Below are 57,671 nucleotides of genomic sequence, written 5' to 3'. Positions count from 1 at the left end.
GGAATAGGCGCGCTCAAGCGCGCCGATTCCGGTCAAAGGGAAGGGTTCAGGCGGCTTTGCCGATGTGGTCCTTCAGCAAGGCGTTGACCTTGCTCGACGCCTCCATCTGCACCATGTGACCGGCGTTGGGGATGACCGCGACCCGTGCGGCGTCGCCCAGCGCGTTGGCGTGCGCGGCGGGGATGACGCGGTCCTCCTCCCCCCACACCACCAGAATCGGCGTCTTGGCGGCGGCGATGAGATCCGTCAGGACGCTGGACTGCGCGCCATCGGCGAACATCGCCGACGAGATCGCCGTCAGGGCGTCCTCGACGCCGTCCAACCGCTTGTACTTCAAAAGGTCGTCAATCAAGGACCGGCTGACAAGACCACGGTCGGCGAACAGCGTCTCCAAAACGGGCTTCAGGTCGCGGCGGGATGTCGCACCGACGAAGCCCTGGATGTAACCATGGTCGATCTCGCGCCCCAAACCGGCGGACGCGATCAACGACAGCGACGCCACCCGATCCGGCGCGTCCAAGGCCGTGCGCATCGACACCGCGCCGCCCATCGAATGGCCGATGAAATGGGCCTTGGCCAAACCGACATGGTCCATGAAGGCCAGCACCGCCGCCGACAGGCCCGACAGGCTGGGGTCGGCCACGCTCTTCGTCGATTGCCCATGGCCCGGCAGATCCAGCGCGTAGACGGTGGCGCTTTCGGCCAACGCGTCGATGCTGAACAGCCAATTGTCGAGATCGCCGCCAAAGCCATGGACCAGCAGAACCGCCGGGCCGCCCTCGCCGCGCGTAGCGTAACGGATGGTTCCGGCGGCGGTCTCGGCGAACAAATAGCGCGGGGTGGCGTCCGCCGCGTCGGCGTCGGCGTCCGCCGCCGGAACGACGAAACCGGCGATGAAGGCGTCGATTTCGTCGTCCGACACGTCGGGGTCGGCCAGCACGGCGATCAACGCCTTGACCGGGTAAACCGTGTCGTTTTCGCCCAACACCCGGCGCAGGACGCCGCTCTCCCCCGCTTCGACCACGTTGGTGATCTTGTCGGTTTCGACCTCCAGCAAGTCATCGCCAAGGGCGACGTGGTCGCCGGGCCGCTTCAGCCAGCCCGTGACCTTGCCTTCCGACATGGACAGGCCCCATTTGGGCATGACGATGGGTTTGATGCGCTCGTTCGACATGACAATCAGGCTCCGGTAAAAATCAGGCGGCGATTCCGTGCGAACGGCTGCCGGTGGGCGACAGGGTGCGGCGAACGGCGGCGGCGATGGCCTCGGCGCTGGGGACGTAGAGATCCTCCAGCGAGGGGGAGAAGGGCACCGGCGTGTGCGGCCCCGTCACCATCTGCGCCCCGGCCTTCAACGCGCCAAAGGCGTTCTGCCCGACGAAGGCGGCGATGTCGGTGGCGAGGTTGCAACGCGGGTGCGCCTCGTCCACCACCACCAGACGGCCGGTGCGCTCGACGCTTTCGATGATGGTGTCCCAGTCGATGGGCGACAGGGTGCGCAGGTCGATGACCTCGGCCTCGATCCGGTCCTTGGCCAGCGCGGTCGCCGCCTCCAGCGCGCGGTGAACGGTGAGGCCATAGCTGACGATGGTGACGTCGTCGCCGTCGCGCAGGATGTTCGCCTCGCCAAAGGGGATGGCGTAGGATTCCGCCGGGACGTCGCATTCCAGGCCGTACAGGTTCTTGTGCTCGCAGAAGATCACCGGGTCGTTGTCGCGGATCGACTGGATCAACAGGCCTTTGGCGTCATAGGCGTTGCTGGGGCACACCACCTTCAGGCCGGGAATGTGGGTGAAGAGCGGGGTCAGCATTTGCGAATGCTGGGCCGCCGCGCGGAACCCGGCGCCGACCATGCCCCGGATCACGACCGGCGTTTGCGCCTTGCCGCCGAACATGTAGCGGAACTTGGCCGCCTGATTGAAAATCTGGTCGAAACAGACGCCCATGAAATCCATGAACATCAATTCGGCGACCGGGCGCAGCCCGCAGGCGGCGGCGCCGACGGCGGCGCCGATGTAGGCCGATTCCGACAGCGGCGTGTCCATCAGCCGGTCGCCATGCTTGGCGTAGAGACCCTTGGTGACGCCCAGCACGCCGCCCCAGGCGTCATCCTCGCCGTTGGCGCCGGTGCCGCCGACAATGTCCTCGCCCATGACGATAACGGTGGGGTCACGGCGCATTTCGAGATCCAGGGCCTCGTTGATCGCCGTCTTCATGCTGATTTTGCGGGACATGTGTTTCCTCCGCCGATGCGTTTTTGTGGGGGATGGGGTCACACCGGCGAGCGCTTGAAAGAGTCTTTCAAGCGGTCGTCGGCCGCCGCGACTGCGGCGGCGCGCCCACATGGGCGCGGAAAAGCCTGCGTGGCGTTTGAACGCGATACGACACGCCAAGTCATTGGCGGGTCGGTTCAGTAAGAGACGTAGACGTCGGTCAGCAGCTCCGACGGCGCGGGCAGCGGGGCGGCCTTGGCGGCGCGGACGGCGTCCTCGATCAGGTCGGCGACCTCGCGGTCGATGCGGTGAAGCTCGTCGCGGGCGACGACTCCGGCCTCGACCACCCGTTCGGCCAGCATCACCAAGCAGTCGCGCGACGCGCGCAGCGCCTCGACCTCGCCCTTGGCGCGGTAGGTTTGGGCGTCGCCTTCAAAATGGCCGTAGAAGCGGACCATGTTGCATTCCAACAGCGCCGGGCCGCCGCCGTCGCGGGCGCGGCGGATGATCTCGCCCGCCGCCTCATGCACCGCGAACAGGTCGGTGCCGTCCACCGTGACGCCCGGCATGCCAAAGCCGGTGGCGCGGTCCACATAGCTGTCGCAGGACACCGCCCATTCCATCGCCGTGGATTCGGCGTAGCCGTTGTTTTCGACGACGAAGACCACCGGCAGATTCCACACGGCGGCCAGATTCAGGCTTTCCAGAAAGGTGCCCTGGTTCGACGCGCCGTCGCCGACGAAGGTGATGCCGACGCCGCGATCCCCGCGCACCTTGGCCGCCAGCGCCGCGCCGCAAATCAGCGGCGCGCCCGCCCCCAAAATGCCGTTGGCCCCCATCATGCCCTTGGACAGATCGGCGATGTGCATGGAGCCGCCCTTGCCCCGGCAGGCCCCGGTCGAGCGGCCATAAATCTCCGCCATCATGGCGTGAACGTCCACGCCCTTGGCGATGCAGTGGCCATGCCCGCGATGGGTCGAGGCGATGCGGTCGTTGTCGTTCAGATGCATCATGATGCCGGTGGCGCAGGCCTCCTCCCCGGCGTAGAGATGGACGAATCCGGGAATGTCGCCCTTGGCGAAATCAATGTGCAGGCGCTCTTCAAAATCGCGGATCGTCCGCATGGTGCGGTAGGCTTTGAGAAGATCGTCCTTGCTCAACGGAAAGGGATTCTCGGACACGGTGGTTCTCCCTGCTGCGTGGTGGTTTGGGCGCGCGTTGGTTGTTAAAAATCCGCCGAGACCGGCGCCGGGGCGTCGGTGAACAGGCGGTTCTGGGCGGCGAAGCGCATGCAGCCGCCCACATTCACGGTGCGAAAGGCGTGGTCGCGCAGCGTCAGCGACAGCCGGTCGCGGGTGGTGAAGGAAATCTCCCGCTCGCCGTCCAGCGCGATGGAGCCGGACGCGACCTCCGGCACAAAGGCGACGTCGGCGGGCATCCGCCGCCAGTCGGTGACGCCGATGGACGCCATCATCCCCGGCGCGATGGGCGCGCGCAGAATGGTTGCGCCGTCGCTCGGCGTGCGCCCGGCGGGCGACAGCCGCACCATCAGCCCGCCGCTCTCGTCGCGGGCGACGGGTTCGAGCAGTCCGGCGATGGCCGACATGCCGATCACCTCGGGATCGGCGAAGGTCACGTAGAGTTCGCGGAAATTTTCGGTGCGCCACAGCGCGCGCGCGCCGATGTAGCGTTCCGTCACCAGCGCCACATCGACCAGCGCCAGATCGGTCGTCGCGCCGTCGTTGATCGACACGTCGATCCGCTTGTTGCCACGAAAGGCGATGTGGGGCGGCACCCGGCCCATCACGGCCAGTCCGGTCGCCAAGCCGGTGATGGTCGGTTCGCGATGGTCGGGAAAGGCGTTGTTGGTGCCGGTGGAAATCCCGGCGATGGGAACCGCGCCGCATTCGGCGGCGACCGCCCGGTGGGTGCCGTCGCCGCCCAGCACGACGATGGCCGACGCCCCGGCCAAACGCATCTCGCGCGTCGCCCGATGGGTGTCGGCGACCGTGCCGGTGATCGGCATGGCGACCGCGTGGATGGCCGGATAGAGATCGTCGCCCTGGGCGCGCGCCCGCGCCAACCCGCGTTCGACGTGGGAGCGGATGCCGCCATTTTCCGGCATCATCAGCACGTCGGCGACGCCGCAGGCGCGCAGCGCCGCCAGCACCCGCAGCAGGATGTTCGCCCGATCCGTGACCTGAAGGCTGGTCGCGTTGGCGACGACCCGGCGGATGTCCCGCGCGGACACTGGATTGGCGACGATGCCGACGACCGGAGCCACGATGGCGTTCCCTCGATGCGTGAATGTCGAGGGAGCGATCGCAAGCGGCGTGCCAGACCGTCAGCCTATCAAATCATCTCTGTTTTCAACGGTTTTGCCGCGCCCGCTGTGGTGCGGCGGCGCGCCACCTGTTGCACGACCTGTTGCGCCGCTGTTGCAACAGGTGTGGCGCGCCTCACCCCTGTTGCGCCTCAATCCTGACGATGCGGCGCGACGATGCCGAAACGGTGCATCTGACGGTGGACGGTCGAGCGATCCACCCCCAGCGCCCGCGCCGCCGCCGACACGTTCCAGTGATGGCGGCGCAGGGTGTCGCGCAAACGGGCGGCGGGTTCCTCCTCGTCCAGCGGCGCAGGCGGCGGGGAGGCGGTCGGCGCGTCGTGACCGGGCCACGCCTTGAACAGCCCGCTGTGCTGCACCGGGTCGGGGATGTCGGCCAAATCAATCAAGCCGTCGGTGCACACGGCGCAGGCGTAATCCAGCGCGTTCACCAACTCGCGCACGTTGCCCGGCCAACCATGGGCGCGCAGCGCCGCCAGCGCTTCCGCCGTCAGACAATATTCCACGCCGTCGCGCTTGGCCCGTTCGGTCAGCAAACGGTCGATCAACCAATCGAGATCGCCGCGTTGGCGCAGCGGCGGCACGGTGAACACCGCGCCGTTGAGACGAAAGTACAAGTCGTCGCGGAAGCGTCCGGCCTTGACCAGCTCGATCAAATCGCGGTGGGTCGCGCCGATGACGCGAATGTCGACCGAGACCGCCTTGGTCCGGCCAATCGGCGTCACCTCCCGTTCGGCCAGCACGCGCAGCAGCCGGGTTTGCGCCGACAGCGGCATGTCGCCGATTTCGTCCAGGAACAGGGTGCCGCCGTCGGCCTCCAAAATCAGCCCCTTCTTGCCGCGCGCCGTCGCGCCGGTGAAGGATCCCGGCTCATAGCCGAACAGTTCGCTTTCGATCAGCGCCTCGGGCAGGGCCGCGCAGTTGATGGCGACGAAGGGTTTGGCGGCGCGGACGCTGGCGCGGTGCAGGGCCTTGGCGAAATGCTCCTTGCCGGTGCCGGTTTCGCCGTGGATCAGCAGGCTCATCCGGGTGTTCACCAGCTTGGCGGCGCGCGTCAGCACGGCTTTCAACGCCGGATCGCCGCCGGAAATCGCCCGCAACGGCTCCGGCAGTGGGCCGCCGTCGCCGCTGTGGGCGCGCGGCAGGCTGACGGCGGGCGGCGGCATCGCCTGGGCGAACAGCGGCAAACCGCTGCGGCGCAGGCGCAAGGCGCGCTGGTCGGTCGGCAGGGCGCGGACGAAGCGGGTGAGATCCTCCACCTCGCAATCGAACAGTTCGGCGAAGGAGCGGCCCAACGGCGATTCGCCCGCTTCCGGCGTCAGCAAACAGCGCGCCTTGTTGTTGAAACCGATGATCTTGCCGGCGCCGTCCAGCGCGATGACGCAATCGGGATCGACCTCGGCAAACTCCTGCGAGGCTGAGAGCTTCACCACCCAATCGCGGCGAAAATTGTTGTAAAGATTGGCGTTTTCGATCTTATGGACGTAGGATTTGACCATTTGGAGCGCCAAATACTGGCTGATTTTCGGCTCCGGCGAATGCAGGGCGGAAATGTCCAGAACGGCGGCCAACTCCCCGCCGCTTTCAAACACCGGGGCCGAGGTGCAGGTCAGCGGAATGTGCGTCGTGTCGAAATGGTCGGTCTGGTGGACGGTCAACGCCTCCCCCGTCGCGATGCAGGTGCCGACGGCGCAGGTGCCCGCATGCTCCTCGTTCCAGTCGGACCCCAGATACAGCCCGGCGCGGCGCAAATGATTGTCAAAGGTCGGGTCGCCGATGAAATCCACAGTCACGCCGTTGCTGTCGGTCAGCAGCAGCACATAGCCCATGCCCGCGACCTGCCGGTACAGCGCCTCCAGCCCAAAGCGGGCCATGCGGAGAAACTCGTCCATCGCGTCGCGGTGAACCCGCAGCCGTTCCTGCGGCAGAATGCGGGCCTCGCGCCCGATGGTCGGATCCAGCCGGTGATCGACGACGCAGCGCCGCCACGACGCCTCGATGATGGGATCGCGGTTGGACGCGACGCCGCCGGAAACACGGACCAATTCGTCAATGTGCGCCGTGCGCGCGCTGTTCATCGCCGGGCCACCCGCTGACAGTCGGTTGCGCCAACCAACAGATTGGCGCGTACACTAGCAACCGCCCGCCCTTGAACGCAACATGTGCCAAAGCATCAGAGCGCCCTTGAGCCGAAGGTGATAGGCGACCGACCGACGCTTACGCCTTTCCCAGCCCAAGCTGGGCGTGGCGTCCGGGATGGCTGCGGCGCAGGGCGGCGGCGCGGACCAGCCCCAGCAGCATGGCCAGCGGCAGCATGGCCGGAATGGCCCAGGACAGCGCCCCGTCGGACCCCGTCAGCACGTTGAAATGCACGATGGCGAGAACCAACACGGCGGCCAACAACAGCCCTGACGCCACGGGCAGGATCAGGGTGCGCAGGGGGCCTTCGCTGCGGTTGGTCATCTTGCGGAAAAACAGGATCACCGCGACCGACGTCATGGTCATCAGCGCGATGACGCACAGCGTCGCCAGATTGGTCAGCCAGGAGAACAGGGTCAGCACCGGATCGGAACCGCTGACGACAAAGGCGGTCATGACGACGAAGGCGATGGCGGTTTGCAGAACCGATCCGGCGTGCGGGCTTTGATGCACCGGGTGGGTTTGCCCCAGAATTTCCGGCAACAGCCCTTCCCGGCCAATCGAGTAGAAATAGCGGGCCGCCGAATTGTGGAAGGCCAGCAAGGCCGCGTAGACGCTGCTGACCAGCAGGGCGCTCATCGCCGCCGACAGCCAGGGACCGGCGTAGCGATCCGACAGAGTGAAGGTGAAGGTTGTCGGGTCGGACAGGCCGGAAATCGTCTCCACCACCTTGTCGGCGCCGACGCCGACGATCAGGCACCAGATCGAGAAGGTGTAAAAGCCGCCGATCAGCAGCACTGAAATGTAGGTCGCCAACGGAATGGTGCGTTCGGGATTCTTGGCCTCCTCCCCATAAATCGTCGTCGCTTCAAAACCGACGAAGGAGGCGAAGCAGAACAGCAAGCCGATGGCGGGCGCGCCGCCCAGCAGCGCCGGCAGGGTGAAGGAGACGGTGCTCAACCCCTCCGCCCCATGGCTTTTCAAGATGAACAGGTCGAGCAGGAAAACGACGACATACTCGCCGATCACCAGCAGCGCCAGGATCCTGGCCGACAGATCGACCTGCCGATAGCCGAAGATGGCGACCGTGACCATGGCGGAATAGGCCCAGCCCCACCAGGGCAGATCAATACCGATCATGTCCTTCATAAAGGCGGCGGTGGCCACGCCATGCAGGCCGTACAGCCCCACCTGCATCGCGTTGTAACCGAGAATGGCGAGCGCGGCGGCGGCGGCCCCCATTTGCCCGCCGCAGCCCCGCGCGACAAAGGCGTAAAAGCCGCCCGCGTGGGTGACGTGGCGGGCCATGGCGGTGTAGCCCGCCGAAAACATCAGCAAAATGCCGATGACGGCCAGCAGCAGCGACGGGGTTCCCGGCCCGTTGCCCAGCATCATGCCGATGGGCAAACCGCCCGCGATGGCGGCCAACGGCCCGGCGGCGGAAATCACGAAGAAAACGATGAAGCCGACGCCAAGGGCGCCTTTCCTCAATTCGTTGTTGGAAGCACGTCCCTGAACCGATGTTGTCATTGGAACCTCTCCAAACGAGCCGGGCCGCAGAGGCGGACTCGGCAAATGGCGCACGAAGGCGAGAGGCGCAGAGATTCCGGCGGATCACTGTGCAGCGAGCGTCGCCGGTCCTGCTGTTCATTGTTTGGCGGCTTGGCCGCGTTTTTTGAGGTCGCCCCCGATCCGGGATGGACGGATCGGGGGCGCCGGTTGGGTCGCACGGCTTGCGGGCGGGGCGCGCTCCCACCCGCAAACGGGGGGAAGGGTTAGACGACGGCGAAGTAATTCTTGGTGAAGACGGGGGTTTCGACCCGCCACAGGATCGGCGCGCCTTTTTGGATGAACCAAGCGTCGCCGGGCTGGTAGGTCTGGCTCTGGCCGGTGGTTTCGTCGGTCAGGGTGACGGTTCCCTCGACGACGACGGCGTGTTCGGTGAAGGGGTAGACCATGCGGAAGACGCCTTGCGTGCAGGAGAACCAACCGCAGCTCACCGGCGCGTCGGGCGCGCCATGCTCCATCTTGCCAAAGGCCTTGACCTCGCCTTCGAGAATGGTGGAGCCGAGATCGGCGACCGTGCCCCAGGCGTCAAGATTGGCGGGCGGCTGGCCGGGTTTGATCGGAAGCATGAGACATCCTTTGTCGTGATGGTGGTTGGGGTGGTGGTTGACAGGCTACGGCATTCACACATCTTCGGTTTAGGCAACTCATTGGAAGAAAAGAACTTTTCTCCGTCATTCCCGCGAAGGCGGGAATCCAGACTTACCCACAGAGTTCGTCTGGCAAACTCTGGATCCCCGCCTTCGCGGGGATGACGGGAAAGCCGTTTTATTTCAGTTGGTTGCGGCAAGAAAAAGATGCGTGAATGCCGTAGGGTTGAAACGGGGATCAACGGCGACCGTTGAAGAAGCCCGACAGTTGGTGCCAGGTCTTGGCCGCCGACATGACGGCGGGGCGCAGGTGGTCCTTGCCGAAAATGCTGACATGCGGGATGGAACTCATCAGGTCGTAACGCTCCGACCCTTCGCTCATCCCCTCGGCCAGAACCTTGCACACGATGTGGCTGGGGGTGACGCCGAAGCCGGAATAGCCCTGGACGTAAAAGGCGTTGGGGCGTCCCGGCAAGCTTCCGATCTGCGGGAACAGGTTGGCCGAGCAGGCCATCGGCCCGCCCCAGGCCAGATCGATTTTCACGTCGGCGAGGTAGGGGAAAACCTTCAGCATCCGCGCCCGGTTCCACGCCGCCAGATCGCCCGGCACATAATCAATGAAGTCGGTGGCGGCGCCGAAGAGCAGGCGGTTTTCGTTGGTGATCCGGTAGTAATCAATCACCGGGCGGATGTCGCTGTAGGCCCCCCGGATCGGGCTGATTTTCAGACACAGCTCGTCGGACAGCGGTTCGGTCGCCATCTGGAAAGCGTAGGTGTTGATCGTCTTCGGCGCGATGGACGGTTCCATCTTGTTGAGGAAGGAATCGCAGGCCCACAACAGCTTCGAGGCGCGGACGCTGCCCGCGTTGGTGCGCACGGTGATCCGCGATCCGTACTCCACCGCGATCACCGGACTGTTTTCAAAGATGCGGGCGCCGTGGCCGCTCAGCGCCTTGGCCTCGCCCAGCAGCAGATTCAGCGAATGGACGTGGCCGCCGCCCATATGCTTCAAGGCGGCGCGGTAGGCGGTCGAGCCGACGACGTCCTGCACGCGCGCGCCGCTGACCAGTTCGATGTCTTCGTCGGGCGCGACCTGCTGGAACTCCTTCTGCCAGATTTTCAGGGTGTTTTCCTGCCGCTCGTTGAAAGCGAGATAGCCGTAGCCGTTGCGGAAATCGGCGTCGATGCCGTACCGGGCGATGCGCGACTGGATGATGCCGGCGCCCAGATTGGCGATGGCGAACAGCGTCTCCATCCCCTTCGGGCCGACATGTTTCTTCACCTTTTCCAGATCATGGCCGATGCCCGCCATCACCTGCCCGCCGTTGCGGCCCGTGCCGCCATAGCCCAGATGCCGGGCCTCCAGCACGACGATGTTGGTGATCCCCTTTTCGGCAAGCTCCAGGGCGGTGTTGATTCCGGAAAAGCCGCCGCCGATCACCACCACGTCGGCGTCCAAATCCTGCGTCAGGCGCGGAAAGGCCAGATCATATTTCCGCGTCGCCGTGTAGTAGTTCCGGGAATCGAGCGTGTTCATCGGATGTGTCATGGTGGCCGTCTTTCCGCGTGACGAACCCCGACGAACCGCAGCGCGCGTTCCGCCGACTGCGTGTTCCCGTGGGTGATCGGGTTTTGAACATGGCCACAGGATGGCGCCGTCGCCCGACGCCAACTTGATCCTGTGCGCCAATAATTTGATAATCAGCGCCACTGTGCGAGTTTTATGGGCGGCGGCATCAAGAGCCTATTTTTTAGGCAATTGTTCCGCCGCCCTTGGCGTCGCTCACCCCGCCGTTCACCCCGGCAAGGCGACGCAGACGGATTTGGTTTCCAAATAATGCTCCAGCACGGCGCGGCCATGCTCGCGCCCGATGCCGGATTCCTTGAAGCCGCCAAAGGGCATGGCCGGGTCCAGCACATTGTGGGTGTTGACCCAGACGGTTCCGGCCTTCAGCCGCGCCGCCATGCTGTGGGCGACGCCAAGGTCGCGCGTCCACACCGACGCCGCCAGCCCGTAACGGCTGTCGTTGGCGCGCGCGACGACCTCGTCCAGATCGCGGAAGGGCAGGGCGACGGCGACCGGGCCGAACACCTCGTCCCGCACGATCTCCATGTCGTCGCGCGTGTTGACCAGCAAGGTCGGCTTGACGAAAAAGCCCGGCCCAGCGACGGGCGCGCCGCCGCTCAACGCCTCGGCCCCATCGGCCAGCGCCCGTTCGACGAAGCCGAAGACGCGCGTTTGTTGCTTGGCCGAGATGACCGGGGTGATCTGGCTTTCCGGGTCCAGGCCGCCGCCCAGCCGCAGCGACGACGCCACGCCCGCGATGTCGGCGACGACGCGGTCGAAGATGTCGGCGTGGATGTACAGCCGCGACCCGCAGGTGCAAACCTGCCCCTGGTTGAAGAAGACCCCCAGATTGGCCGCCAAGCCGGGATGGGCCGGATCCATGTCGGGGAACATAATCATAGGCGATTTGCCGCCCAGCTCCAGCGTGAAGCGGGCCATGCGGGCGACCGCCGCCGCGCCGACCTGCCGCCCGACCTCGGTCGATCCGGTGAAGGCGATCTTGTCCACGCCCGGATGCGCGGTCAGCGCCGCCCCGGCGACCGCCCCGACGCCGGTGACGACGTTGACGGCGCCCGGCGGCAAACCGGCCTCCAGGCACAATTCGCCCAGCCGCAGGGCGGTCAACGGCGTTTCGTCGGCGGGCTTCAACACCACCGTGCAGCCGGTGGCCAGCGCCGGGCCGATCTTCCAAACCGCCATCAGCAGCGGGAAGTTCCACGGCACGATGGCCCCGACGACGCCGACCGGCTCGCGCCGGGTGTAGGCGTGAAAGCGGGTTCCCGGCGGCACGCCGATGGAGACGTCCAGCGTTCTGCCTTCGATCTTCGTCGCCCAACCGGCCATGTAGCGCAGGAAATCGACCGATGCCCCGACCTCAAGGGCGCGGGAGAGAGTGATCGACTTGCCGTTGTTGACGGTTTCCAACTGCGCCAGCTCTTCGCCGTCGCGCTCGATCAAATCAGCCAACCGCAACAGGATCCGTTCGCGGTCCACCGGGCGCGCCCGCGCCCAATCCCCCTCCAACGCCCGGCGGGCGGCGCGGACGGCGGCGTCCACATCCGCCGCCCCGGCGGCGGGAACCTGGGCCACGGGCTGGCCGGTGGCCGGGTCATGCACGGTCATGACGGCGTTTGAGACCGCCATCGGGCGATCCGCCCCGACGATCAAAGCGTGGCGTCGGGCCAGAAATTGGGCGACGGCGGGGGACAGGCGGCTGTCGTGCGACAGCGGCGCGGGATGCTGATCCATGGCGGTCACGGTTTCCCAAGGGCGTTGGCGGCGCGCGGCGATTGCTGCGGTCACGGAAAGCGGTAAGGACGGATTATTCTTGCCGATCGCGGTCGTCCGCACCCGACCAAAGACGCCATATCCTTGACCTTTCGCGCCACCGCGCGCGGAGGTCAAAAACGCCGGACGTCAGGTCGTGGCCTCGCGCCCCCGCGCCGCTTTCCGGTAGGCGGATGGCGTTTGGCCGAACCAGCGGCGGCAGGCGCGGGTGAAGCAGGCCCCGTCAGCGTAGCCCAGAATGTGGGCGATTTCCGTCACCGACAGGTCGGTGTCGGCCAGATAGGTTTCGGCCATCGTCCGACGCTTGTCCTGCTTGATCGCGCCAAAGCTTTCGCCGGATTTTTGCAGGGCGCGTTGCAGGGTGCGGGCCGACACGCCAACGGCGCGCGCCGTCTTGTGGACGCCGACGGCGCCGTCTTCGGGCCGATGGTCGGACAGGATGCGGCGCACCTCGTCCTCCATCGAGCGGACCGGCATCGCCCGTTCCAGCAGGGTGCGGAGATACTGCTCGACGATGGGGCTGACCCGGCGGTCCATCAGGTTTCCAGCGATGGCGAGGTCGCTGGCCGGAAAGATCAGGCTGTTGACGCCCTGGTCGAAATAGAGCGGCGCGCCAAAAAACCCGTCATGCGCCTGTCGGCTGAGCGGGGCGCTGTGCTCGAAATGCACCTCCAGTGGGCGCCAACTGTTGCCCGCCATGGCGCGCATCAGCGTCGTCACCATCGCCAGCGAATAGTCGGCGTCCTGGCGGCGGCGGCGGATGCGCGCGTCCTCGATCCGGTAATGGAAGACGCAGGTCGGGCCGTCCTGCGCGATGCGGCTGGTGGTCGCCTGCTGCGCCAAGCCGATGTAGTCGATGAAGCCCTTCAGCGCCGTCCCGATGGTGGGGGAGCTGATGAACAGCAGGCCGATGGGGCCAAGGGTGAAGGGGGTGATGTCGCGCGCGGCGAACAGGCCGAAATTGGGATCGCCGAAATGGGCGGCGGCCCCCTCGAACGCCTCGACATACTGGCGCAGCGGGATTTCCCGGCAGGGGTCGGCCAGCATCGCTTCCGACAGGCCATAGCGCCCCAACAGCGCGTCGGGAGACTGCCCCCGGCGCTTGATGGAATCGACCAGGGGCTGCATGACCGTGGCCCAGGTCTTAGGCTCGCGGTCGGAGGGCGGGGACGGCGGCAAAGGGCGGAACCATGGCGGGCGGGCGTGTCGCCAAAATTATGGCGTCATCGGCGACCGCCATCAAACAGGATGTGGGCAAGATATGGAAGGGCCGGACCATCCGACGCGCGCATGGTCCGGCCTTGCCCCAGCCGATCAGACGCCGAGCTTGGGCACCGCGTGGGTGTCGAGCGCGACGCAGATGTTCTTGGTTTCCATATAGAAATCAAAACTGTAATCGCCGCCGTCGCGGCCGATGCCGCTGGCCTTCATGCCGCCGAAGGGGGTGGGCAGATGGCGGTTGTTTTCCGAATTGATCCACACCATCCCGGCGTCGAGCTTCAAGGCGACGCGGTTGGCCCGCCCGATGTCGCGCGTCCACACATAGCCGGTCAGGCCATAGGGAATGTCGTTGGCGATGGCGACCGCGTCGGCCTCGTCCTCAAAGGGAATGGCGGTCAGGACCGGGCCGAAAATTTCCTCCTGCGCGATGCGCATCCGGTTGTTGGCGTTGGTGAACAGGGTCGGGCGGACGTAATGGCCGTCGGTCCCCAGCTCTTCGGCGCGGACGCCGCCGACTTTCACCGTCGCCCCATCCTCCCGCGCGATGGCGCAATAGCCCAGCACCTTGTTCAGGTGACGCTCGTGCACCAGCGGACCGACCTCCGTCGCCGGATCCAGCGGGTGGCCGACCTTGATGCGGGCGACCCGCTCGGCCAGACGCTCGACGAAGGAATCATGGATGCCGCGCTGGACCAGCAGGCGCGACGACGAGGTGCAGCGCTGGCCGTTCAGGCTGTAGATCATGAAGACCACGGCGTCGAGCGCCCGGTCCAGATCGGCGTCGCCGAACACGATGACCGGATTCTTGCCGCCCAGCTCGAAATGCACGCGCTTCAGCGTCGGCGCGCCCTGGGCCATGATGTGGCTGCCGGTGGAGGATTCGCCGACGAAGGCCACCGCCTTGATCGCCGGATGCTCGGTCAGGGTCTTGCCCGCCTCTTCGCCCAAGCCGTTGACCAGATTGACCACGCCCGCCGGGACGCCCGCCTCGGTCATGATTTCGGCCAGCAGCATGGCGGTCAACGGACTCCATTCGGCGGGCTTGTGGACCACCGTGCAACCGGCGGCCAGCGCCGGGGCGATCTTCCAGGTGGACAGCATGAAGGGCGTGTTCCACGGCGTGATGACCGCCACCGGCCCCAGCGCCTGGCGCAGGGTGAGGTTCAGATGCGTCTCGGTCGGCAGCGACAGGCCGTTGGCGGCGTCGGGCGCGCGGTCGGCGAAGAAGCGGAAATTCTCCGCCGCGCGTTCGGCGGCCTTGCTCATGAAGCGGATCGGCTGGCCGCTGTCCAGGCTCTCCAACAGGGCGATGTCCTTGGCGCGGGCCAGAATGCCGTCGGCGACCTTGTGCAGGATGCGTTTGCGCTCCGTTCCCGGCAGGGCGGCCCAGGCGGGGAAGGCGCGTTCGGCGGCGCTGGCCGCCGCGTCCACGTCGGCGGCGTCGCCCGCATGGACCTGGTTGATGACGCCGCCGTCGATGGGCGACAGATTGTCGAACAGCTTGCCCGACCGACCGGGGACTTCCCGCCCGTCGATGAAATGGCCAAGCGGCTTGGCGCGGAAGCGGGCGAGCAGGGTTTCGGCGGCGGCGAGATTCGAGTCCAAGGCGTTGGTCATGGCGTTTCACTCCTCATGGGGCAGAGAGCCGGTGTTTTTTGGGCGTTGGCCGCGCAAAGCCCGCGCGCCGACCGCAGAACCGGAACGACGGTTCCGGGGCGAAGGGGACGGCGGTTGGTCGGGTGCATTTGATTGCGGCGTTAATATTTAACATGTTATATAAATCGACGCCGCAGGCTGTCAAGCGGTTTTGCATCCCGCACCCATCGCGCTATCCTGCGCCGCGCCATCACCGAACGAATTGGGCAGTATCTTGGGAAGACCACCATCCAAACGCGCCGCGTCGAAACACGCGGCGCCGGACCTGATCGCCGCCGACGCGCCGCGCGGGGAGATCCGCGCCTTCAAACGCTCTTTGCCGATGGCGCTGCTGAAGGCGCGCGAAGCGGTGATGAGCCGCTTCCGCCCGACCCTGCACGCCCATGATCTGACCGAACAGCAATGGCGCGTGCTGCGCGCCCTGACCACGGCGGAGGAGTTCCGCGCGGGCGAGTTGGCGCGGGTCAGCAGCATCAGCATGCCCAGCCTGTCGCGCATCCTGCGCGCGCTGGAAAAGCGCGCGCTGATTCAGCGCGGGGTGGAGGACAAGGATCTGCGCGCCGCGCAAATCTCCATCACCGCCAGCGGGCGCGAACTGATCGCCCTGATCGCCCCGCACAGCGAACGCCGCTACGCCGAAATCACCACGGCTTTCGGCGAAGACCGGCTGGCGACCCTGTACGGCCTGCTGGACGAGCTGGCCGCCTGCCTGAACGACGGCGCCGAAGCGCCGCCGGAGGATGAGGAATAGAAACGGGACTTCGTCGAACTGTTCAGCGCGCGCGGAGCGTTTGGCAGGCGGCCTTCGAAACCGGCTTTGCTGAAGACAGAACGTCCGCCAGCACGCTGACCAGAGCGGGGGCCGGATGCCCATTGACGACAGCCGCGCGCGCGTTTGCCCGGAGATCCCGGCAAAAGACGTTGCGCCCAACCGTCAGGTTGTCCCGCAAGTGAGACAGCGCCTGTCCCCGTTGTTCAACCGTTCCATGGGCGTAAAACAGGAATCCGCACAAAAGCTCGACGGGAAGAGGATCATAGAGGGTTGACATCCAGGCCGAAGATTTGACCTCCGCAATCAAAGCCAGCCCCTCGTCAATCCGTCCGGTGGTGGTTAGCAGCAACGCGAACGCCATTGCCGTGATGGGGTGATTAGTGGACGCCTTGCGGGATTGACGAAAGCAGTCTTCCGCCTGATGAAGATCGCCTTGCCGCCACAGAAATTCAGCATATGCGCCGATGTACGACGCGTTGAGCTGTGGGTATCCATAGTCTATCCCGGCGGCGCGTTGAAAAATTGCATTAGCGCCAACCGAATCGCTCTTTCGATTTTCGAGGAACGAAGCGAAGTTATTGAGAATCATCCCAAGTTCAGGCGACTTTGCCGGGGCCATTTCAATGGCGCGCCGATACAGCGCTTCCGCCTTGTCAACGTCCTCCCCCGCTCCGACGAAACCAGCGCAGTGGGCCAATCCGGTCGGGCTGGGCCGCTCAAGCAAGCGGTTGTAGATATCGGTTGCCGCAGAACGGTCTCCGCGAAATCTGAGCGTGAAATCACCAAAAAGCGCGATCAGATCAGCATTGTCTGGATGACCTTTGATGGCTTGTCGGATCATTTGCTCCGCTTCGTCGATTTGACCATGTCGGATTCGGGTGGAAATCGCGATCATCATGTCCAGAACCCCGGAATCTGGAAAATCCGCCGTCGCCGTTATGGCGGCGCCTGTGACATGGGCTTTCAGCTTTGACCAACTGGCAAAGCCATAATCACGAGCTGTGGCGAATTGCGCGGTGGCGAGGGTCGCCGTTGGGTTGACCAGCCGCAGTTCCTTCAACTGCCGCTTGGCTTCTTTCTTTAAGTGATCAAGGTTGGGGCGTTCAGGGAGCGCCCGGCGTGAATCCGAGGCTCCGGAAATTTGGCTGCCCATGGAATCCTTCCTTCCCATCATCGCCCGTTGTCCGCATTGCCGGGCAGGAAGTCAGGGATTGGTGTTCTTTGTACCGATTGGGCTAAGCCCTTCACGCGGACCGTCGGCCCATCGCGAGGCCGGGCAAAAGAATACACGCCGGAAACACCAGCCGCCATTCCGAAAATGCCCGTCCTCCTGACAGGATTGAGGTTCTCCTACAAACCACCCATGCACAGGTATTTGATCTCCACATAATCCTCGATCCCGTATTTCGAGCCTTCGCGCCCGAAACCGGATTGCTTGACGCCGCCGAAGGGGGCGACGGCGGTGGAGATCAGGCCGGTGTTGATGCCGACCATGCCATATTCCAGCGCCTCGCCCACCCGCCAGACGCGGGCGGCGTCGCGGGTGAAGAGATAGGCGGCAAGGCCGTAATCGCTGTCGTTGGCCATCCGCACCGCTTCGGCCTCGTCGGTGAAGCGGACCAGCGGGGCGACCGGGCCGAAGATTTCCTCCACCGCCACCCGCATCGACGGGGCGACGTCGGTCAGCACCGTCGGCGCGAAGAAGGTTCCGCCCAGCGCGTGGCGTTGGCCGCCGATGGCGACGCGCGCGCCCGACGCCACGGCGTCGGCGACGAGATCCTCCACCTTGGCGATGGCGGGGGCGTCGATCAGCGGGCCTTGCTGAGTCGCCGGATCCAGCCCATCGCCGACGGTCAGCCCGGCCACCGCCTCGACCAGCAGGGCGGCGAAGCGGTCATACACCCCGTCCTGCACCAGAAAGCGGTTGGAGCAGACGCAGGTCTGGCCCGAATTGCGGTATTTCGAGACGAGCGCGCCCGCCACCGCCGCGTCCAGATCGGCGTCGTCAAAAACGATGAAGGGGGCGTTGCCGCCCAGCTCCATCGACAGGCGCTTGACCGTCCCGGCGCTCTGGGCGATCAGCAGGCGACCGATTTCGGTCGATCCGGTGAAGGTCAGCTTGCGCACCACCGGGCTGGCGGTCAGCACCGCGCCGATGGCCCGCGCGCGCCCGGTGACGACCGACAGCACGCCCGCCGGAATCCCGGCCCGTTCGGCCAACACCGCCAGGGCCAGCGCCGACAGCGGCGTCTGTTCGGCGGGCTTGACGATCATCACGCAGCCCGCCGCCAACGCCGGGGCGACCTTGCGGGTTATCATCGCCGCCGGGAAGTTCCAGGGCGTGATGGCGGCGCAGACGCCGACCGGCTCCTTCACCACGACGATGCGGCGGTCGGCCTGCGGGGCCGGGATGACGTCGCCATACAGCCGCTTGGCCTCCTCCGCGAACCATTCGACGTAGGAGGCGGCGTAGTCGATTTCCCCGCGCGCCTCGGCCAGCGGCTTTCCCTGCTCCAGCGTCATCAAAATCGCCAGATCCTCGCGGTTCTCGACGATCAGCTCGAACCAGCGGCGCAGCAGGGCGGAGCGCTGGGCGGCGGTGCGGGCGCGCCACGCCGGAAAGGCGGCTTGCGCGGCGGCGATGGCGCGTTCGGTTTCAGCCTCGGCGCAGCGCGGGACATGGGCGATGACGGCCCCGGTCGCCGGGTTGGTCACGGCGACCCGCTCCCCGCTGTCGGCCTCGATCCAGGCTCCGGCCAAGAAACAGCGTTCGCGAAGAAGATCGCGGTCGGTCAGAACGGTCATGGGACAAGATCCTTGAAAAGTCGCCTTTGGCTTTTGAACGGTCGATGGCATCGCGTGCGGCCCTTCTCCCCTTGCGGGAGAAGGGGTGGGATGAGGGGTGCAGACGGCTGAAAGCCGTTGGAAATCTTAGCTTCCACCCCCTCACCCCAACCCCTCTCCCGCAAGGGGAGAGGGGCTTCGCAGAGTCTGCGGCCTATGAGAAACCGAACGCGTTCGCCCGGCTTGGAAAGGAAGCGGTCAGTACCCGCCGCCGGGCGTGGTTGGCGCGGGCGGGGCGTCCGTTTGCGGGTCACGGAAGCGGGCGGCCAAGGCCGAGGCGGCGCGGGCGTAAAGCGTCGTGTCCACCCCGACGCCGACGAACAGCGCGCCCGCCGCCAAATAGGCGCGCGCGACGGTCTCGTCGGTGGCCAGAACGCCCGGAGCCTTTCCGGCCTGACGGACGCGGGTCATGCCCTGTTCGATGGCGGCGCGCACGGTCGGGTGGTTCGGCTGGCCGCGCAGCCCCATCGAGGCCGACAGATCCGCCGGGCCGAAAAACACGCCGTCCACGCCGGGGACGGCGGCGATGGCGTCGAGATTCTCCAGCCCGCGCACGCTTTCCACCTGGACCAACAGGCAAATCTCCGCGTCGGCCTCCGCCAGATAGTTGGGGACGCGGTTCCAGCGCGAGGCGCGGGCCAGCGAACTGCCGACGCCGCGCACGCCGTCGGGCGGGTAGCGGGTGGCGGCGACCAGCGCGGCGGCCTGCTCCGCCGTCTCCACCATCGGGATCAGCAGCGTCTGCACGCCCAGATCCAGCATCTGCTTGATGAGCGCCGTGTCGCCGATCACCGGGCGGACGATGGGGTGGCTGGTCGGGTAGGCGGCGATGGCCTGCAACTGGGCCAGGACGCCGCGCAGATCGTTCGGCGCGTGCTCCCCGTCGATCAGCAGCCAGTCGAAGCCGGAACCGGCGGCGATTTCGGCGCAATAGGCGTCGGCCAGCCCCAACCACAGGCCATATTGCGGCAACCCCGCCGCCATCGCCCGTTTGAACGCGTTTTCCGGTGTCTTCATGACGGCGCTGTCTCCCTCAGACAAAGCGGAAGGCGATGGACCCGAAGGGGCCATAATCGCAGTGAAAGGTATCACCGGACCGCGCCGGAACGGGACGGGTGAAGGAACCGGCCAGCACGATTTGCCCCGGCTCCAACGCCACGCCATGGGGGGCGTATTTGCGGGCGAGCCAGGAAATGCCGTTGGCCGGGTGGTTCAGCACCCCCGCCGCCACGCCGGTTTCCTCGATCACGCCGTTGCGGTGGAGCAGCGCGGCGGCCCAGCGCAGATCGCTGTCGAGCGGGCGCATGGGCCGTCCGCCCATGATGATTCCGGCGTTGGCGGCGTTGTCGGAAATCGTGTCCATCACCTTGCGCGGGCGTTTGGAATCCGGGTCGACGCGGTGGCAGCGGGCGTCGATGATCTCCACCGCCGGAATCACGTAATCGGTCGCCGTCAGCACGTCGAACAGGGTGACGTTCGGCCCCTCCAACCGGCTTTTCAGGATGAAGGCCAACTCGACCTCGACCATCGGCGCGATGAAGCGGTCGAGCGGGATGTCGCCGCCGTCGGCGAAGATCATGTCGTCGAGCAGCGCGCCGTAATCCGGCTCCGTGATTTGCGAGGATTGCTGCATGGCGCGGGAGGTCAGGCCGATCTTGTGGCCGACCAGCGTGCGCCCTTCGGCGATCTTGGCGGCGACCCAACAGCGTTGGATGGCGTAGGCGTCCTCGATGGTGATCTCGGGATGGTCCAGCGAGATCTGGCGGGTCGGCGCGCGGGTCTGTTCGGCCTGGTGCAGACGGGCGGCGGCGGCCTGGATGGTGTCTTGGCTCAGCATCGGATGTGCGCCCTTACTTCTTGTAGCGGGGGTGGATGTTGTTCTGCTTCCAGGTTCCGGCCTCGCTGAACTCCTGGATCTCCAGCGACAGGGCCAGAAAGCGGCGGGCGAACAGGGCGGCGAAATGCTCCGTCACCATGGCGAACAGGGCGTCGCCCGCCGCCTGTTTCTGTTCCGCCGTGCGCCCGGCCCCGATCTTCAGCGTCAGATGGACGAAGGCGTCGTCCGCCGCGCCGTCGGCGACGCAATAGTCGGTCAGACGGACGGCGCGCGACCGGATGCCGCCAATGGGAAACACCCCGTTCTGCGCGATCAGCACGGCGTTCGCCTTGCGCAGCAGATCCGGGATGGCGGCCTCCTCGGCCAGATTGTCGGTGTGTTCGACGATGAGATGCGGCATCGCGGGGCGCGCCTTTTCGTTGGGGGAGAGTCGGGGTTCGGGGCGCGATTGCCCCCTCCCCAACCCTCCCCCGCGTTGCGGGAGAGGGAGTCAGAACGCTTGTCGGTGGGCGGCGGAGTTCCCTCTCCCGCTGACAAGCGGGGGAGGGTTAGGGAGGGGGCCGCACCCCCGACGCCCTCAGACCGAAAACACCGCGTTGATCTGCCCGGTGCCGGACGACGGGAAATAGGGCGTCACGATGTCCACCGTTCCCTGATACTGGTCCCAGCCCAGCGCGCCGAACAGCATGGCGGTGTCGTGCATGTTGCCTTCGCCCCAGCATTTTTCCGCGTACATCGGCAGCATGGCGGTGAAGGTCGCCCAATCGCCCTGTTTCCACAGATCGACGACGCGCCGATCAACCTGCTCCAGGAACGGATCCCACATCTTGTGGAGATACTCCTCCGACACGCCGTTCTGGGCGAAGCGGTGCGACAGCGACCCGCTGGCGAGGATCGCCACCGTGCCGTCATACTCCTCCTCGATCGCCTTGCGCACCGCGCGGCCCAGCGTGGCGCTGTCCTTCAGATCATGCACGGTGCAGAGCGCCGACACCGACACGACCTTGAAACGCTGGTCTTCGTTCATGTAGCGCATCGGCACCAGCGTGCCGTATTCCAACGTCAAACTCGTGTCGGAATGGGCGCGGGTGCGCACCCCGGCGGCGGTCGCCGCGTCGGCCAAAAGCTGGCCCAGCGCCGGGTTGCCGGGATAGGCGTAGGGCAAATTCTTGATGAAGTGTGGCAGCTCGTTGCTGGTGTAGACGCCCTCGAAAGCGGGGGCGCAATTGACGTGGAAGCCGGAATTGACCAGCCAATGGGTGTCGAACACCACGATGGTGTCCACCCCCAGATCGCGGCAGCGGCGGCTGATTTCCTTGTGACCGGCGATGGCGGCGTCGCGGCAACCCTTGTGCGGGCCGTCCAGCTCCGACAGATACATCGACGGGACATGCGTGATTTTGGCGGCGAGCGCGAGCGTGCCCATGGCGTTCCTCCTGTGGTTTTTTGGCGTTGGTTGGCTTTTGGCGGGTGGTTTTAAAGCTCGCCGACGATGTGGTTCATCCGACGATGTGACTCACAAGGCTGCCGACGCCCTCGATCTCCGTTGTGACGACGTCGCCGGGCTTGACGTCCGCCAGCCCGTCCGGCGTGCCGGTCAGGATGACGTCGCCGGGCGACAGGGTCATGATCGACGACAGATAGGCGATCAGATGCGGCACGTCGAAGATCATGTCGCGCGTGCCGCCGCTTTGCGTCTCCACCCCGTTGACCAGGGTGCGCAGGCGCAGGTCCATCGGGTTGGGAACGTCGGCGGCGTCCACCAGCCAGGGGCCGAGCGGCGTGCAGCCGTCGCGGTTCTTCACCCGCAGATTCGGGCGGTAGTAATTTTCCAGATAGTCGCGGATGGCGTAATCGTTGGCCACGCTGTAACCGGCCACCACCTCATAGGCGCGCGCGCGCGGGACGTCGCGGGCGGTCTGGCCGATGACCACCGCCAACTCGCATTCGTAATGCATGAAGGCGACGCCGGCGGGGCGGCGGGTGCGGGATTGGTGGCCGGTGATCGTGTTCGGCCCCTTCAAAAAGACCAGCGGCGTTTCCGGCGGCTTGAAGGCCAACTCCTTCGCGTGGTCGGCGTAGTTCAGGCCCAGCGCGAAGATCGTGCGCGGCTCGACCGGCGGCAGCCACGCCTCCACCGCCTCGGCGGCGATGACGCGGCCATCGCTCAGGCGCAGGGCCTCGCCCTCGGCTGTGGTGGTGGCGGTCGCCGCGTGGACGACGCCCTCATAGCGGACGCGGGCGTGCTTCATGGCGCGGCTCCCTCGATGGTGATCTCCAGACGGTCGAAACCGTCAATCTCCAGCGCGACGCGGTCGCCCGGTCCGGCTTGCGGCCCGTTCAACGCGATGCCCAGCGTCAGCGTGTCGCCCGCCCGCAAGGTCATGAAATCGGTGACGTCGGCCAGCAAACGCGCCGCTGGACGCAGCAGATCGGACAGGCCGCGTTCGGCGACGAGCACGCCATTGACCAGCGTGCGCAACGTCAACTCGGCCAGATCGCCGACCCGCCCATAGGGAACCACCGGCCCCATCGGGCAGGATCCGTCAAAGCAGCGCTCGCGCACCGGCGGGCGGTAAACCACCGGGTTGGGCAGGCTGACGTCCAGCACCGGGCGCAGACCGGCGACGGCGTCCAACGCGGTCGCCTCCGCCAACCCGGTGGAGTCGCGGCCCAGAACCAGGCCCAGCGTCGCGCCCAACTCCACACGATCCGCCCCGCGCGGGACGCGGACGGTCGCGCCCGTCGCCGCGTGGGTGTTGTAGGGCTTGATGTAAAGGACAGGGGCCTTGGGCGGGGCGGCGTAGGGCGGGGCCGTCAGCGCCGCCCCCAGCCGTTCCAGCGACGGGCGGTCGTTCAGGATCACCCCATAGACCATGCCCGAGCCATCCAAGGCGACATGTTGCGAACTCATGGGTTTCAACCTCCGATGACGCGGACGAGCCACAGGCAAACGCCCGGGCAAAAAACCAGAAGCAGGATGCGCAGCAGATCCGACGCCAGGAAGGGCAGGACGCCCAGCGCCGTTTCCCGCATCGGCACACCCTTGGCCAGCCGGTTGATGACGTACAGATTCATGCCGACCGGCGGATGGACCAGCCCGATTTCCACCACCATCAACGCGAGGATGCCGAACCACACCGATTTGTCGGCGACCGACAGGCCGAAAAACTCCAGCCCCATCACCATCGGGTAAAAGATCGGGATGGTCAGCAGGATCATGGCCAGCGAATCCATGACGCAGCCCAGCAGGATGTAGACGCCGATGATGGTGAACAGCACCAGCAGCGGCGGCATCCCGCTGTCGCGCACCCAGGCGGCCAGCTCCACCGGCATTTGCGACACCGCCAACGCCGAATTCAGCAGATCGGCCCCGATCAACACCAGGAAGATCATCGCCGTGGCCTGCGCCGTGCCGTACAGGCTGGCGACCAGTTGGGGCCAGCGCAGACCGCCCGACAGAGCGGCGATGATCCCGCAGGCCGCCGCGCCGATGGAGGCGGCTTCGGTCGGGTTGGCCCAGCCGTCATAGATGCCGACGATCACCACCAGAAAGACCAGCGCCACCGGCAACACGTTGATTTGCGCGCGCAGCCGCTCGCCCCAGGGAACCGGCGCGCTGGCCGGACCGGCGGCGGGGTCGCGCCGGACGATCAGCGCGATCACCGCCAGATAGCCAAGCGCGGCGAGAATCCCCGGAACCACGGCGGCGACGAACAGCTTGCCGATGGATTCCTGCGTCAGCACCGCGTAGACGACCAGCGGAACCGACGGCGGGATGAGGATCCCCAAGGTGCCGCTGGCCGCGAGCGTGCCGGTCGCCAACCGCCCGGAATAGCCGTGGCGCTGCAACTCCGGCAACGCCACCTGTCCCATGGTGGCGGCGGTCGCCAGCGACGATCCGCAGATCGCCCCGAACGCCGCGCAGGCCGCCGTGGAGGCCATCGCCAAACCGCCGCGCCAATGGCCGATCAACGCGCCCGCCGCCTTGAACAGCGCCTTGGACAAGCCGCCATGGGTGGCGAATTGGCCCATCAGCAGGAACAGCGGGATCACCGACAGATCATAGTTCGACAGCCGGGCGAAGGTCAGATTGTTCAGGGTGAACAGCAGCGCCGCGCTCTGCCCGTCGTTGATCGTCAGATAGATCCCGGCCCCGGCGATGAACATCGCCACGCCGATGTGAACCCGCAGCGCCAACAGCCCCAGCAACCCGCCAAAGCCGATCAACCCAATCGCCGTGCCGCTCATGACCGCGCCTCCGTCGTGTGACGAGAAAACGCAACGCTCGCGCCCGCCGACAAATCCCGCCAGCCGCGCGCCAGGGCGCACAAAGCGACCAGGGCCAGACTGGGAAGCATCCCCGCCATCGCCAGCCAGATCGGAATGCCCAGCAGCGGCGTGACCTCCGCCGCCTCGCGGATGTCCAGGGTCTGAAGCCCGGCGCGCCATGTCAAAAGCAAGGCGACCAGCCCGAGGAGCAGGTCCGACACGGCGTCCAGGAAACGGCGAACCGGCGCCGGGGCGAATTCGGTGAAGAAATCGACCCGCAAATGCTCGCCCAGCGTGGTGCAGAGCGGCAGAAAGGCCGCCGCCGCGACCGCCGTGCCGACTTGCATCAGCTCGACGTCGCCGGTGATCGGCGCGTTGGCCAGCTTGCGCCCGATGATCGAGACCAAGGACATGACGATCAAGCCGATGAACAGGCCGCCGCCGACCAGCGCGCAGCCCTTGGCGCTGGTCAACAGCAACCGTTCGACCCCGCGCGCCGCCGGTGGGTCGGCGGGCAATCCCATGGGTTCCTGCATGATGGGGACACTCCCGTGCGGATGGTCAGCGGGCGGCGAGCGCGCGGGCGTCGGCGACCAGCGCCGCGCCGTCCACGCCGCGCGCGCCAACCTCCTTCAACCAGTCCTCCTCCACCACGCGGGTGGCGGCGCGCATGGCGTCGTAATCGCTTTGGCTTTGCGTGACGACCATCCCGCCCTCCTTCACGACCTGGAGCTTGGTCGCCGCGATCACGCCGTCCCAAACCGATCCGAAGATCTCGACCAGCGGAGCGCCGCTGTTCCGGTCGATCACCGCCTTGACGTCGGTCGGCAAGGCCGCGTAGCGGGGCTTGTTCATCAACAAGGCCAGAACCGTTCCAGCGTAGTAAGGCTGACCGTTCGGCGGATCCTCGTGGAATTTGGTGACTTCCTGGAGCTTGGTCGGCGTCACGACCTCCCAGGCGGCCATCGCGCCGTCCACAACGCCTTTGGAAATCGCTTCCGTCACCTGGGCCGGGGGCATGTTGACAGGCGTGGCCCCCAGCGCGAGCAGCGCCTTGGAACTCATGCGGGTCGGGGCGCGCAGTTTCATCCCCTTCATGCTGTCCAGGCTGTCAATCGCCTTGGCGGCGGTGTGGAAGGTGTCGCCGCCGTTGGAGTAGACCGCCAGCACCTTGTAAGCGTCGAACTCCTTGACCGCGTGGCGCTCGAAAAACTCCCACACGGCGCGGCTGCCGGATTTGGCGTCGCGGACGATGAAGGGCAACTCCATCGTCTCGATGATCGGGAAGCGGCCGGCGGAATAGCCGGGGGCCGTCCACACGATGTCGGCGACGCCGTTCTTGGCGAGATCGACCAGTTGTCCCGCCGTGCCGCCCAATTGCAGCGCCGGATAAATCTGGCATTTGATCTGGCCGCCGGATTCCTCCCCCAGCTTGGCGCACCATGGCTCGATCACCTGCTTTTGCGCCGGGGAGCTGGGCGGCAGGAAATGAGCGATTTTCAGCGTGACGGTTTCAGCGGCGACCGGGCTGGCGGCCAGCAGCGCCATCAGGGAAAGACCGAGCGGTCCCACCGCGCGTTTCGCATGGGTCATTGAGGTTTCCTCCATGCCGACGCCCTCGGGGCGAATCACGGGGCGTCGGCTCGTTTGATTTTGATGTTAACAAGTTAAACATTAACATGTTAATTAGTCAAGCGGATGATTGCCCCTGCGCGCGATCTTGGGCGCGCCTCGCCGATCCCTGTTTTGGACAGGTCGGGCGCGGGGGACGCGCCCGTGTCGCGCGATCAGCGGCGGTAGGTCGGATCAACCCGATCAACGATGCGCTGAAGCGCGGCGAACGCGTCTTGGCCCGCGCCGAATTTGGGATCGAAGTTCAGCGAATCCCGGACGCATTTTTCCAGAACCGGCGTTGGGATTGGCGTGGCTTCGCCCATCGACATCGTCGCGAGCTGCACCTCGCAGGCCCGGTTGAACAGCCACATCAAGGAAAAGGCCTGCGGCAGATTGAACCCGATGGTCACAGGACCATGGTTGCGCAGCATCAGGACCGGCTTGCCCTGGGCGCTGTCCAGGATGCGCCTGCCTTCTTCGCGATGGACGGTGATGCCTTCAAACTCGTGATAGGCGATCTTTCCATACAACTGCGCGGCGTAGAAGTTGGTGAAGCTCAACCCGTCCTTCAGGCAACAGACCGCCTGGGTCGGCGTGGTGTGAACATGCATGACGCAATGGGCATCGGGCAGGGTGGCGTGGATGGCGCCGTGAAAGGTGAAGCCCGCTGGATTGATCGGCCAGTCGGAATGGCCGATGGTGGCCCCGTCGACGTCCACCTTGACCAGATTCGAGGCGCACACTTCGCTGTAATGCAGGCCAAAAGGATTGATGAGGAAATGCGCGTCCGGCCCCGGCACGCGCAGCGAGATGTGATTGTAAATCAGTTCGGTCCAGCCCAGATGATCGAAAATCCGGTACGCGGCGGCCAGTTGGACGCGCGCCTCCCATTCCTCGGGGCTGAAGCGGGCGGGACGGATGAAGGCGGAATCGGTCATTCCCATGGGTCTCCTCTGTGTCAGGGATTGGTTTGCCGGGGGCTTGCGCAACGATGGCGAACGCCGAGACAGGCCGTCACACGCCGATCATGCGCCGGACATCGGGTTTCCTCAAACGCCAAGAACCGTTGAAACAGGGCCAATCAATCCCGCCGCGCGTTTCGCATGGGTCATGAGGTTTCCTCCGTTTACGGTTGCTTTCCCGGATGCCCGCCGTGATCGGCGGCGCGCCAGGGACGCCCGTTTGTCCGTTATGATGTTAACGAGTTAAACATTAACATGTTAATTAGTCAAGCGGATGAATCGACGCGATGCGTCCCTCCCTCGGGGGCCACAGCATCGCCGTTGTCACAGCGGATTCATTGATTCGTAGGAGGATTTCTGCTCAATGTCCGGGCGGGACCGATTGCCAATTTTTTGAGCGACCATGAAACCGATGCCGAAACATGACGGTCGAAACAGCGCGGCGCGAATGGCCGGACTGGCGTTTTTGCTGGCGGCGGGCGCGGCGTCCCCCGGTCTGGCGGCGGACGCGTCCTCCCCCGCCGCGCCTGCCGCCTCCGCCCTGGACACGGCGAGTCAGACGGTTGGCGCCGCCGCGCAATCGCTCTATCAGGGCGGGTCGTGGGCCTTCTGGTCGGTCGCCGACAAAGCCGCGTCCTTTTATTCCGGGGTGGGGCAGGCGCTCTACGAAACCTCCTACATGATCGGAATCAATTCGACGCCGCTTGAGCGGGCCGATTTCGTCGATTCCATCGCCGATCTTCCGAAGGGGACCGACCCCAATCCCCCAGCGGCCAAGACGCTCCCCGCTGCGGTCCCGCCGCCGCCCACGGTCGCCACAGCCGCCCCGCCGCCGCCGTCCGACGAATCGGCGGAAACCACCGCGCTCAAGCCCATCGAACCCGGTCTTCTGGCCAATCTTCTGTATGACCGTTCGGCCCGCAACCCTGACGGGTCTTACTTCGTGCCGAAAAGCCTGCAACGCATGTTCGAGCTGCGGACCCAGCGCTTGAGCGAGACGGAGGTGCGCGCGGGCATCAAGCTGAACGGGCGGATCATCCCCGACCCCCAGGCGCATGGGCAGGTCGAGGCCGGGTTGCTGGGCCGGATCGAGCCGCCGGAAACCGGCATGCCGGTGCTGGGCGACGCGGTGAGCAAAGGCCAGGTGCTGGGCTATGTCGTGCCGGTGGTCGGGGTGGTGGACCGCAGCCAGGTCCGGCGCGAGGTCGCCCGCCTGACCCACGAAATCCGGCAAACCGCCGAAAGCATCGAAATGATGAAGCAATTCAGCTTCGTACCCTTCCGCGAGGGCAAGATCATTCAGATGGAAATCCGCCTCGACGGCTTGCGGCAGGAGCGCGCGGCCCTGCTGCCGATGCTGAAAACACAAGAGTTTCTGCGCTCCCCCATCGACGGGGTGATCGCCTCGACCACGGCGGTGGCCGGGCGGGTCGCCCAGCCGGGCGAAATGGTCTTCGACATCGTCAATCCGAAACGTCTGTGGGTTGAAGCCACGGTGCCCGATCCGATGATCGCGTCGGAGGCGGCCCCCGGAACGACCGCCACCGCCCGCACGCCGGAGGGGCAGACCCTGAACGTCACCTATGTCGGCAGCGGCCCGGCGGTGCGCCAGCAATCCACCCCGATGCTGTTCCGCATCGACAACCCGCCCAAGGGGCTGCGGGTGGGGCGCCCGGCGGCCATCCTGCTGCGCGGGGAGCATCACACCCAGCGCGGGATGCCGACGCCGCGCGCGGCGATTTCCGTGGGCGCGGACGGGCTTCAGCAGGTTTGGGAACAGACCGACGCCGAAACCTTCGTGCCGCACGCGGTTCAAACCCAGGACATCGACGCCCAGACCGTGTTGATCCTGAATGGGGTGAAAGAGGGCGCGCGGATCGTCGTTCGCGGAATCAGCCTGATGGCGCAGGTGCAATGATGGAATCGGCGATGCGGACGATGCGTCCTTTTCAACCGGCTTTGGCGCGGTTCGCGGTCCTGTGGCTGTTGATCGGCGGGTTTTTCCTTGGCCCTGCCGCCGCTTTGGCGGACGGCGACGAGGACTCCCCCGTCCGGTCGCCCCGCGTGACGGTTCACATCAACGACGCCGACGTTGTTTTGGTGGTGAATGGCGACCGGCTTTACGCCTTTGTCGACCGGGTGGACGGCAACGAGCCGCTGGAAGGGGCGACGCTCACCGTTTTGCGCAGCGGCAAGCGCGCGCCGGTGGCGCTGACCGAGCAGGCGCCCGGCCTGTTCATCGGCCCGTTCAAACGCTCCGGCCAAAGTCAGGACGTCTTCACCCTGTCGCTCAAAACCGCCGATGGCGGCGGCGAGCAGACGGCGACTCTGGTCTATGAGGACGCCGCCGCCGCCAAATCCACGGGGAGCGGCCCTGGCCGCGTGCTGGTGATCGCCCTGCTGTCCGGGCTGGTCGGCGCCGGTGGCGGCCTTCTGGCCATGCGGTGGTGGAGCCGCCGGAAGCGGCGCGTCGAAACCCCACTCCCGGCGCCGCCCGCGCACGCGGCCTGAACGCCGCCGCGTCCCTACTGTTTCCCCGCTCTTTCCACGCGTGAGGTCTTGCGATGTTCCAGGCCGTCGTCGCCTTCAGCCTGCGGCAACGCATCTTCGTTCTGGTCGCCGCGCTGATTCTGGTCAGTTGGGGCCTGTTCGTCGCCCGCGACATGCCGATCGACCTGCTGCCGGAACTGCGGCAACCCGCCGTCACCGTCGTCACCGAATCGGGCAGTCTGGCGGCGGAGGAGGTCGAACAGCTCGTCACCCAGCCCATCGAGGCGACCTTGAGCGGAACCGCCGGGGTGACGCGGGTGCGCAGCACCTCCAGCGCCGCCTTTTCCCGCGTGATGGTGGTGTTCGGTTGGGGAACCGATCCCTACCGGAACCGGCAATTGGTGACGGAACGGCTGGCCCAACTGCGCGACCGGCTGCCCGCCGGGCTGTCGCCGCAACTGGCGCCGATGTCGGCGGCCACCGGCCTCATCATGCATATGGGCGTGACCGGCGGGGCCGACCCCATGGCGCTGCGCGAGTATGTCGAATGGACCTTGCGCCCGCGCCTCCTCGCCCTGGAAGGGGTGGCGCAGGCCTTTCTGATTGGCGGGGAGGTCAAAACCTTCCGCTTCACGCCAAACCCGGTGGCGATGAGCGACCTTGGCGTCTCGCTGCAACAGGTCGAACAGGCGCTGACCGCCTTCGGCACCAACAGCAGCGGCGGCTTCGCCGAGGCCGCCGGCAAGGAATACCCGATCCGCAACATCGGCAAATCCGCTCGCCTGGACGACATGCGCAAGCTGGTGATCGCCTTCCGCGACGGCACGCCGGTGTTGCTCAGCCAAATCGGCGAGGTGCGCTTCGCCCCTCGGGTCAAGCGCGGCGACGGGGCGTTCAACGGCGTGCCGTCGGTGAACATCTCCATCGTCAAGCACCCGTCGGCCAACACCGTGCAGGTGGACGCCGCCATCCGCCAATTGCTGGCCGACATGCAAACGACGGCGCCCGCCGGGATCCGCTTGGGCCAAGTGTCCTACAGCCAAGCGGACATGATCAATGAGGCCATCGGCAATGTCGGCACGGTGGTGCGCGATGGGATCATCATCGTCGCCGTCGTGCTGATGCTGTTTCTGGCCAATGTGCGCTCCACCGCGATTTCCCTGCTGGCGATTCCGATTTCGCTGGTGGTCAGCGTCATCGTCTTTCATCTGATTGGCGCGACCCTGAACACCATGACCTTGGGCGGCATCGCCATCGCGCTGGGCGAATTGGTCGATGATTCGGTGGTGGACGTTGAAAACATCCTGCGCCGTTTGGGCGAGAACCGGAAAAAAGCCCAGCCGGATCCAACCTTGATGGTGATCGCGCGCGCCTCGCAAGAGGTGCGGTCGGGCATTGTCTACGCCACCGCGATCATTCTGCTGGTCTTCATCCCGCTCTTCGCCATGCCGGGGCAGCCGGGGCGGATGTTCGGGCCGCTGGCGATGGCCTACATCGTCTCGATCTTCGCCAGTCTGGTGGTGTCGGTCACGGTCACGCCGGTGCTCGCCTCCTACCTGTTTCCCGGCATGCGCGCGCTGGAGCGCGCCCATGAGGGCCGTTTCGTCCGCTGGCTGAAGCGGGAGAACGAGCGGGCGTTGCGTTGGGTTCTCGACCATGGGCGGCCCGTTTTGCTGAGCGTCGGCGCGGCGGTGCTGGTCGCCGCCGCCTCGGTCCCGCTGCTGCCGCGCTCTTTTCTGCCGGAATTCAACGAGGGCAACGTCTATGTGACCATGCTGCTCAGCCCGGGAACGTCGCTGGCCCAATCCTACAAGATCGGCCATATGGCGGAGCAAATCCTCATGCAGGTGCCGGAGGTCCGCGCGCTGTCCCGCCGCGCCGGGCGGTACGAGCAGGATGGCGACGGCGATCCGGTCAACGACAATGAATGGCCGATCAAGATCGTGCTGGATCAGGGGCGCAGCCGTCACGAGGTGATGGCCGACATCCGCAACCGCCTGTCGATCTTCTCCGCCGATCTGGCGGTGACGCAGTTCCTGACCGAACGGATGCAGTCGGAAGACAACGGCGTGCGCGGCGCCATCATTCTGAAAGTCTATGGGAACGATCTGTCGACGTTGCGGACTCTGGCCGAAAAATTCCGGGCGCGCTTCGCCCGAATTCCCGGCTTGGTCGATCTGCTGGTCGAACAGCAGCAATACACCCCGCAACTGCGGGTGACGGTCGATTACGAGCGCGCCGACCTGTTCGGCATCACCCCGGCGGCGATCACCCAGGCGCTGGAAAGCTTTTCAAACGGGCGGACGGTGTCGCAGATCATCGACAATGGCCGACGCTTTGACGTGGTGATGCGGCTGGCCGACGAGGACCGCGCGCCGGAACGGTTGGGCCTGCTGCGCATCGACACGCCGTCGGGGTCGGTGGCGATCTCCTCCTTCGCCACGGTGGCGATCACGCCGGGGCCAAGCTTGATTCTGCGCGAAGACGCGGTGCGGCGCATCGCCATCATGGCCAACACCGACGGGTCGGACACGGCGAAGATCGTGGCGGCCATGCGCGACGTCATCGCCGACACCCCGCTTCCCACCGGCTACCGCACCAGTTTGGAGGGCAGCTTCCGCGAGGGCGAAAGCGGGCGGATGATGATGGCGATTCTGACGCCGGTGTCCATCGCGCTGATTTTCCTGGTTTTGCACCAGCGTTTCCGCTCCTGGCGGCTGTGCCTGATTGTGATGGGCAACGTGCCGCTGGCGGTGGCGGGCAGCGTCGCCGCCCTGTGGATCAGCGGCCAGGATCTCAGCCTCGCCACCTTGATCGGCTTCATCGCCGTGACCGGCGTCGCCGTGCGCAACAGCCTGTTGAAGGTCAGCCACTTCATCAATCTGCATCTGCACGAAGGCGTGCCGATGGGCCGGGATTTGATCCTGCGCGGCTGCGCCGAACGGCTGACGCCGGTGCTGATGACCGCCCTGGCGGCGGGCTTGGCGCTGATTCCGCTGATGGCGGTGTCGGACCGGGCGGGCACCGAAATCCTTCAGCCGGTGGCCATCGCCATCTTCGGCGGGCTTATCAGCTCGACCCTGCTCGACACCTTCACCACGCCGCTGCTGTTCGAGCGTTTCGGCCAGAAGGAGTTGGGCCGGGTTCTCGCCACCGACGCGACGCTGGCGTCTGAAACCTTCTGACCCCGTCCGCCCCGGTCGTCATCCCCCATGCCAAACGCCGGGCGATCATTCGGCGGCAAAGACCGGCGGGTTTGGGTTATGCTGCCCGCCATGTTGAGACGACTGATTGTTTTGTGCGCGACATTGGCGTGGGCGGCGACCGCAAGGGCGGAGCCGGAAACCGTGCGCGTCGGCGTGCTCGCCTATCTGGGGTCGGAGCGGGCGGCCCGCGACTGGGAGCCGACGCTCGCCCATCTGGAACGCGCGATCCCCGACCGTCGGTTTGTGACGTTGCCGCTCGATCTGCCGGGCATGGTGCTGGCGGTCGCCGACCGGCGGGTTGATTTCGTCATCACCAACCCGGGCAGCTACGTCACGCTGGAGGCGCGTTTCGCGGTGACGCGAATCGCCACGCTGGAATCCGGTTTGCCAGCGTTTCCCATCGCGGCGGTCGGCTCCACCATCATCCGCCGGGCCGACCAGCCCGCGATTCGCAAGCTCGCCGACCTGAAGGGCAAGCGGTTGGCGGTGGTTTCGACCGACGCCTTCGGCGGTTTTCAGATCGCCTGGCGCGAGATGGAGGAGGCTGGGGTCAATCCCTTCACGGATTTGGCCGCGCTGGTGGCGGTCGGCTTCCCGATGGAGGGCGTGGTGGACGCGGTGCGCGACGGCGCCGCCGACGCCGGGGTGTTGCGCGCCTGTCTGCTGGAGGAGTTGGAGGCGCAGGGCCGGATCGCGCCCGGCGCCTTTGTGGTGGTTGGGGAGCGGCAAAGTGACGGGCCGCAAGCGGATGCGCCGCCATGCCGGGTGTCGTCGCGGCTTTACCCCGACTGGCCTTTCGCCCGGCTGGCGCACACGTCGCGCGACCTTGCCCGGCAGGTCGCCGCCGCGCTGTTGACCATGCCGGCGACCGATGGGCGGGCCTGGACCGCCTCGCTCGATTACACGACGGTGCATGAGCTGTTCCGCAAGCTGCACATCGGTCCCTATCCGAAAACCCCGCCGACGCTGGAGGAGATCCTGCGCCGGAACTGGCATTGGTTGGCGCTGGCGGGCGTGGCGGCGCTGTGGTGGGTGATCCACGCCGCGCGGGTCGAGGTTCTGGTCCGCCGCCGCACCGCCGAATTGGTCCATGAGATCGCGGAGCGCGAGCGCGCCGAAGCCACGGCGCTGCGCCTGCGCGAGGAGCGTGACCAGCTCTCGCGGCTCGGCATCGTCGGCGAAATGGCCAGCACCATCGCCCATGAATTGAATCAGCCATTGGCGGCCATCGGCAATTTCGCCGGTGGCATGACCCGGTTGCTCGACGCGCCCGCCCCCGACCTTGAACGGTTGCGCATCGGGGCGCGGTCGGTGGTTGAGCAGGCCGAACGGGCCGCCGCGATCATCCAACGCACCCGTGGCTTCGTCAGCCGTCGCGGCGCCCAGCGCTCCACCCTGTCGATCAACGCCGTGGTGGCGGAAACGCTGTCGCTGTTCGGCGCGCCGTCCGACCTGCAACGGCCCATCGCCACCGAACTGGCGGCGGACCTGCCGCCGGTGCAGGCCGACAAGGTGGAGCTGCAACAGGTGTTGTTGAACCTGTTGCAAAACGCCGTTGACGCGACGCCGTCCGCCGATGGCGGCGCCATCGCCGTGCGCACAGCCCTGTCCGACGGCATGGTGTTGATCGAGATGCGGGATTGCGGGTCAGGCGCGTCCGACGAGGCCAGGACGCGGATGTTTGAACCCTTCTTCACCACCAAGCCCGACGGGCTGGGGTTGGGGCTGTCGATCTGCCGCACCATCGTCGAGCGGCATGGCGGGCGCATCTGGGCCGCGCCGTCCGCCCCCCGTGGTCTGGCCGTCCGCTTCACGTTGCCGCCCGTCGCCAATTCACCCGCCAATTCACCCATTGAGGAGAATCACGCATGACCGACGCCCCCTTGGTTCTGGTGGTGGACGATGACGAGGCGATTCGCGGGTCGGTCGGCTATCTGTTGGGGTCGGTCGGCATCGCTTGCGAAAGCTTTGCGTCCGCCGAGGCCTTTCTGGGGTCGCCCCATCTGCGTCCGCCGCTGCGTCCGGGCTGCGTTCTGCTGGACGTCCGCATGCCGGGCATGAGCGGGATCGAACTGCTGCGCCATCTGAAGGAGCGGGGCTGCAAACGGCCCATCATCATGATCACCGGCCATGGCGACGTGCCGTTGGCCGTCGCCGCGTTGAAGGGCGGGGCCGAGGATTTCATCGAGAAGCCTTGGAAGGACCAAGCGCTGCTCGACGCGGTCAACGCCGCGATTCGGAAATGCCGCGACGTGCTGGCGCGCAGCGCCGGGCGCGAGGCGGTGGAGGCGCGTCTGGCCCAACTCAGCCGCCGCGAGCGCGAGGTGTTGACCCTGGTGCTCGACGGACGCCAGAACAAGGAGATCGCGACGGCGATGTCCATCTCCGTCAAGACCGTGGAAGGCCACCGTCAAATGGTGATGGAAAAGATGGCCGCCCGCTCCGTCGCCGAACTGGCGCGTCTGATGCTGGCCCCCGGCGAGCGGGTTTGAACTCGGACGGGCCTGACGCGGGCGGCTCGGCTGTTTCCCCCGACCGCGACGGCAAGGGTTAACCCTTGGTCAGCACCGGAATCCACCCGGTAGCGCTGATTGTTTGTCCAGCGTACTGTTCGCAACAGACAAGACGCCGGCGGCCCGCCGGACTGACATCAGGACCGACATGACCAAGTTGCGGCCAGACGGAGAGGCGACTCTCCGAACCGATCCGCTTGCCCCTGGCGCGGATGTTTCGTCCGGCCGGTTGCGGCGGGCGCCCGAGAGTTTCCTGACGCCGGAGGAGATCCGGCAGGTCGGCCAGGGGCGGCGCGCGTTTCTGCGCGCCAGCTTTCTGACCGCCGCCGCCGCGACCGTTGCGGTGGGGACACGCGGTCGGGCCGCCGCCGCGTCAACCGCCGTCAGCGTTGGCGATCCCGACATTCTGAATCCGACCCCCTGGGGCAGCAGTCTGGGCCAGCCGGTGGCGGCCAGCCCCTATGGCCAGCCGTCCAAGCACGAGCGCGGGTTGGCGCGTCGGCAAAGCCCCGGACTGACCCAAGTGGCCGCCGCCAGCGTGTCCTTCGCGCCCTTGCAGGGGCTGTTCGGCATCATCACGCCGTCCGGCCTGCATTTTGAGCGGCACCATCAGGGCTGGCAGGACATCGACCCGACCCGGCACCGCTTCATGATCGACGGCGCCCGACCGGAGTTTGTGAAGACGCCCAAAGTCTACACAATGGACGACATCCTGCGTCTGCCCTCGGTGTCGCGCATGCACTTCATCGAGTGCGGCGCCAACACGGGCATGGAGTGGGGCAACGTCGCGGTTCCCACCGTGCAATACACCCATGGCATGCTGTCGTGCAGCGAGTTCACCGGCGTGCCGCTGCGCACGCTGTTGGAGGATTGCGGCGCCGACCTGAAGGCCGCGACATACGTGCTGGCCGAGGGCGGCGACGGATCGTCGATGACCCGCACCATCCCGATCGAGCTGGTGCTGTCCGGCGAGGTTCTGGTCGCCTATGGCCAGAATGGCGAGATGCTGCGGCCCGAGAACGGCTACCCGCTGCGCCTCATCGTGCCGGGCGTGCAAGGCGTCTCGTGGGTGAAGTGGCTGCGCCGGGTCGAGGTCGGCGACCGGCCTTACGCGACCAAGGACGAGGCGGTCCATTACATCGATTTGATGCCCGACGGCCAGCACCGGCAATACAGCTCGATTCAAGAATGCAAGTCGGTCATCACCACCCCGTCGGGCGGTCAGACGCTGGTGGACAAGGGCTATTTCACCATCAGCGGGCTGGCCTGGTCCGGGCGCGGCAAGGTCAAACGGGTGGACGTCTCCGTCGATGGCGGCGTGAATTGGGTCGAGGCGACGTTGCAAACGCCGGTCCTGTCCAAATGCCTGACCCGCTTCATCCTGCCCTGGAATTGGGATGGAAAACCGGCGCTGCTGCAATCGCGCGCCACCGACGAAACGGGCTTCGTCCAACCCGGTTACGGCCAACTGCGCGCAGCGCGCGGGTCGCGGTCGATCTACCACAACAACGCGATCCAGACTTGGCAGGTCGCCGAAAACGGGGACGTGAGCAATGTCCAGATTCTGTAAAGCGGCGCTGCTCGGGTCCACGCTTGGCGTCCTGCTTGGCCTTGGCCTTGGCGGAACGGCTCTGGCCGACAATTTCCCCGGCGTTGGGCGTCCGGCCACTCCGGCGGAGGTGAAGGCGTGGGACATCGACGTCGGCCCCGATTTCACTGGCCTGCCATCCGGCTCCGGCAGCGTGTCGCGCGGCATGGACATTTGGGAGGCGAAATGCAGCGCTTGCCACGGCACCTTTGGCGAGAGCAACAGCGTTTTCAACCCGTTGATCGGCGGCACCACCGCCGAAGACGTCAAATCCGGCCATGTCGCCACTCTGAAGCGGACCGATTTTCCGGCGCGGACGACCGTCATGAAGGTCGCCACCGTGTCCACCCTCTACGACTACATCCGCCGGGCCATGCCGTGGAACGCGCCGAAATCGTTGAGCGACGATGACGTCTACGCCGTGCTCGCCTACATGCTGAACCTCGCGGAAATCGTGCCCGACGATTTCGTTCTGACCGACGCGACGATCCGCGACGTCCAGGCGCGGATGCCGAACCGCGACGGCATGACCACCGCGCACGCCCTGTGGCCCGGCCCCGGTTTGCCGAACCCGGCGGCCAAACCCGACACAGCCAACGCGGCCTGCATGACCAACTGCAAGCCGTCGGTTCAACGGACCTCCCATCTGCCTGACCACGCCCTTGGCGCGCATGGCAACCTCGCCGCCCAGAACCGGATCTTCGGCCCCGTGCGCGGCCAACGCACCGGCCCGGACGAGGCGGCGACCGACAAACCCAATCCCGCTCTGACGCTGGCGGAGGCGTCCGGTTGCCTGTCCTGCCACGCGGTGGACACGCGGGTCGTCGGGCCAAGCTACAGCGAAATCGCCGCCCGCTATCGCGGCAGCGACAGCGCCGACGCGCTGATGTCCAAGGTCAAGGCCGGTGGCGAGGGCGTTTGGGGCGCGGTGACGATGCCGCCGCAACCGGACCTGAAGGACGATCAGGTGAAGACCCTGGTCGCCTGGATCCTGGCGGGCGCGCCGACGAAATGACGTGATCGAAAGGGAACTCCTGTCATGACGCAGAGACTGATGGAACGACGCCAAATCCTGACCTTCCTGGGAACGCTGGCGGCGGCTGGGTTTGTTTTGCCCAGGATGGCCTTCGCCAATTGGGACAAGGTCGCCTTCGAGGCCAAGACGATGGACGAGGCGCTGAAGGCGCTGGGCGCCGGGACTCCCGCGACCAGCGGCGACGTCCAGATCGTCGCCTCCGACATCGCGGAAAACGGCGCGGTGGTGCCGATCCAGGCGATCAGCAAGCTGCCCAACACCGAACGCATCGCCATCCTGGTCGACAAGAATCCCAGCATGCTCGCGGCGTCCTTCGACCTGACGCCCGAGACGATCCCGGAGGTCACGGCGCGCATCAAGATGGGCCAGACCTCGAACGTCGTCGTTCTGGTCAAGGCGGATGGCAAATTCTACGCCGCATCCAAGGAAATCAAGGTGACGCTCGGCGGCTGCGGCGGCTGAACGAACCGGAAAAAGGAGCATCAGCATGGGCAGTCCGATGAAGATCCGCGCCTCCGTCAAGGATGGCGTCACCGAGATCAAGGTCCTGATGGGCCACGAGATGGAAACCGGCCAACGCAAGGACGCGAACGGCGCGGTCATCCCCGCCTGGTTCATCAACGAAGTGACCGCCAAGCTCGACGGCAAGATGGTGATGCAAGCGCAATGGGGGCCGTCGATTTCCAAGAATCCCTACCTCGCCTTCAAGGTGAAGGGCGGCAAGGCGGGCGACAAGGTGTCCGTCACCTGGGTCGACAACAAGGGCGACACCCGCACCGACGAAGCCGCCGTGACCTGAAGACTCCGCGAACCGGAGGCGGGGGCGCGTCCGGCAGGCAAGAACAAGGACGGGAGGGAACAGGGATGGATCGGGCAAGCGTTGGAATCATGGCGTTCCTTGCGGTGTCGGCGGCCGCCGTGACGGTGGCCTACGCCCAAAAGGACGCGGCGCAGGACAGCATTGAGGCCTATCGCGAGGCCTTGCAGGACGGCAACCCCGCCGAACTGTACGAGGCCAGCGGGGAAGAGCTGTGGAAGACGCCCGCCGGGCCAAAGGCGGCGTCGCTGGAGCGCTGCGACCTTGGCCTTGGCCCCGGCGTGGTCAAGGGGGCTTACGCCCAGCTTCCCCGCCATTTCGCGGACACCGACCGGGTCCAGGATCTGGAATCACGCCTGTTGACCTGCATGCAGACCCTCCAGGGCAAGGATCCCAAGCCTTACATCGAGGCGTCCTTCACCGCCCCGCCGAAGGAGGAGATGAACGCGTTGGCCGCCTACATCTCCGGCCAATCCAAAGACGCGCCCATCGCGGTGACGCTCGCGCATCCCAAGGAACAGGCGATGTACGAGCTGGGCAAGCGGATGTTCAATTATCAGGGCGGTCCGTATGATTTCGCCTGCGCCACCTGCCACGGTCAGGAGGGCACGCGCATCCGTCTTCAGGAATTGCCCTACATCCCCAGCGCCAAGGGGGCGGCGGCGGGGTGGAGCAGTTGGCCCGCTTACCGCGTCAGCGCCGGGCAGATGTGGTCAATGCAATGGCGGCTCAACGACTGCTTCCGCCAGCAGCGTTTCCCCGAACCCGTCTACACCTCCGACGCGACCATCGCGTTGTCGATGTACATGGCGGCCACCGCCAACGGGGCGACGATGAAGACGCCCGGAATCAAGCGCTGAGAGGGAGGCCGCCATGAAACATTTCGCGCTGCTCGCCGCCGCCCTGCTGGCGCTGGCTGGCCCGGCCCTGTCGCAAACAGTCCTGTCGCAAACAGCGGGTTGGGGGCCGGGGGCCGACGACGCCGCCTTTTCCCGCATGCTGGCCTCCAGCTTCAAGGGCAAGGGCGTCGCCACGATCGACCGTTTGACCCAGGACGAGACGCAAGCCTTTTGCTCCAACCCCGTCCTTGCGGCCAGTCCCGCCGCCGCCGCCCAGCGCCAGCGGATCGAGGCCGCCAACATGGCGACGGTCAAATGGCCGTCCGATGGCCAATGGCTGGGCGACTGGAAACAGGGCGAGGCGCTGGCGCAGAGCGGGCGCGGCAACACCTGGTCGGACAAGGCGGACACCCCCAACGGCGGCAATTGCTACAACTGCCACCAGATCAGCCCGACCGAGATCTCCTATGGCACCATCGGCCCCAGCCTGACCCAGTACGGGGCGCTGCGCGGCCAGGGTGAGGAAACGCTGAAGGCGGCCTGGGCCAAGATCGTCAACGCCAAGGCCAGCAACGCCTGTTCCAACATGCCGCGCGCCGGTCACATGGGCATTTTGGGCGAAACGCAGATCAAGCATCTGATGGCCCTGCTGTTCGATCCCAAATCACCCGTCAACGCCCAGCCGGGACCGACCAAATGAACCGTCGCGAGTTCCTCAACGTCCTGGCCGCCGCCAACGCCGCCGGTCTGCTGCTGCCCGCCAGTCTGGCGCGCGCCCAAACGGCGGCTGAGTCCTTCTACGACGCGCCAGCTTTCGGCGACGTCTCGCTGCTGCACATCACCGACTGCCACGCCCAGCTCAAGCCGATTCATTTCCGGGAGCCGAGCGTCAATCTCGGGATCGCGGGCATGGCCGGGCGGGCGCCGCATCTGGTGGGACCGTCGCTGCTGGAGCATTTCCGCATCGCCCCCGGCAGCCGCGCCGCGCACGCCTTCACCTTCCTTGATTTCGAGCGGCTGGCCGGTCTGTACGGCAAGGTCGGCGGCTTCGCCCATCTGGCGACGCTGGTCAAGCGGGTGCGGGCCAACCGTCCGGGCGCGCTGCTGCTGGACGGCGGCGACACCTGGCAAGGGTCGGGCACCGCGCTTTGGACCCAGGGGCAAGACATGGTGGAGGCCGCCAAGCTGCTGGGCGTCGACGTCATGACTCTGCATTGGGAATGCACCTACGGCCAGGACCGCGTGCGCGAGGTCGCGGAAAAGGACTTCGCCGGTCACATCGAGATCGTCGCCCAGAACATCAAAAGCGCCGATTTCGGCGACGACGTGTTCAAGCCCTACACGATGCGCGCGGTGAACGGCGTCAAGGTGGCGGTGATCGGCCAAGCCTTTCCCTACACGCCGATCGCCAACCCGCGCTACATGGTCGCCGACTGGACCTTTGGCATCCGCGAAGAGGACATGCAAAAGACGGTTGACGCCGCCCGCGCCGCCGGGGCGGCGGTGGTGGTCGTGCTGTCGCACAACGGCATGGACGTTGATCTGAAGATGGCCTCGCGGGTCAGCGGCGTTGACGCGATCCTCGGCGGCCACACCCATGACGGCATGCCGGCGCCCAGCGTCGTCGCCAACCCCGGCGGCAAGACGCTGGTCACGAACGCCGGGTCCAACGGCAAGTTCCTTGGCGTGCTCGATCTGGCGGTGAGCGGCGGGCGGGTCGCCGATTTCCGCTACCGCTTGATGCCGGTCTTCGCCGACCTGTTGCCCGCCGACCCGGAGATGGACGCGCTCATCACCCGCGTGCGCGCCCCCTACGAGGCGACATTGGGCGAGGTTTTGGCGGTGACGGACGCCACGCTGTACCGGCGCGGCAACTTCAACGGCAGCTTCGACCAGGTGATCCTCGACGCGCTGATGGCGGAGAAGGACGCGGAAATCGCCTTCTCGCCGGGCTTCCGCTGGGGCGCCAGCCTGTTGCCCGGCCAGCCGATCACCATGGAATCCCTGCTGGACCAGACCGCCATCACCTACCCCTATGTGACGCTCAGCAACCTGTCCGGCGCGCAGATCAAGACGGTGCTGGAGGATGTCTGCGACAATCTGTTCAACCCCGACCCCTATTACCAGCAGGGCGGCGACATGGTGCGCGTCGGCGGCCTGTCCTACGCCTGCGATCCCACGGCGGCGGCGGGACAACGCATTCAGGACATGACGCTGAACGGCAAACCGCTGGAGGCGTCGAAGACCTACAAGGTCGCGGGCTGGGCGCCCGTCGCCGAAGAGGCCAAGACGGCGGGCGGCGAGCCGATTTGGGATCTGGTCGCCCGCAACCTGCGCGCCCGCAAGATCATCGCGCCGCCCCGTCTCAATCTGCCGACGCTGAAGGGCGTGGACGGCAACCCCGGCCTTGCCGTCTGACGGCGCGTCATCCCTGAACGCCGCCTGAAACGCCGCCCCGAAGAACGCCGCCCTGAACCGATGGAAAGACCGCCGCCATGAGCATCCGCCGTCGCTTCGCCACCCTGCTGCTGCCCGCGCTGTTGCTGTTCGGCGCGGTGGCGTCCGTCCCGGCCTTGGCCCAGGACAAGGTGGTCTACCACATCGACAACGCGGCGGAGCAGGGAACCAAGGCCCTGCGCAACATCCGCAACCATTTGGACGTCGCGCCGAAGACCGAGATCCTTGTCGTCACCCACGCCGAAGGGGTGGATCTGCTGATGGAGGACGCGCGCGACCAGAAGAACAACATCGATTACGGGTCGTTGATCTCCGACCTCAAGGGGCGCGGCGTCCGTTTCGAGGTGTGCGAGATCACGATGAAGCGGCGCAACCTGACCAAGGATCAGTTCGTGATGGAGGCGGAATTCACCCCGTCCGGCGTGGCGCGCATCACCGAATTGCAAACGCGCGAGCGTTACGCCTACATCAAACCCTGAAAAGGCTGACGCCATGGGCTTCGCCATCACCATCGACGGTCTGATGGACGCGTTGGGCGAGGAGCGCTTTCTGGCGCTGGGCGGTCTGTTGATCGGCGCGCTGTTCGGGGCTTTCGCCCAGCGCTCCGGCTTTTGCCTGCGCGCCTCGACGCTGGAGGTCGCGCACGGACGGCTGGGCGAACGGCTGGCGGTGTGGCTGCTCGCCTTCTCCACCGCGTTGATCGCCACGCAGGGGTTGATCCTGCTCGGCCTGTTCGACACCGGCGCCGTCCGCCAGCTCAACAACCCCGGCAGCCTGTCGGGCGCGGTGATCGGCGGCCTGATGTTCGGCTGCGGCATGACGCTGACCCGCGCCTGCGCCAGCCGCATGCTGGTTCTGGCGGCCACCGGCAATTTGCGGGCGCTGCTGTCGGGGCTGGTGTTCGCGGTGATGGCGCAAGCGGCGCTGCGCGGCGTCCTGTCGCCAACGCGCGAGGCGATCAACGGCTGGTGGACGGTCAGCAGCGCGCAGCGTGACCTGTTGGCGGTGGCGGGCGTCGGGCATGACGGGGCGTTGCTGTTCGCGTTGGTTTGGCTGGCCGCCGGCGCCGTGATCGCCCGGCGCAACCGCCTGTCGGGTTGGTTCTGGTTGGGGGCGGTGGGCGTCGGCTTGACCGTCGCCGCCGCGTGGTGGTTCACCTGGCGCAGCGCCGCCGCCGCCTTCGACCCGGCGCCGATCCATTCCCTGAGCTTCACCGCGCCGTCCGCCGATTTCCTGATGCTGGTGCTGTCGCCGCCGGGCGCGCGTTGGGGGTTCGACACCGGGCTGATCCCCGGCGTGGCGCTGGGCGCCTTCCTGGCCGGTCTGGCCGGGGGCGGGCTGAAGCTGGAGGGCTTCAACGACGGTTCCACCATGCGGCGCCACATCATCGGCGGTTGTCTGATGGGGTTCGGCAGCGTCCTGGCGGGCGGCTGCGCGATTGGCGCGGGCGTGTCCGGGGCCTCGATCTTCGTGCTGACCGCGTGGCTCGTGCTGTGGTCGATGTGGATCGGCGCCGTGCTGACCGACCGGGTGATCGACCGACCGGCGCGCGTCCGTTCCGTTCCTGCCCCCGCCACCCCGCCGGTCGCGGCGCAATGATTGTCCGGGAGACTCGCATGTTTCATCCGTCACGCCGCCACTTGCTCGCCGGTGGAGCCGCCCTTCTGGCCGCCCTGCCGGAATTGCCGGCGGTTCGCGCCTTCGCCGCCGGGGTCGAGGCCTTCGTCAAGGGGCCGCCGGTGGCGGATCGGCCCTTGGTTCAGGTCAGCCCGCATGTCTGGATCATCCAGGCGCCGGACGGCTTTCCGACGCCCCAAAACCAAGGGATGATGGCGAACATCACCTTTGTCATCGGGCGCGAGGGCGTGATCGTCGTTGATTCCGGCGCCTCGCTCCAGATCGGCGAGATGGCGATCCGCATGCTGCGCGCCGTCACGAAAAAGCCGGTGGTCGGCATCGTCAACACGCATTACCACGGCGATCATTGGCTGGGGAACCACGCCTTCGCCGAGGCGTTCGGCGAAGATTTGCCGCGCTACGCCTTGCCCGCGACGCGCGCGGCGATTTTGGGGGTGGAAGGCGACGCTTGGCGGAGCGCCATGGTGAAATGGACGGCCCAGGCCTCCGTCGGCACCCGGATCGTCGCCCCCAACCGCGACGCTGCCCATGGTGACGAGCTGTCGCTTGGCGACGTCCGGCTGCGGCTGCACCATTACGGGCGCGCCCACACGCCATCCGATCTGTCGGTCGCGGTGGTCGAGGATGGGGTCATGTGCGTCGGCGACGTGATGATGGACCGGCGCATCGCCAACATGGACGACGGCTCTTACCTTGGAACCTTCGAGACCATGGACCGGCTGCGAACCGACAGCGACACCCGCATCTGGCTGCCCGCCCATGGCGAACCCGGTCCCGGCGTGCCCGCTTGGCAGCGCGCCCTGTTTGAAGGCATCTATGAACCCTGCGCCGCCGCCGTGAAGGCCGGTCGCTCCATCGAGGCGGCGAAGGCGGCGGCGCTCGCCGATCCGCGCGTCGCGTCCCGCGCCGCCGAGACCAAGGGGTGGGACAACAACATCGGCAAATACATCAGCCTCGCCTATCTGGAGGCTGAACAGGCGGATTTTTGAGCCGAACCGACCCTTGCGGATCCTTGGAAAACGCCTGGGGCGCCTCAGAGACAGCGGCGTGCTCGACAAAGCTTTCAAGGGAATCCTCTTTTTCCGTCCGCCGCCAACCGGTGCAACGCCCACCAATTCCGGCGTTCATTTCAGAAGTCTATAGTGTGTTAATCGCCAATAATTTTAAATGAAAACACCGTACGTCTTGATTTCTCATGTATGTATTTTATAACAATTGTAATATGATGTTCTAATTATTGACTGATTATTTTATTTGGCTTATTCAATTTTTATGGATTCATTTTCTCCATCGGCTGATGGAATCAAAGTAAAATTATTTCAAAGGGAAAAGCATGCCGAGCGATTGGATCGCACGATGCAGAGCGGTCAAGACGCTCCATGACGCCCATCAACTTTCGACCGATCTGTGTCACGAACTGGGTTTGGACCATTTCATCCATCTGGCCTGCGTCCCGCAGGCGTCGAATCGCTTCGCCAATTACATTCTGTCAAATTTCAGGGACGACAAACGGAGCGCTTCAGGCGGTCCTTGCGAGGGCGTCGGCCTGCTTCACCGCGCGCTGGAGGATGCCCGACCGCTGGTGTGGAGCGCTATGGCGGATCTGGTCCTGCCGGTTCCGGCGACGAAACTTCCCTTGGCGGGCGGCGACGACCTTCTTCTGTCCGATGGGGGCATGCTGGGGATCCATGGCGGCGACGGCGGCAAGGCCGTGCTGTGCTTCACGGTCCGCCATGGGCGTTTGCACGATCGGGACATCGAGCGGATTCTGTGTCTGCTTCAGGTGATGTCGCCCTACGTCTACACCTGCCTGACCGCTCCGGCGGCGGACGCGACCCGCCTTCTGTCAGAGCGGGAACGCGAGTGTTTGACATGGATGATTCAGGGAAAAACATCGTGGGAAATCGGCAAGATCCTGGGGATCACCGAACGAACGACGGACTTCCATGTCGGGAACATCCTGCGAAAGATGGATTGCCGCAACCGCAGCCAAGCCATCGGAAAAGCGCTTCTGAACGGCCATGCCGTCCGCTTTCCCGACGACCTGTTGGAGCGGGTGGTCTGTCTTGACCAGCCCGCCGCGCAATCGGTCAGAACGAGGCCAGAACCTCCGCCAAAATCCCGGTGATCTGGGCGATTTCCGCTGATTGAACGATCAATGGCGGCGACAGGGTGATGCAATCGCCAGCGGCGCGAACCAAAAGGCCGCGTTCAAAGCACCGGGTGAAGACGTCGAACGCGCCCGGCGCGGCGCGCCCGGCGGCGGGTTCGATGTCGATGCCTGCGACCAAACCAATGCTGCGGATGTCGGCCACATGAGGCGATCCACGCAAGGCGTGGACGGCGTCCGCCCATTGATCGGCGATCAAAGAGACCCGGCTCAGCAACCCCTCCCGCTCATAGATGTCGAGCGTGGCGTGACCGGCGGCGGCGGCGACCGGATGGCCGGAATAGGTGTAGCCGTGGAACAGCTCCACCGCCGTGTCCGGCCCTTGCATGAAATGATCGTGGATCGGTCGCCGGACGGCCACGGCGCCCATGGGAACGACGCCGTTGGTCAATCCCTTGGCGCAGACCACCATGTCGGGCAGAACGTTGAAGCGTTCGGCGGCGAAGGGGGCGCCCATCCGGCCAAAGCCGCTCACCACTTCGTCGAAGATGAGCAAAATGCCGTGGGCGTCGCAGATCCCGCGCAGCCGTTCCAGATAGCCCACCGGCGGGGCGAGCACGCCGGCAGAGGTCGCCACGGGTTCGACGATCACCGCCGCGATGGTCGAGGCGCCGTGCAGCGCGACCAGACGCTCCAGAGCTTCGGCCCGATGGCCGCCCCAGTCCGGTTGGCCACGGGAGAACGCTTGACGGTTGCGGTCGTAGGTGTGGGGCAGATGATCCGCGCCGGGCAACAGCGGGCCGAAATCACGGCGGTTGGCGACGACGCCCCCGACCGTGACGCCGCCGAACCCAACGCCGTGATACCCGCGTTCGCGCCCGATCAGACGGGTGCGCTGCCCTTCGCCGCGCCGTTGGTGATAGGCGATGGCGATCTTCAACGCGGTGTCCACCGCCTCCGACCCGGAGTTGGTGAAGAACACGCGGTCAAGGTCGCCCGGCAGCAGGGCCGCCAACCGCCGGGCCAGCGAAAAGGCGCCGGAATGGCCGACTTGGAAGGTCGACGCGTAATCGAGCGCGCAGGCCTGACGGTGAATCGCGTCGGCGATCTCGCGTCGGCCATGCCCGGCGTTCACGCACCACAACCCTGCGGTTCCATCCAGAATCCGGTGCCCTTCCGGCGTCGTGTAGCTCATGCCCTCCGCCGTCGCCAGCAGGCGGGGCGACGCTTTGAAATGGCGGTTGGCTGTGAAGGGCATCCAAAGCGCGTCCAGGGCGCCGTCGTCCGGGCGGGCGAAGCTCAGTCTGTTGGGCGACGTCATGGCGTCAGATCCGTTCGGAAGGACAAGGAAAACCGACAGTGAAGACGGGAGGGAGCCGCTCAGCGACCGCCGCCAATGGGCAGAACCGCCCCCGTCACATAGGCGGCGGCGGGGGAGAACAGCCAGACGACGCCCGCCGCGACCTCCGCCGCCGTGCCGGGGCGTCCCATCGGGACGCCGTCCGCCAAGCGCTCCACGCGTCCGGGATCGCCCGCCGCCGCGTGCAGCGGCGTGTCGATCAGGCCGGGGGCCACCGCGTTGACCCGGATGCCTTCCCGCGCCGTTTCGCGGGCCAACCCGATGGTCAGGCTGTTGATGGCGCCCTTGGTGACGGCGTAATGGATCCACTCCCCGCCGCCGCCCAGCGTCGCGGCGATGGAGGACAGATTGACGATCACGCCGCCCGCCCCGCCACGCCGCTGGGACAGGCGAAGAACGGCTTCGCGGGCGCACAGCATGGCGCTCCAGACGTTGATCCGCAGCACGCGGGACAAGGTGTCGCCGTCCAGATCCTGAAGCCGCCGGAAGCCGCCGGTGATTCCGGCGTTGTTGACCAGCCCGCCGAGCGGCCCCAACCGACGCGCCGATTCGTCGAACAGGCGCAGGATGTCGGCCTCCTCCGCCAGATCGGCGACGATGGCGGTGGCGGCGCCGTTGGCGGCGCGGATCTCGGCGGCGACGGCCTCGGCGGCGTCCTCCGTCACGTCGTTGACGACCACCGGCCAACCATCCGCCGCCAGAGCGCGGGCGGTGGCCGCGCCGATGCCGCGACCGGCCCCGGTGACGATCACCGCGCGTTTGGCGGCGGCTTGCAAGACGCTCATGGCGTGAAATCTCCTGGAAGGCCGCTCAGCGGCTGGTCGCCGCTTGGGCGAGGGGGGAGGCGGGGCGCAGCAAGGCGCGGCGGGTCAGTTCGTAAGGAACAAGGCCGATGGCGGCGACGGCCAGCAAGCCGCAGCCCATCACCACCGTGGTGAAATCGCTGCCCGTCGCGTCGCGGACGAAGCCCGCCAGCATCTGGAACAGCGTCACCAGGATGTAGAAGACGGTCATGAACCAGCCGAGCGACCAAGCGACGTCCGATGGCGCGGCGGCGCGGGCCGGCATGGCCAGGATGCCGCCCGCAGGCAGACCAAGGAAAAGGCCGGTGAGGATGCAACTCGCCACCGGGTTAGCCCCCATGGCGAAGGCCAACCCCGAGGCCGCAGCCCCCAGCGAACCGACGATGACCGGCAGCATCGGCCGTCCGCCCCGATCTGTGACGAAGCCGCCCAGCGGCATGCTGACCATGGCGACCCACATGGCGACGCTGACGGTGCGCGACGCCTCGCCGGTTGACAGTCCCCCGGTCGAAACCAGCAGGCCGGGCGCGTAGGTCAGGAAGATGACTTGCCCGACGTTGTAGGAGGCCCAGATCACCCCGGCGATGGTCGGCAGGATGCTTTGTCGTTGCAGGATTCGCCGCAGGTTCGGCATCTCCCGTCGTGGCGCCAGGGCGCCGGCGGGGGAGCGATAGGTCATCGCCACCAGCATGGCGACCACCAGACAGATGAAGGTGGTCAGGTGGAAGGACCACCGCCAGGACACCACTTCGGCGATCGCCGGGAACAGGGCCAGGGCGGTCGCCAGCCCGAATTGCCAACTGATGAAGACAATGGCGAGCGCGGTGGACAGTTCCTTGTCGCGAAACCATTCGGCCACCATGGCGGACACCAGAACGCTCAACAAGGCGTTGCCCGCCCCGCCGACCAAGCGGCCGATCATGGCGGTGGTGTGATCCTGGCTGAGCGAAAAGACAAGGCTGCCAGCCGCCAGCAACAGCAGACTGAACACCGCCAACCCTTTCAGCCCAAAGCGGCTGGCGAGCACCCCGGCGGGCAGCGCCAACAGGATGCCGGGCAGCATGAACAGCCCCATCAACTGCCCCAACGCCGCGTAATCGACCCCGAGATCCGCTCGGGCGTAGGGAATCAGCGCCCCCAGAATTTGAAACTCCAGCGCCATGCAGGTTCGCGCGACGAACAAAATGGCCAAAATGAACCAACGCATGATCTTGGACATCCCCCATGATTTCCAACGGCTGCGGTTTCACCGCCGATTGCCCACGATTTTCTGGATGCTGAGTGGCGGCGCGTGCATCCGATGACTGTTTTTCCCGGATGATGGCGCAGCCAAAGGGAGAGTCAAGTCGTCCGTTCGGTCATCAAACCTTCTGGCGCGTGGGGCGGATGCGAATGTCGTCCAGATGAACGTGGGGCGGTTGCCCCACCACAAAGCCGATGGCGGCGGCGACGTCCGCCGGATCCAAAAAGGGTCCCTGCTCGGCCTCAAGCGCGCGAAACCAGTCGGGATCATACCCGGCGACCGCCTGAAACTCCGATTTCACGAATCCCGGTTCGATCAAGGTCACGCGGACGCCGTGCTGGCAGATCTCCTGCCGCAAAGCCTCCACGACGGAGTGCAGGGCGAATTTGGTGGCGCCGTAGATCGGGTTGAACGCCGAAACCTGTCGGCCAATGGTCGATCCGATCACCACGATGTCGCGGACTCTCGCGTCCTCGCGCCCGCCCTCCCGCTGGTCATCTTGGGCGGCGGCGACGAAGCGCTCGGCGCAGGCGCGCAACTGCCGCAGGGCGGCAAGGCAATTCACCTCGAACAGCTCTTCCCATTTCGCAGGGTCGGAGCGCAGCAGGGTTCCCGGCAGCCCGTGACCGGCGCACAGAACGAACAGGTCGGGCTGCCGGTCCCAGGCGCCGCGCGCCGCGTCGAACAGGCGGTCGATCAGTCCGGCGTCGGTCGCGTCGCCGACAACCCCCAGCACCGGGCGTTGCGGGCCGGGCCAGAGGGCTTCCAGCGCGGTCAGTCTCGGCTGGCGTCGGCCATTGGCGACGACGCGGGCGCCGTCCTCCACCAGCCGACGCGTCACGGCGGCTCCGATGCCGGATGTGGCTCCGGTCACGATGGCCGTGCGGCTGGCGGCCATACGGTTGGCGGCGGCGTGTTCGCTGTGTCCCATGTCGTTCTCGCAATCATGAAGGGGTGTTGGTCGCACGGCGGGTCAGGCCCGCAAATCGGCGTGTTCGCGCCGAAACGCGGCGTCCTTGCGCCCGATGGGAACGGGAGGCAGCGCGTTCGCGGCGACCAGGCGGCGCAGGAAACGGGTCAGCCAATCGGGCGGCGGCGGATCGAAGCGGATGTCGGCGCGCGCCAGCCGGTCAAGCGTCCGGCGGTGGTCGTAGCGGATGTTTCGGGGTTGACGACGCGCCCAAAACAGGGCGATGGCCAGCGCAGGATCGCGATGCCGCGCCGCCCGCTCGAACAGGCTGGCGAAGTCCGGCGCGTCGGTCGGTTCCAGCGGGAAGCCCAAGCTGCGCAGCGCCTCGAAGATGTCGGCGTAGGCGATTTCATGCTCGCTGTCGACGTGGAAGACGCCGCCGGACAGGTCGGGGTTGAGCGACAAATCCACGATTCCGGCGGCGACGACATCGACCGGGCTGAGCGCGATGCGCTCGTCCACCCGCGTCGGCAAGGCCCCCAGCCGCGCCACCGCCGACAGGAATTGAACGAAGCGGTTGTCACCGGGGTTGCGCTGAAACGCGCCGGTGCGGGAGTGGCCCGACACGTTGCCGGATCGGTACACAAAGCCGACGCCGCCCTTCAGCATGAAGGACCGGACCAACCGTTCGGCTTGGAATTTGGTCCGCTCATATTCGTTCTGGAAGCGCTGCCCGATGTCCAGCGCGTCTTCGGTGAAGATGGCCGGCTCCGTCCCTTCGTTCACGCCAGCCACCGCCAGAGTCGACATATAGTGAAGGTGCTTGGGCCGTCCGCTGCTGGCGAGCGCGATCAAGCTTCGCACCGGGCGGATGTTCTGCGCCTCGAACAGGGCGGCGTCGCCGAACAGGCGGGTGTCGGCGGCGAAGTGGTAGATGGCGTCCAGCCCGGTTTCCAACGTCGCGAACTCGGCCTCCGTCAGGCCAAGCCTCGGCGCGCTGACGTCTCCTTGCAGCACAATCACCCGGTCGCGATGGTCGGCGAGCGGCGTGTCGGGGAAATAGCCGTCATAAGCGCTTTCCAAGCGGTGGCGCGGAGACACGCCGCCGCTGGCGCGCACAAGGCACTGGATCCGCGCGTCGGTTCGCGCCAACAACGCGTGCAGGACATGGCACCCGACGAAGCCGGTGGCGCCGGTCAGAAGGATGTCGTGGTAGGTCCGTTGCGCCGGGGCGGGCGGCTCCAGCGCCAGAGCCGTCGGCACGTAGGTCAACAGCCCGGTGCTGGACCCCGGTTCGACCAGAAGCCGCCCATCGCGCGGCGGCTCGTCCGCCACCCCGACCTGAGCCAGCAAATTCTGGCGAATGGCGCGCATCAGGGCGATCATCTCCCTCTCGCTCTCGCGCGTTGGGGAGAAAGACAGGTCGGCGACCAGATGCCCATCGACCGTGCGGGCGGTCAGCTTCAGGTCGTAAAGGCGGTTGTTGGCACCGCCGCGCGCCGGTCCGGGCGCATGACGGGACGGCGTCAGGCCCAGGGATTCCCCGGCGAAACGGAAGTCGCCCAGATAATTGTAGCAGACGCGCGACCGTCGCGATCGATCCGCCCCGGCCAGCCCATAGGCCACGCCGAGATGCGGCGTGTTGGCGAAGACCGCCTCCACCGCCTGCCGCGTGGCGACCGGATCGCGACGATGGACCGGCAAAGAGACGGGAAAGGTCGAGGTGAACCAGCCGACCATGCGCGATGGGTCGAGCCGTTCGTCGAAGGACAGCCGACCATGGCTTTCCACATCGACCGTCAGGTGATCGATGTCGCGCCCCGTTCCACCATCCGCCATTGGGCTATGGGCTTGGGGGCTGTAGGCTTGGGCGAAGGCCGCGAGCAGAGCGGCGTGCAGCCGCGACCCGGCGGCGTCGTGCAGGCGGGTGGTTTCCGCGCGGGTGAAGGCGAGCCAGACCGTGCGGGCGGCGCCCTCCACATTCTCGGGCCGCTCTTCCGCCGCGTCCTTGGCGACCGCGTCCCAGGCGGAAAGGTCGGGGCGCAGATGCTCGACCGACTCCTCCATATGGTCCACCCAGTCCCAGAAGCCGTGACGGCCAGGGGGAATCGTCGGCTCTTGCCCGCTCGCCAGCGCGGCGTGGATGCGGTCGAGATCGTCCAGCACGATGCGCCACGACACCGCGTCAATCGACAGATGATGGCAGACCAGCAGCAGGTGGCTTCGCCCTTGCTCCCCGTCAAACAGGTGGGCGCGAAACACCGCGCCGCTGGCCAAATCAATGGCGCGATGCAGCCCATGCGCCACCCGGCTGATTTCCGCCGCCTCATCCATGCCGGGGTCGATGCGGGAGTGGGACAGGATGCGGTCGCCGGTGATCGTCGCCGGATGGGCGCTCCAGCCGCCATCGTCGGTCCGTCGGTAGGCGGTGCGCAGCAGCGGGTGGATGTCCACCAGCCGGGCCAGCGCCTGTTTCAGCCGGTCGGCCTGCGCCGGACGGTCGGTCGCCAGCAAGATCGCCTGATTCCAATAGTCTGGATCGGCGAGACCCGCCGACAGGAAATCCCGTTGGGCCGGGGAAAAGCGGTCGCCGCCCAGGCGGGAGGGGCGGGCGTTCGGCTCGTCCAACGCGGCGGGGGCGCTGAGCGCGGCCGCCAGCCCGGCCAAGGTCGGGTTCGCCAGAAAGGCGGCGGCGGAAATCGCGTGGCCTGTGATCTGGAGATCCGAAATCACTTGGATCGCGCCGATGGAATCGCCGCCAACGTCAAAGAAACTGTCGGTTCGGCCAAAGCGTCCATGACCCAGATGCTTGCGCCAGATCGCCCGCAATTCCACGTCCTGCGGATCGTCGAGGGTCCTGTCCGCGTCCTCATCGCCGTCCCCATCCCCGTCATTGCTGGACAGCGCGGCCAACGCCGCTTCCACCTTTGGCTGAAGCGCCTTGCGGTCGGTCTTGCCGTTGGCGTTCAGCGGAAACGCGTCGAAGCCGAACAGGCGGGATGGGATCATGTGGGCGGGCATGACGGCGGCGAGCGCCGGTTTCAAAGAGTCGAGCGTTCCGACCCGCCCATCGGCGGTTCGCGCCGCCGCGATCAATTGCCCGCGACCATCGACGATCAGGAAATAAGCGGCGGCCTCTTCGATGCCCGCGACGCCGCGCATCGCGGTTTCCACATGCTCAAGCTCCACGCGGTAGCCGTTGACCTTGACTTGACGGTCGATCCGACCGCGAAACTCCACGATTCCCGCCGCGTCGATCCGCACGAAATCGCCGGTCCGATAAAAACGCATGTCGCCTTCGACATCGGACACAAAGCTGGCGGCGGTGGATGTCGCATCGCGAAAATAGCCAGGTCCGACCGACGGGCCGCCGATGAACAGCTCCCCCACGACGTCACGGTCCCAAAACGCGCCGTTCTCGTCGCGCGCCAACAAACGGGTCTGGCCGAAGGGCGCGCCGATGGGAACCGACGCGGAGGTCAGACGCAACAGATCCTGTTCGGCGCGAATGACATGGCCGGTGACGCCGACCGTCGTTTCGGTCGGGCCGTAATGATTGACGAGAACTTGCGTGACGGCGGCCCGCCAGATGTGCGTGGCGAAGGGAATGGTCAACAATTCGCCGCCCAGCACGAGAAAGCGCAGGGCCGGACGTTTGCGGTCGGCGAGCTGGAACATCGCCTTCCAGTGCGACGGCGTGATCTTCAAAAACTCAATGCGGTGATCGACCAGATAGCCGAGCATCCCCGCCGGGTCGCGGCGCAGGTCCGAATCCAGCAGATGCAGCGTTCCGCCGGTCCACAAGGACAAAAACAGGCAGGTGTTGCCAAGATCGGCGGCCAGCGTGCTGACATGGGCGTAACGCAGCGCGTCGGCGATCTCCAGACGCGCGATCAGCGACGTGGCGTAATGGGCGATGTTGCCATGATTGACGAGCACCCCCTTCGGCGCGCCGGTCGAGCCGGAGGTGAACAGCACATAGGCCGGATCGGACGGGCCAAGCGGCTCCAACCGCTCCGCCTCGCTCGCGGCGCCGCTTTCCAGAGCCTCCAGCGCGACGGCGGCGATCCCCGCCTCGCGCAATCGGCGCGCGGTGGGGCCGTTCGCGATCACCTGGGCGGCCCCAATGGCGCCAAGCCGATGCCGGTGTTCGTCGGGGTTGCCGTCCTCCTCCACGACGGTGTAGGCGCCGCCGCAGCGCATCACGCCGACCAGAGCGATCAGAAGATTGGCCGAACGGGGAAGATGCACGGCCACCAGGTCGCCACGGGCGATTCCGCTGCGGCGCAGGCCCTCGGCCAAAAGACCGGCGCGGAACCACAGATCACGGTAGGAGACATGTTCGTCGCCCGCCACAATCGCGACGCGGTCGGGCGTTTCGTGCGCGAAATGACCGATTCGATCAAGCAGCATTCCAGTCCTCTTGAGATCGGCGGCGCGCGTCCCGCCATCCCCAGCGTGGGAGCGGGGCGGGTCGCGCTGACGGCTTCACGGAATCCAGGGCGGTTGGGAGGCCAGCCCGGATCACAGGGGGAACCCGCCTGCGCCGTCGGTATTCACCCGACGCGGCGCAGGCGGCGTGACCGTGGGAGTCAGCTCCAGAACGCGAGCGGCTTGTCCGGCGTCGGGCAACCGATGAAGGCGGCCATGCCGACGCGGTGCGTGTCCTTGCAGGAGGTGACGCCGTGCAGCATCCGCGAACTGAAAATGATGAGGTCGCCCACCTCGGGATGCAGAACGACGCGCGGCGGTTCGATTGAGGCGGGGTCAAGCCCCTCGACGTCGAGGATGGTCTGCTTTTCCGCCGCCGTCGGCTCGCGCAGCCAAAGCTGAAGATCGCCGCCGACCTCGGGAACCTTCAAATAGATGTTTGCGACCAGTTGGTTGATGAAGGAGGCGATTTCGGGCGCGTCGGTTTCTTGATCGATCTGATCGTTGTGGGGGTAGAACTCCGACGTCGTCGGCTGAAAGACGCGGAACGCGCCGACGAAGCAGGTGCGTCCGTGCAGGCGCAGCAGGTTGGCCCCCGTCGGCCACAGTTCTTGCAACAGAAGCCGCACATAGTCGACGGGCGACAGAAGCGGAAAATACATAGCGCGGACGTCGTTGATCGAGGGGAGGGCGGCGTTGTGATATTTGTCGATCTCCTCCGCCTTCCATTTCGTGTCGATGTGCGGCATGTACACGCGGCCGACGCTGCTGGTGTATTTCTTGTGATAGTGGCCCAGAGCCGGGTGATTCATCGCCTTTTCAGAAAAGCGGGCCGAAATGTCCTCGGGATAGAAATTCCGAACATGAATCGCGCCGATTTCCCGGCTGGCGAGTTGCAACAAGGTTTCGGTGGTCAGTTCGTGAGCAACCAGGTTGGTTTCCTCGACGGGGCGCTGCGCCGACACGGCATTCATCACGATGTCTCCCAGAAATGCGGTTGTCGCACCGCCGACGCCCTGCCGGTCCATCCGGTTCCAAGGCCGCCATTCGATGCGGTGGCGCACTTTCAGCAAAACGGATGGTCAGCGCACCTGTGGACTCTTGCAGTTGATCGAATATTTAAATCATGAGAGTTTGGAAATTTATTCATCAATAATAATTAATAATACAATGGTGTATAAATTGTTTATCTCTGTATATGTCGCTGAATTGACGAGTCGTATGACGAAAACTATATTTCAGACATAAGTTATATATTTTATACTATCGTGTGCAATCTGCATTGTGTTGACTTGTTCTGTTTTTTCACTCTATGGATTGGCAAATTGCACCGTCGGGGAGGATGTCCGTGGTCCCGCAAACAGCCGAATTTCGAGCCGACACCGTGTGGAACGCCCGTGTCGATCTGGCCGCCGCTCTGCGATGGGCGTCCCGTTTGGGATTTGGCGAGGGGGTTTGCAACCATTTCAGCGTGATGCCGCCGGGCGGCGGCGGTCATTGCCTCATCAACCCGTTCGGTCGCCATTGGGCGGAAATGCGCCCCGGCGATCTGCTGTTGTTGGACGATGGCGGGGCCGTGATCGACGGGTCGGGGGAGGTTGAGGCGACCGCCTTCCACATTCATTCCCGCCTGCACCGCCACCGACCGGACGCGGTGGCGGTGCTGCACACGCACATGCCCCACGCCACCGCGCTGACCATGATCGACGGCGGCCGGTTGGAGCCGTCGCATCAGAGCGCGTTGCGCTTTTACGGGGTGATCGCCTATGACGATCATTACAATGGGCTGGCCCTGGACGCGGGCGAAGGCGACCGGCTGGCCGCCGCCATGGGGGAGGCGCGCATCCTGTTCATGGCGAATCATGGGGTGATCGTCACCGGACCGTCGGTCGCCGAGGCCTTTGACGCCCTCTATTATCTGGAGCGCGCCTGTCAGGTTCATCTGCTGGCCCTGTCCACGGGGCGGCCCCTGCGGGTGATCCCCGAGGATGTGGCCAAGCGGACTCGCGCCCAATTCGACCAGGACGCCCGCCTCTACGCTTCGGCTCATTTCGAGGCGTTGAAACGCATGCTGAAAGCCGAGACGCCGGATTTCGACGACCGATCCGCCGCGATGGAGTCCGTCAAGGCTGTGTAAGATCCCTCTTCTGGGGAAGAGGGATCTGTCGGTCAGACCGCTTTGGCGGTGGACAGGAACTCCTCCACCGCGCCTTTCAGGCCACGGCTGTCGCGGGACAGGACTTCGGCGGCGCTGAAGACGCGGCGGGACAGGGCGTCCGTGGCCTCCACGGCGCGGGCGATGACGGAGATGTTGCGCGACGCCTCGTCGCTGCCCGACGCGGCGGCGCGCACGCTCTCGCTGATCTGGCTGGCGGTGCGGCCCTGCGCCTCCACCGTGCTGGCGACGTCGCGGACGTTGCTGTCGATGTCGTGGATGATCGCCGTCACCTGTTGGATGGTGGCGACGGCGCGGTCGGTTTCGGCGCGCACGGCGGCGATCTGGCCGGTGATTTCCTCCGTCGCCGTGGCGGTCTGGTCGGCCAGCGCCTTCACCTCGGCGGCGACGACGGCGAAGCCCTTGCCCGCGTCGCCCGCCCGCGCCGCCTCAATCGACGCGTTGAGCGCCAGCAGGCGGGTTTCCTTGGCGATCTTTTCAATCAGCTTGACCACCGCGCCGATGCGGGCGGAGGTTTCCGACAGGCCGCGCACGGTGCGGTCGGTGTCGCGCGCCTGATCGCTGGCGCGGGTGGCGATGCGGGCGGTTTCGCCGACCCGTTCCAACATGCGGTCGATCTGGCGCGCCAGATCCTCGACCGCGCCCGCGACGTTGCCGACGTTGGCCGAG

48 protein-coding genes (1 of these 48 only partly in view) are annotated in these 57,671 nt (G+C 66.2%); 18 read left to right on the top strand and 30 right to left on the bottom strand.

Annotated features, from left to right (window positions below):
* Positions 1–46: 46 nt before the first annotated feature.
* From D3877_RS24740 to hpaE, 11 genes are all read right to left on the bottom strand, one after another.
* Positions 47–1,174, bottom strand: coding sequence for an acetoin dehydrogenase dihydrolipoyllysine-residue acetyltransferase subunit (locus D3877_RS24740; RefSeq protein WP_119833454.1), 1,128 nt, complete (start codon positions 1,172–1,174; stop codon positions 47–49).
* 22 nt (positions 1,175–1,196) lie between these two features.
* Positions 1,197–2,234, bottom strand: a complete 1,038-nt coding sequence (locus tag D3877_RS24735; protein WP_119833453.1) for an alpha-ketoacid dehydrogenase subunit beta — start codon at positions 2,232–2,234, stop codon at positions 1,197–1,199.
* Between the two features lie 176 nt (positions 2,235–2,410).
* The gene (locus tag D3877_RS24730; RefSeq protein ID WP_119833452.1) at positions 2,411–3,394 is read right to left on the bottom strand and encodes a thiamine pyrophosphate-dependent dehydrogenase E1 component subunit alpha; all 984 of its coding nucleotides are present in this window, start codon (positions 3,392–3,394) and stop codon (positions 2,411–2,413) included.
* A gap of 44 nt (positions 3,395–3,438) precedes the next feature.
* A complete protein-coding gene (locus tag D3877_RS24725) occupies positions 3,439–4,497 on the bottom strand; it encodes an ATP-NAD kinase family protein (protein ID WP_119833451.1) in 1,059 nt (352 codons plus the stop codon).
* Between the two features lie 191 nt (positions 4,498–4,688).
* Positions 4,689–6,635 (bottom strand): sigma-54-dependent Fis family transcriptional regulator, encoded by a 1,947-nt coding sequence (locus D3877_RS24720; RefSeq protein ID WP_119833450.1) that lies wholly within the window; start codon positions 6,633–6,635, stop codon positions 4,689–4,691.
* A 139-nt stretch (positions 6,636–6,774) separates the two neighbouring features.
* Entirely contained in the window at positions 6,775–8,226 is a 1,452-nt protein-coding gene (locus tag D3877_RS24715) for an APC family permease (protein ID WP_119833449.1), read from the bottom strand.
* Positions 8,227–8,471: 245 nt separating this feature from the next.
* Positions 8,472–8,831, bottom strand: a complete 360-nt coding sequence (locus D3877_RS24710) for a cupin domain-containing protein (RefSeq protein WP_119833448.1) — start codon at positions 8,829–8,831, stop codon at positions 8,472–8,474.
* Between the two features lie 259 nt (positions 8,832–9,090).
* Entirely contained in the window at positions 9,091–10,401 is a 1,311-nt protein-coding gene (locus tag D3877_RS24705) for an NAD(P)/FAD-dependent oxidoreductase (RefSeq protein WP_199720947.1), read from the bottom strand.
* Between the two features lie 246 nt (positions 10,402–10,647).
* Positions 10,648–12,168, bottom strand: a complete 1,521-nt coding sequence (locus D3877_RS24700) for an aldehyde dehydrogenase family protein (protein ID WP_119833446.1) — start codon at positions 12,166–12,168, stop codon at positions 10,648–10,650.
* A 168-nt stretch (positions 12,169–12,336) separates the two neighbouring features.
* A complete protein-coding gene (locus D3877_RS24695) occupies positions 12,337–13,335 on the bottom strand; it encodes an AraC family transcriptional regulator (RefSeq protein ID WP_119833445.1) in 999 nt (332 codons plus the stop codon).
* 186 nt (positions 13,336–13,521) lie between these two features.
* Positions 13,522–15,045: a 5-carboxymethyl-2-hydroxymuconate semialdehyde dehydrogenase gene (hpaE, locus tag D3877_RS24690; protein ID WP_119833444.1), complete on the bottom strand. Its 1,524-nt coding sequence runs from the start codon at positions 15,043–15,045 to the stop codon at positions 13,522–13,524.
* A 253-nt stretch (positions 15,046–15,298) separates the two neighbouring features.
* Here hpaE and hpaR point away from each other — a divergent pair, with 253 nt between their 5' ends.
* On the top strand, positions 15,299–15,835 hold the full coding sequence (gene hpaR / locus D3877_RS24685; RefSeq protein WP_199720945.1) for a homoprotocatechuate degradation operon regulator HpaR: 537 nt from the start codon (positions 15,299–15,301) through the stop codon (positions 15,833–15,835).
* Positions 15,836–15,857: 22 nt separating this feature from the next.
* Here hpaR and D3877_RS29610 read toward each other — a convergent pair whose 3' ends face one another.
* The 12 genes from D3877_RS29610 to D3877_RS24620 all read right to left on the bottom strand — a co-directional run bounded on the left by D3877_RS29610 (position 15,858) and on the right by D3877_RS24620 (position 27,361).
* A complete protein-coding gene (locus D3877_RS29610; RefSeq protein ID WP_147395289.1) occupies positions 15,858–17,009 on the bottom strand; it encodes a tetratricopeptide repeat protein in 1,152 nt (383 codons plus the stop codon).
* A 197-nt stretch (positions 17,010–17,206) separates the two neighbouring features.
* Positions 17,207–18,661, bottom strand: coding sequence for an NAD-dependent succinate-semialdehyde dehydrogenase (locus D3877_RS24675; RefSeq protein ID WP_119833442.1), 1,455 nt, complete (start codon positions 18,659–18,661; stop codon positions 17,207–17,209).
* 237 nt (positions 18,662–18,898) lie between these two features.
* On the bottom strand, positions 18,899–19,717 hold the full coding sequence (hpaI, locus tag D3877_RS24665; protein WP_119833441.1) for a 4-hydroxy-2-oxoheptanedioate aldolase: 819 nt from the start codon (positions 19,715–19,717) through the stop codon (positions 18,899–18,901).
* Positions 19,718–19,733: 16 nt separating this feature from the next.
* A complete protein-coding gene (gene hpaH / locus D3877_RS24660; protein ID WP_119833440.1) occupies positions 19,734–20,537 on the bottom strand; it encodes a 2-oxo-hept-4-ene-1,7-dioate hydratase in 804 nt (267 codons plus the stop codon).
* A 13-nt stretch (positions 20,538–20,550) separates the two neighbouring features.
* Complete coding sequence (locus tag D3877_RS24655) at positions 20,551–20,937, bottom strand: 5-carboxymethyl-2-hydroxymuconate Delta-isomerase (RefSeq protein ID WP_119833439.1); 387 nt, start codon at positions 20,935–20,937, stop codon at positions 20,551–20,553.
* A gap of 177 nt (positions 20,938–21,114) precedes the next feature.
* Positions 21,115–21,963: a 3,4-dihydroxyphenylacetate 2,3-dioxygenase gene (gene hpaD, locus D3877_RS24650; RefSeq protein WP_119833438.1), complete on the bottom strand. Its 849-nt coding sequence runs from the start codon at positions 21,961–21,963 to the stop codon at positions 21,115–21,117.
* Positions 21,964–22,036: 73 nt separating this feature from the next.
* On the bottom strand, positions 22,037–22,789 hold the full coding sequence (locus tag D3877_RS24645; RefSeq protein ID WP_119833437.1) for a fumarylacetoacetate hydrolase family protein: 753 nt from the start codon (positions 22,787–22,789) through the stop codon (positions 22,037–22,039).
* The gene (locus tag D3877_RS24640; protein ID WP_119833436.1) at positions 22,786–23,451 is read right to left on the bottom strand and encodes a fumarylacetoacetate hydrolase family protein; all 666 of its coding nucleotides are present in this window, start codon (positions 23,449–23,451) and stop codon (positions 22,786–22,788) included. Before D3877_RS24640 ends, D3877_RS24645 begins: the two co-directional genes overlap by 4 nt.
* 5 nt (positions 23,452–23,456) lie before the next feature.
* Positions 23,457–24,788: a TRAP transporter large permease gene (locus tag D3877_RS24635; protein WP_119833435.1), complete on the bottom strand. Its 1,332-nt coding sequence runs from the start codon at positions 24,786–24,788 to the stop codon at positions 23,457–23,459.
* Positions 24,785–25,345, bottom strand: coding sequence for a TRAP transporter small permease (locus tag D3877_RS24630; RefSeq protein WP_119833628.1), 561 nt, complete (start codon positions 25,343–25,345; stop codon positions 24,785–24,787). Before D3877_RS24630 ends, D3877_RS24635 begins: the two co-directional genes overlap by 4 nt.
* 25 nt (positions 25,346–25,370) lie before the next feature.
* The gene (locus tag D3877_RS24625) at positions 25,371–26,402 is read right to left on the bottom strand and encodes a TRAP transporter substrate-binding protein (RefSeq protein ID WP_119833627.1); all 1,032 of its coding nucleotides are present in this window, start codon (positions 26,400–26,402) and stop codon (positions 25,371–25,373) included.
* Positions 26,403–26,596: 194 nt separating this feature from the next.
* Positions 26,597–27,361: a class II aldolase/adducin family protein gene (locus D3877_RS24620; protein ID WP_199720943.1), complete on the bottom strand. Its 765-nt coding sequence runs from the start codon at positions 27,359–27,361 to the stop codon at positions 26,597–26,599.
* A gap of 472 nt (positions 27,362–27,833) precedes the next feature.
* Here D3877_RS24620 and D3877_RS24615 point away from each other — a divergent pair, with 472 nt between their 5' ends.
* The 16 genes from D3877_RS24615 (at position 27,834) to D3877_RS24540 (ending at position 46,097) form a co-directional block, all read left to right on the top strand.
* Positions 27,834–29,303 carry an efflux RND transporter periplasmic adaptor subunit gene (locus D3877_RS24615; protein WP_119833433.1) on the top strand — a complete coding sequence of 490 codons (1,470 nt, stop codon included), beginning with the start codon at positions 27,834–27,836 and terminating at the stop codon, positions 29,301–29,303.
* Positions 29,304–29,314: 11 nt separating this feature from the next.
* The gene (locus D3877_RS24610) at positions 29,315–29,896 is read left to right on the top strand and encodes a hypothetical protein (RefSeq protein ID WP_147395288.1); all 582 of its coding nucleotides are present in this window, start codon (positions 29,315–29,317) and stop codon (positions 29,894–29,896) included.
* A gap of 53 nt (positions 29,897–29,949) precedes the next feature.
* Positions 29,950–33,060, top strand: a complete 3,111-nt coding sequence (locus D3877_RS24605) for an efflux RND transporter permease subunit (RefSeq protein ID WP_119833431.1) — start codon at positions 29,950–29,952, stop codon at positions 33,058–33,060.
* A gap of 90 nt (positions 33,061–33,150) precedes the next feature.
* Positions 33,151–34,953, top strand: coding sequence for a sensor histidine kinase (locus D3877_RS24600; RefSeq protein ID WP_238475066.1), 1,803 nt, complete (start codon positions 33,151–33,153; stop codon positions 34,951–34,953).
* The gene (locus tag D3877_RS24595) at positions 34,950–35,573 is read left to right on the top strand and encodes a response regulator transcription factor (protein ID WP_119833430.1); all 624 of its coding nucleotides are present in this window, start codon (positions 34,950–34,952) and stop codon (positions 35,571–35,573) included. Before D3877_RS24600 ends, D3877_RS24595 begins: the two co-directional genes overlap by 4 nt.
* Positions 35,574–35,742: 169 nt before the next feature.
* Complete coding sequence (soxC, locus tag D3877_RS24590; RefSeq protein WP_119833429.1) at positions 35,743–37,164, top strand: sulfite dehydrogenase; 1,422 nt, start codon at positions 35,743–35,745, stop codon at positions 37,162–37,164.
* Positions 37,148–38,197: a c-type cytochrome gene (locus D3877_RS24585; RefSeq protein ID WP_119833428.1), complete on the top strand. Its 1,050-nt coding sequence runs from the start codon at positions 37,148–37,150 to the stop codon at positions 38,195–38,197. Before soxC ends, D3877_RS24585 begins: the two co-directional genes overlap by 17 nt.
* Positions 38,198–38,221: 24 nt before the next feature.
* Positions 38,222–38,680: a thiosulfate oxidation carrier protein SoxY gene (gene soxY / locus D3877_RS24580; protein ID WP_119833427.1), complete on the top strand. Its 459-nt coding sequence runs from the start codon at positions 38,222–38,224 to the stop codon at positions 38,678–38,680.
* Positions 38,681–38,705: 25 nt separating this feature from the next.
* The gene (gene soxZ, locus D3877_RS24575; RefSeq protein WP_119833426.1) at positions 38,706–39,017 is read left to right on the top strand and encodes a thiosulfate oxidation carrier complex protein SoxZ; all 312 of its coding nucleotides are present in this window, start codon (positions 38,706–38,708) and stop codon (positions 39,015–39,017) included.
* 65 nt (positions 39,018–39,082) lie between these two features.
* A complete protein-coding gene (gene soxA, locus D3877_RS24570) occupies positions 39,083–39,895 on the top strand; it encodes a sulfur oxidation c-type cytochrome SoxA (protein WP_119833425.1) in 813 nt (270 codons plus the stop codon).
* A gap of 13 nt (positions 39,896–39,908) precedes the next feature.
* The gene (gene soxX, locus D3877_RS24565) at positions 39,909–40,574 is read left to right on the top strand and encodes a sulfur oxidation c-type cytochrome SoxX (RefSeq protein ID WP_119833424.1); all 666 of its coding nucleotides are present in this window, start codon (positions 39,909–39,911) and stop codon (positions 40,572–40,574) included.
* Positions 40,571–42,292: a thiosulfohydrolase SoxB gene (soxB, locus tag D3877_RS24560; RefSeq protein ID WP_119833423.1), complete on the top strand. Its 1,722-nt coding sequence runs from the start codon at positions 40,571–40,573 to the stop codon at positions 42,290–42,292. Before soxX ends, soxB begins: the two co-directional genes overlap by 4 nt.
* A 77-nt stretch (positions 42,293–42,369) precedes the next feature.
* Positions 42,370–42,810: a DsrE family protein gene (locus D3877_RS24555; protein ID WP_119833422.1), complete on the top strand. Its 441-nt coding sequence runs from the start codon at positions 42,370–42,372 to the stop codon at positions 42,808–42,810.
* A gap of 13 nt (positions 42,811–42,823) precedes the next feature.
* Positions 42,824–43,930, top strand: coding sequence for a YeeE/YedE family protein (locus D3877_RS24550; protein WP_119833421.1), 1,107 nt, complete (start codon positions 42,824–42,826; stop codon positions 43,928–43,930).
* Positions 43,931–43,947: 17 nt separating this feature from the next.
* Positions 43,948–44,958 carry an MBL fold metallo-hydrolase gene (locus D3877_RS24545; protein WP_119833420.1) on the top strand — a complete coding sequence of 337 codons (1,011 nt, stop codon included), beginning with the start codon at positions 43,948–43,950 and terminating at the stop codon, positions 44,956–44,958.
* A 344-nt stretch (positions 44,959–45,302) separates the two neighbouring features.
* Positions 45,303–46,097, top strand: coding sequence for a helix-turn-helix transcriptional regulator (locus D3877_RS24540; protein ID WP_119833419.1), 795 nt, complete (start codon positions 45,303–45,305; stop codon positions 46,095–46,097).
* Here the strand turns inward: D3877_RS24540 and aptA are convergent.
* From aptA to D3877_RS24510, 6 genes are all read right to left on the bottom strand, one after another.
* On the bottom strand, positions 46,060–47,400 hold the full coding sequence (gene aptA / locus D3877_RS24535) for an omega-aminotransferase AptA (RefSeq protein ID WP_119833418.1): 1,341 nt from the start codon (positions 47,398–47,400) through the stop codon (positions 46,060–46,062). The two genes, D3877_RS24540 and aptA, sit on opposite strands and share 38 nt — an antisense overlap.
* A 59-nt stretch (positions 47,401–47,459) precedes the next feature.
* Positions 47,460–48,224 carry an SDR family oxidoreductase gene (locus D3877_RS24530; RefSeq protein WP_119833417.1) on the bottom strand — a complete coding sequence of 255 codons (765 nt, stop codon included), beginning with the start codon at positions 48,222–48,224 and terminating at the stop codon, positions 47,460–47,462.
* 25 nt (positions 48,225–48,249) lie between these two features.
* A complete protein-coding gene (locus D3877_RS24525) occupies positions 48,250–49,449 on the bottom strand; it encodes an MFS transporter (protein ID WP_158599992.1) in 1,200 nt (399 codons plus the stop codon).
* Positions 49,450–49,603: 154 nt separating this feature from the next.
* Positions 49,604–50,416 carry an SDR family oxidoreductase gene (locus D3877_RS24520; protein ID WP_238475065.1) on the bottom strand — a complete coding sequence of 271 codons (813 nt, stop codon included), beginning with the start codon at positions 50,414–50,416 and terminating at the stop codon, positions 49,604–49,606.
* A 42-nt stretch (positions 50,417–50,458) separates the two neighbouring features.
* A complete protein-coding gene (locus tag D3877_RS24515; RefSeq protein WP_119833415.1) occupies positions 50,459–54,808 on the bottom strand; it encodes an SDR family oxidoreductase in 4,350 nt (1,449 codons plus the stop codon).
* Positions 54,809–54,987: 179 nt separating this feature from the next.
* Entirely contained in the window at positions 54,988–55,800 is an 813-nt protein-coding gene (locus D3877_RS24510) for a 2OG-Fe(II)-dependent halogenase WelO5 family protein (protein WP_119833624.1), read from the bottom strand.
* Between the two features lie 374 nt (positions 55,801–56,174).
* Between D3877_RS24510 and D3877_RS24505 the strand changes: the two genes are divergently transcribed.
* Positions 56,175–56,963: an aldolase gene (locus D3877_RS24505; RefSeq protein ID WP_238475064.1), complete on the top strand. Its 789-nt coding sequence runs from the start codon at positions 56,175–56,177 to the stop codon at positions 56,961–56,963.
* Positions 56,964–56,995: 32 nt separating this feature from the next.
* Here D3877_RS24505 and D3877_RS24500 read toward each other — a convergent pair whose 3' ends face one another.
* Positions 56,996–57,671, bottom strand: partial view of a methyl-accepting chemotaxis protein gene (locus D3877_RS24500; RefSeq protein WP_119833413.1) — the 3' end only. The gene runs 983 nt beyond the window's last position; only the last 676 of its 1,659 coding nucleotides appear in the window; the start codon falls outside the window, past its right edge; it ends in the stop codon at positions 56,996–56,998.

The organism is Azospirillum cavernae, from assembly GCF_003590795.1.
Classification (GTDB): domain Bacteria; phylum Pseudomonadota; class Alphaproteobacteria; order Azospirillales; family Azospirillaceae; genus Azospirillum; species Azospirillum cavernae.
Note: the sequence above shows the minus strand (reverse complement) of the source record. Positions and strands in the feature narration are given on the sequence as shown.

Excerpts from the sequence above, each read along its gene's own strand:
- D3877_RS24740 (WP_119833454.1), bottom strand. The coding sequence starts at position 1,174 with ATGTCGAACGAGCGCATCAAACCCATCGTCATGCCCAAATGGGGCCTG.
- D3877_RS24735 (WP_119833453.1), bottom strand. The coding sequence starts at position 2,234 with ATGTCCCGCAAAATCAGCATGAAGACGGCGATCAACGAGGCCCTGGAT.
- D3877_RS24720 (WP_119833450.1), bottom strand. The coding sequence starts at position 6,635 with ATGAACAGCGCGCGCACGGCGCACATTGACGAATTGGTCCGTGTTTCC.
- D3877_RS24715 (WP_119833449.1), bottom strand. The coding sequence starts at position 8,226 with ATGACAACATCGGTTCAGGGACGTGCTTCCAACAACGAATTGAGGAAA.
- D3877_RS24710 (WP_119833448.1), bottom strand. The coding sequence starts at position 8,831 with ATGCTTCCGATCAAACCCGGCCAGCCGCCCGCCAATCTTGACGCCTGG.
- D3877_RS24705 (WP_199720947.1), bottom strand. The coding sequence starts at position 10,401 with ATGACACATCCGATGAACACGCTCGATTCCCGGAACTACTACACGGCG.
- D3877_RS24700 (WP_119833446.1), bottom strand. The coding sequence starts at position 12,168 with ATGGATCAGCATCCCGCGCCGCTGTCGCACGACAGCCGCCTGTCCCCC.
- D3877_RS24695 (WP_119833445.1), bottom strand. The coding sequence starts at position 13,335 with ATGCAGCCCCTGGTCGATTCCATCAAGCGCCGGGGGCAGTCTCCCGAC.
- hpaE (WP_119833444.1), bottom strand. The coding sequence starts at position 15,045 with ATGACCAACGCCTTGGACTCGAATCTCGCCGCCGCCGAAACCCTGCTC.
- D3877_RS29610 (WP_147395289.1), bottom strand. The coding sequence starts at position 17,009 with ATGGGCAGCCAAATTTCCGGAGCCTCGGATTCACGCCGGGCGCTCCCT.
- D3877_RS24675 (WP_119833442.1), bottom strand. The coding sequence starts at position 18,661 with ATGACCGTTCTGACCGACCGCGATCTTCTTCGCGAACGCTGTTTCTTG.
- hpaI (WP_119833441.1), bottom strand. The coding sequence starts at position 19,717 with ATGAAGACACCGGAAAACGCGTTCAAACGGGCGATGGCGGCGGGGTTG.
- hpaH (WP_119833440.1), bottom strand. The coding sequence starts at position 20,537 with ATGCTGAGCCAAGACACCATCCAGGCCGCCGCCGCCCGTCTGCACCAG.
- D3877_RS24655 (WP_119833439.1), bottom strand. The coding sequence starts at position 20,937 with ATGCCGCATCTCATCGTCGAACACACCGACAATCTGGCCGAGGAGGCC.
- hpaD (WP_119833438.1), bottom strand. The coding sequence starts at position 21,963 with ATGGGCACGCTCGCGCTCGCCGCCAAAATCACGCATGTCCCGTCGATG.
- D3877_RS24645 (WP_119833437.1), bottom strand. The coding sequence starts at position 22,789 with ATGAAGCACGCCCGCGTCCGCTATGAGGGCGTCGTCCACGCGGCGACC.
- D3877_RS24640 (WP_119833436.1), bottom strand. The coding sequence starts at position 23,451 with ATGAGTTCGCAACATGTCGCCTTGGATGGCTCGGGCATGGTCTATGGG.
- D3877_RS24635 (WP_119833435.1), bottom strand. The coding sequence starts at position 24,788 with ATGAGCGGCACGGCGATTGGGTTGATCGGCTTTGGCGGGTTGCTGGGG.
- D3877_RS24630 (WP_119833628.1), bottom strand. The coding sequence starts at position 25,345 with ATGCAGGAACCCATGGGATTGCCCGCCGACCCACCGGCGGCGCGCGGG.
- D3877_RS24625 (WP_119833627.1), bottom strand. The coding sequence starts at position 26,402 with ATGACCCATGCGAAACGCGCGGTGGGACCGCTCGGTCTTTCCCTGATG.
- D3877_RS24620 (WP_199720943.1), bottom strand. The coding sequence starts at position 27,361 with ATGACCGATTCCGCCTTCATCCGTCCCGCCCGCTTCAGCCCCGAGGAA.
- D3877_RS24615 (WP_119833433.1), top strand. The coding sequence starts at position 27,834 with ATGGCCGGACTGGCGTTTTTGCTGGCGGCGGGCGCGGCGTCCCCCGGT.
- D3877_RS24610 (WP_147395288.1), top strand. The coding sequence starts at position 29,315 with ATGCGGACGATGCGTCCTTTTCAACCGGCTTTGGCGCGGTTCGCGGTC.
- D3877_RS24605 (WP_119833431.1), top strand. The coding sequence starts at position 29,950 with ATGTTCCAGGCCGTCGTCGCCTTCAGCCTGCGGCAACGCATCTTCGTT.
- D3877_RS24600 (WP_238475066.1), top strand. The coding sequence starts at position 33,151 with ATGTTGAGACGACTGATTGTTTTGTGCGCGACATTGGCGTGGGCGGCG.
- D3877_RS24595 (WP_119833430.1), top strand. The coding sequence starts at position 34,950 with ATGACCGACGCCCCCTTGGTTCTGGTGGTGGACGATGACGAGGCGATT.
- soxC (WP_119833429.1), top strand. The coding sequence starts at position 35,743 with ATGACCAAGTTGCGGCCAGACGGAGAGGCGACTCTCCGAACCGATCCG.
- D3877_RS24585 (WP_119833428.1), top strand. The coding sequence starts at position 37,148 with ATGTCCAGATTCTGTAAAGCGGCGCTGCTCGGGTCCACGCTTGGCGTC.
- soxY (WP_119833427.1), top strand. The coding sequence starts at position 38,222 with ATGACGCAGAGACTGATGGAACGACGCCAAATCCTGACCTTCCTGGGA.
- soxZ (WP_119833426.1), top strand. The coding sequence starts at position 38,706 with ATGGGCAGTCCGATGAAGATCCGCGCCTCCGTCAAGGATGGCGTCACC.
- soxA (WP_119833425.1), top strand. The coding sequence starts at position 39,083 with ATGGATCGGGCAAGCGTTGGAATCATGGCGTTCCTTGCGGTGTCGGCG.
- soxX (WP_119833424.1), top strand. The coding sequence starts at position 39,909 with ATGAAACATTTCGCGCTGCTCGCCGCCGCCCTGCTGGCGCTGGCTGGC.
- soxB (WP_119833423.1), top strand. The coding sequence starts at position 40,571 with ATGAACCGTCGCGAGTTCCTCAACGTCCTGGCCGCCGCCAACGCCGCC.
- D3877_RS24555 (WP_119833422.1), top strand. The coding sequence starts at position 42,370 with ATGAGCATCCGCCGTCGCTTCGCCACCCTGCTGCTGCCCGCGCTGTTG.
- D3877_RS24550 (WP_119833421.1), top strand. The coding sequence starts at position 42,824 with ATGGGCTTCGCCATCACCATCGACGGTCTGATGGACGCGTTGGGCGAG.
- D3877_RS24545 (WP_119833420.1), top strand. The coding sequence starts at position 43,948 with ATGTTTCATCCGTCACGCCGCCACTTGCTCGCCGGTGGAGCCGCCCTT.
- D3877_RS24540 (WP_119833419.1), top strand. The coding sequence starts at position 45,303 with ATGCCGAGCGATTGGATCGCACGATGCAGAGCGGTCAAGACGCTCCAT.
- aptA (WP_119833418.1), bottom strand. The coding sequence starts at position 47,400 with ATGACGTCGCCCAACAGACTGAGCTTCGCCCGCCCGGACGACGGCGCC.
- D3877_RS24530 (WP_119833417.1), bottom strand. The coding sequence starts at position 48,224 with ATGAGCGTCTTGCAAGCCGCCGCCAAACGCGCGGTGATCGTCACCGGG.
- D3877_RS24525 (WP_158599992.1), bottom strand. The coding sequence starts at position 49,449 with ATGCGTTGGTTCATTTTGGCCATTTTGTTCGTCGCGCGAACCTGCATG.
- D3877_RS24520 (WP_238475065.1), bottom strand. The coding sequence starts at position 50,416 with ATGGGACACAGCGAACACGCCGCCGCCAACCGTATGGCCGCCAGCCGC.
- D3877_RS24515 (WP_119833415.1), bottom strand. The coding sequence starts at position 54,808 with ATGCTGCTTGATCGAATCGGTCATTTCGCGCACGAAACGCCCGACCGC.
- D3877_RS24510 (WP_119833624.1), bottom strand. The coding sequence starts at position 55,800 with ATGAATGCCGTGTCGGCGCAGCGCCCCGTCGAGGAAACCAACCTGGTT.